Genomic DNA, 57,671 nt, shown 5'->3' on the forward strand with positions numbered 1-57,671 from the left:
GCAGCCTGTTCCTAAGGTTACTTTCACTTCACCAGACTTTAAGCAGCCTTGACCGTACAATGCCGCCTGTGAATCAGCCATAATCCCTTGAATAGGAATTCCTCGATAATGGCCAACAATCTCAGAAGAATCCTTAATTGCAGGGAAATCTGTTGCAGCTCCTCCGCATAGTGCCAACAATTCATTATCCCAAGTATGGGTATGAATATTGTACAACAATGTGCGGCAAGCATTGCTTGGTTCTGTGACAAAAGCGTGCTGCTGGGTCAGATTCCATACTAACCAGCTGTCAATAGTTCCAATAGCCAATTCCCCGCTGCTTGATTTTTTAGCAATTGCGGGCACTTCGTCATAGAGCCATTTCACCTTAGTGCCAGAAAAGTAAGAGTCAATGGTCAAACCAGTCTTGGCTTGAACAAAATCACTTTTCCCTTCGTTAATTAGTTCTTCACAAATCGCCAGGCTGCGGTTGCATTGCCAGACGATCGCATTATAGAGCGGTTTGCCAGTTATTCGATCCCAAGCCACGATGGTTTCTCGTTGATTGGTAATGGACAAGGAGGCGACTTGCTTAGCCTGCAGCTGATTTTCTTCCAATGCTTGATTTAACAATAATTCTACATTGTGCCAGATTTCCAATGGGTCATGCTCCACCCAACCGGACTGAGGAAAAATTTGCCGATGGGCTTTATCATACCGCTTGGCAAGCTGACCGTTTTCAAACAGCAGCAGCTTGGTTCCAGAGGTGCTTTGGTCAATGACTAAGCGATAGTTCTTCATTTTATTTCACCATCTCAGCAGCCTGTTTAGCTAAGGAAGCACCATCCAAGCCATAATGCTTGAAAAGCTCCTCACTGGTACCAGTTAATAAAGCTTCATCAGGAAAACCAATAATTTTATGTCGAATTCCCGTTTCTTCCGATAAAGCCTCAGCCACCGCTGCACCTAAACCACCATAGATACTGTGTTCCTCAACTGAAATCACACGTTTAGTTGCAAGAGCTGCCGCCTTTACTGCCTCACTATCGAACGGCTTCAGAGAATGAATGTTTACTACTTTGGCAGAAATGTTTTGCTCCATCAACAGCTCCGCGGCATCCATCGCCTGACGAACCGTTTCACCAGTTGCAATTAAGGTTATATCCTTTCCTTCTTGCATAGTGACTGCTTTGCCGATTTCAAACTCATAATCTTCTTTATAACAATCCTCTACCGGGTTTCGGCCTAAACGAACATAAGCCGGAGTGTTGGAAGCAGCCAAGGCTTGAAACATTTTCTTGGTTTCAAGCCGATCTGCTGGCACTAGCACCTGCAGATTGGGAATCGCTCGTGTAACAGCGAAATCCTGTAGGGAATGATGACTCATTCCTAAAGCACCATAGCTGACACCGCCACTGATACCTATCAGTTTGACGTTTTTATTAGAATAGGCAACATCGACTTTAATTTGTTCAATACTGCGCATACTTAAGAAGCAAGCCGGTGAAGCGGCAAAGGGCCGTTTTCCCATATGAGCCAACCCGGCTGAGATACTAACTAAATTTTGTTCCGCAATGCCCACTTCGATTAATTGCTCTGGCAGCTGCTTAGCAAAATCGGCTAGGGAGGCTGAGCCACGAGAGTCACTGGTCAAAACTAAAATATCCCCATTCGCCTTGGCTTCCTTTATTAATACCTCACACATTACCTGCCGATTAGCTATGCTTTGCTTAGTCATGAGTTAATTCCTCCATCTCTTTTGTTAACTGTTCCAAGGCACTAGATAGTTCCTGATCAGTTGGAACTTTATGATGCCAAGCTGCCTGATTTTCAGCAAAGGATACGCCTTTCCCCTTGACTGTATGAGCAATCACCAATTTCGGTTTTCCTGGTTGATTGGGTTGCTTTAGGGTAGCAACGATTTCTGCCATATTATTGCCGTCAATTTCATGAACGTCCCAGCCGAAAGCTTGCCATTTCTGATTCAATGGTTCTAACCCCATCACATTTTCAGACGCGCCAGTAATTTGCAGGTTGTTACGGTCAATGATTGCTGTTAAATTATCCAGTTTGTAGTGAGCTGCGGCCATTGCCCCTTCCCAAACGGAACCCTCCGCTAACTCGCCGTCTCCCATCAAAGTATAGGTGTGGTATGTTTTATGATCCAATTTTCCCGCCAAAGCAATTCCTACTGAAACTGGCAAGCCATGGCCTAGTGACCCGGTGTTCATTTCTACTCCGGCTACTTTATTATTAGGATGACCGATTAAACGTGAGCCAAATTGTGAAAAGCTGGCCAGTTCAGTTTGATCAATAAATCCTCGATCGGCTAAAACGGCCCACAAGACTTCCGCTGCATGTCCTTTACTTTGAATGTATTGATCACGATCGGTTTGATTAGGATTGGCTGGATCAATCGCCATCACTTCATAGTAGAGAGCTACTAACAGATCAGTACAAGATAAATCCGAACCAGTGTGGCCCGTTTTAGCATCGTAAACTAATTGCATGACATCTTTGCGAATGCTTAAGGCTTTTTGTTGCAAGTTTAAACTTTCCATATTTACTCTCCTCTAAGATATGCTTGAACAGCTTCTTCAATTGGGTCATAAAAATCCGGTTGAACCCCTATATATTTACATGCCTCATATAAGATCGGTACAACATTCTTGCGAACGGCAGCAACATGATGAATGTAGGGTCCATAAACTAACTTGAATTCCAGGCGGTTCAAATTTTCAAATTCTAAATAAAGATACGTTCCTTGATTGTAAGGACCGTCAATCCCTTTACCAGTTCCCATTAACAACGAATATTCTCCATTGTCGCCATCAAACCGGCAAAGGGTGTACTCATCCTTGATAGCTCGGAAGGCAACCGAACCAGGATAATCGAAAACAAAATGCTTGGGCGGCAAAATTGGCTTGGTTTCAGCAGTGGAATAAGCGAATACACCTAAATGCTGCAGCAGCTCACCGTTCTCATTTTCTGGATGGCGGCAATTCACATCTGCAAAAATTGCGCGATGTTCTCCTAAGGAAGCAGCCTCGACTAATAATTCTGATATGGCTCCGTGCACATCGGTCTCGCAAACGAATGGAATCCCTTCTTCCTGTAACAATGACAAAGAAGCATAAGGCAAAATTCCGATTTCATCCTGCAAAGCGGTCCAGCACTGAATAACTCCTGAATTGCAGCCATAACGTTCACATAAGCTTTGTAATGCGACCTTCAAGGCTGCTACCATTTCCAATTCAGCTTCCGTAATTTGTACTTCCGTCTGTTGCTTAAAGTAATCAATAGTTTTCTGTACCTTTTCATATTCATCAGCTTTGATTCGGTTGATTTCCTGAACCACCTCTTGAATTGGCACAGGTGAAAGAGAAATGTTGTAACGTTCCAATAATTCCCCTTCATTACAAATTACAGTCCAAAAATCAAAAGGACGCGGTCCAACTTGTAAAATACGGGTAGCTTTAAAAGTTTTCACCACATTACAGACTTTAATAAAGTCCTGAAGGCCTCGTTCAAATTCTGGCGCATCAAGGTCACAGTTCTTCATATAAGTAAACGGAACTTTGAAGCGCCGCAATACTTTCCCAATCGCGAACAAGCCGCATTGAGTATCCCGCAGCCGTGAGCCGTCCTCTGCTGGTGTTTCGTCCTTCGGTCCCCATAACAAAACTGGGATATCTAACTTTTTGGCTAAACGAGCACAGGCGTATTCGGTTCCAAAATTAACATTGGCTAAAAATAATCCGTCAACCTCAGCTTCCTTAAACTTAGCAACAATTTTTTCAACCCCCTCGTCATCATATAAAAGCCCATCCTGATTCATATCTAAAATATCTACATAATCTACTGATAGTTCTTTCATTTTTTCTCGAGTTAAGTTTGCATAGTCAATTGCGGCATCCGCACTAAATAAATTTCTTCTTGTTGGTGCAAAACCAATTTTTACTTGATCCATTGGAGCTCCTCACTTTCTTAAACGCTTTCTTTTCAGTAGATTATCATCTGTCCTCAACCGCAACAAGGTAAAACAAGTAAAAAAAACTAATTCTATTTCTTAGTTTAGTAAACTAAGAAAAGAGAAGGCGTTTTCTTGTAAAACAAGTAGACAAATTAATCAATATGAGTTAAAAATAGAAAGATAGCCCTAACCACCGACTAAACTAAATCTCTTTTGTTTAGTTAAGTTCATTTATATAGGAGAAAAGAAAATGAAATTAGAAGATGTCGCACGTTTAGCAAACGTTTCAAAATCTGCCGCCTCCTTAGCCCTAAACGGTAAGCCCGGAGTCAGTGAAGAGACGAGAGAATTCATTTTAAAAATTGCCCAACAGTATAATTATGTCCCGATGCGAAAGCATACGAAGGTGGAGGAAGACAAGCTGTCGATTCGTTTGGTGGCCTGTACCAATAAAGATGTCATTACTGAAGAATACGATCAATTGCCTTTTTTTAAGGAGCTGCTTTCCTACATTGCTACCGAGGCTAGTCGAAATCACCATGTCTTGACGACAAACAATTTGCCAAAGCATCACTTATTAGAGAAATTAACTGAGCTGGAGTCTCATGATCTCAGCGACGGCATCATTCTGTTGGGTACGAATTTAACAGCAGCTCATATAGCTCCTGTCAATCAACGCTTTGAAAATTTAGTGATCTTGGATACTCAATGCAACAATTTAAACTGCAACACCATTACGATGAACAATTACCAGGGGGTGTACGCTGCCACTAGACATCTAGTGGAGATGGGACACGAGCGTATTGGATACATTAAAGGCCTGCCGCGAATCAATAACTTTTACGATCGACGGCGTGGCTTCAAGGATGCCCTAAAATTTTATGACATCAATCCGGAAAGTTTGCCTAAATTTTATCTACCGGCCATGAACCTGCAGCTGATTGATAAAAATTTGGAGAAATTCGACGCTTTCATAGCTGACCTGACTGCTGTTTTCTGCGAGGATGATTACATTGCCATCAGTGTGCTGAAAACGTTGAATTCGCTAGGCTATTCAGTACCTGAGGATCTGTCGATTGTTGGATTTGATGACATTCCTGAATGTCGTGTGACGACACCCGAGCTGACCACCATCCACGTTCCCATCAAGGAAATTGCTATGGAAGCCATCACGATGATTGAAAATGGCCTGACTGCCTCAAAAGTGAAAAAGCAAATTCTGCTAAACACCGAACTGATCCAACGAAATTCAGTCAAAAAGCTTTCCCGAATGTAAAAAGAGCGCCTCATTCTGATTTTAAACAGAATGAAGCGCCCTTTTCAGTTCAGCAGCCATAAGAACAAACATTGGTCGAATGCCCTATTTTAAGTTTCATCAGCTTGTTTGTCTTTCATTTCCTATCGCATTAACAGATTGCATCAACTTACTTCTACTAAGAACGTACTTGCTTATTTAATCTTGCCGATAACTTCACAAGAAACCTTTCAGCTTTTCAAAAAAAAAGAATTTACAGTACAGTTTTGCCGATGCTGTGTTTGCTTTTATTCTTCTTCAAACAATTCAAGCTCAAGGCAAGCCTTCCAAATACCATGGTTTTTAACCGTATCTGTTACATAGCTGGCCTTAGCTTTCAGTTCATCATTGCCATTTCCCATCGCAATCGGAAAGCCTACCTTTTCAAACATGGCAAAATCATTTTCTTCATCTCCAAATGCCAAAGCCTGATCGGAGCTGATCCCCATTTTTTGCAAAATTTCTTCGACTCCACTCGCCTTCGAGACATGCTTATAGTGGATATTCAAGGCGGTTGGGGCCACCTTCTCAGCAATTAGCTTCTCTGTATCTAGCGATGGCAAGTCTTCTTTAGGGCAATGACATAAAAATTGCAGAATATTTTCTGGCAATAGTTCGTCAGCAGAATATTCTAGAATTTCTTCAGGTGTTTCCAATAAGAAGTCTGTTTGCTTCGCCTGAAACTGCTCCACCATTTCCTTTACTAACTCAATGGACAGATAATGATTAGCCACCGGCTCCCCTTGAAAAGTAACATAAGTTCCGTTGGAAGAAATGACACTGTCTACCCCAAGCAGTTCTGCAAAATCAGCGATCTTCTCGTAATTACGTCCAGAAGCAATCACCGGTTCAATCCCTTCCTCCTTCAATTTGCTTAAAGCTCGTTTAGCTGACTCAGGAATTCGTCCATAAATCCCCAGCTCCCTAGGCAGTTCATTATCAGCCAACGTTCCATCCACATCAAAAAAAGCTACTTTATAATTTGAATTCATTAACAACTAGTTTCCTCCTTTTACTTACGACCATCCTTCAGCTTAACAACTACTCGAAACTGCCGTTCTGGGTGACTTTCCATATTTGCATATTGAATTCTCGCTTCAAAAATATCCTCAGAACCAAAATAAAGCATTTGGTTCAGCAGATCATTTTTACCACTGGGAACATAACCTAATTTGTGGTCTTCAAAGAAAACTGCCACTGCATTAGGATCATGAGGATTATCCGGTTTGTCTAAGGTTGATTCTTCCATGACCGCTAAGTGGAAATCTACCCGGTCTCGACTTCTTTCAAAGGTGTGCTCCTTTTGATTGATAATAATGCTCCCGGTTCTTTCCTTTTATTTTACCAATAGTTATACAAAGTTGCTATGTCATTTCTAAACTACTGACTCTCACTACAAAAAAATTACTACCCTTTTTTTAGTCAAAGAGTAGTAATTTTTTGCTTTAGTCTTCCGTCTGGTAATAAGAAATAGCAACATCGATACTTTGAAATTCCTTATCTGTCATAAATTCAAATTTATATTTTTGACCCGGGCGCCAGTTGTTGGCACTCAAATAGGTAGTATCTATGACTACACCTTCACTGTCCAATAGATTAACTGTGGCAGTCAGACTGCTCACATTGACACCCGTAGTGTTTTCAACCGTTGCAGTATAGTTGCGATAGATGATTCCGCTATCCACACCCTCCTCTGCAAATCCAGCATTTTGAAGCAACGTTTGAATCTCTTCCTCAATCTTTTCTTTTTGAGCAACTTCTGTGCCATGGGCTGTTAATTCTTTTAGGGTAGCCTCATACTTTTTAGAAATAGGAATCGTATAGTTCTCTGAAAAATCCACCAGCATTTTCGTACGAGTAGAATAATGCTTCTCCCACTTCTGATAAAAAGAGTCAGACCCAAACGTTTCTGTCACTTCAAGTCCATTTTTCAGTTCATTGATGTAAGCAATTGCTTTTTCTTGAAGCTTTGTATCCTTAAATTGTCCGCTTGTATAGCGATCAAGGATAGTCAATTCATAATTTGTCGCCTTTTGCAGTCCTTCTTTTTCCCCATCATCATTATCTTCCGCATAGCTCCATCGTTCTTCAAGTCCTTTACCTAAAGAATCCAAAAAATCCTGATCCACGTAAATAGGACCTGTTGACTCTGTTGTTTTTCCAGTGTCATTACCTCCGCAGGCTGACAGGAACGTGGTGAAAAGCAGACATGTTGCAACAAACACCATTTTTTTCATTTTTGCTCTCCAATCTATTTAACTACTTAACTGCTTTCTTGATATTTCTTTCTATCGATTATAATCGAACCGTAAAAGAACCCTCGTTTCAATTAATTATATCAAACCTTTTAAGAAAAAATCCGTAAAATTAAAAAAGGCCCTGGAAAAATTCCAAGGTCCCAATTCGCTATTTTAACTGTTCATTCATCTTTTCGATCTTCTTTTTTTCTACAAAGTAATAAACGGTCCAGATAGAAAAGAAAATTGCGGCAAAAATGAAGCTGCCAGAAATTATCGGTCCTAATTTGAATGGAAACAAGTCCACTAAGTAAGCTGTACTAAAAAATAGAACATAACTGCCAAATAAATGAATTGCCGCAGCAGGAAGCAGCGGGAGATTACTGTCATACACTCGCGATAATGCGCCAATCAGCGTTGTCATTAGTAAGCAGCCAATCACCATCCCTCGAACCTTGGCATCGACAAAAAATAGTCCCGAAACCATCAAAATTAAACTGCCTGTCATCAAGCCGATTATTGCTGATTTAAGTATTTTCATGTTGCTTCCTCCTAAAGGGTTAGTTTATTTTTTAATTGTTGGAAATAGCGTCTGGAGATTACGACCTGACAGTCGTCTTGTAAAAAACCATAATAATTACCGGAAAAGGCTACCTCCAACCGCTGCAGCTTGTTTAGGTTTATGATGGTTGATTTAGCTACCCGCACAAATTTCTTGCTGTCCAGCAGTTTCTCCAGGCTAGTTAAGGCTTGCCGCACAACCACTTGCTCCCCATTTAAGTGAATATTTACTTCCTTGCCAAATACTTCCACATAAATAATCTCATCCTGCCGAATCAACTGATACCCATCAATTGTTTTTAAGGAGAGTACTGCTGGTTTACCAGAAAACTCATTCACATGCTCGATCATTTTCTTACCAAATTCAAGATCATAGGTTTTGACTTCTACCTCTGAATCCTGATATTTTTCTGAAACCAACAAATGAACCTTGAATAGTTCCACTTCCATCACCTCTCTACATTCATAGTTTACCAAAAAACTTGCTGCGAAAAATGCCTTTTAGCACAAGCGGTTATATTTCGGTATAAGTGGTGAATCAAGCCTTTTTTCCGAGTCAAAAATAGGACTTAAGGTTGACGTCTTCCGGCTCCATCTCTCCTATGATAGAGAAGTAGAAAACATTCGGATAAATAAATGAAAAAAGAGGAGGTTTTTTTATGAAAAAAAATCTATTGGATAAAACAATTTTAGTCTTGGTCGTTGCTTCTTTAGGTCTAGTCGCAGTTAATCGTTATGTTTTTCAACCGATTTGGAAGGCCGAAGCAAAAAAGGAAATGGTCGCTTTAAAACAGGAGCTGAAGGAAGAGCAGCAAGACGTTAAATCAGAAGTGGTCGATACGGTTAAATCAGTTAAAGAAGAAGTGAAAGATGCTACAGCCACCAGTAAAATCCAACTAAAAGAAGCGCTAAATTAAAACGATCAATCGTCGGAAATAGGCTTCATTCAATACAACAATTCGTTTAGCATTTCAGAAACAAAGAAACGGAACCTTACCTATTTCTAAAGGTAGGGATTCGTTTCTTTTGATTTTTAAGGCGAATTCTCACTTTTACCTTAGAAAAAAGCTGTATAAATTTTTGCAATTGAATGTATAACAATTTATCCGCTCTTGAGCTGCCTTATTTTTTCTAGACTATCTTCTTAGCAACTGTGATAAAATAAGAGAAAAATGGATGGTGAGTTCATGAGCCCATATGTTAATTTAACCCAAGAAAATATCGCCCAAGAACATCTTTGCTGTGCGATTGCCGGCATGAAGCATCAAGCCGGTGTGGATACTAAAAAGGCTTGGCTGAACGATCGAATTCAAGAGGGACACATCTTTCGCAAGCTTAACGAAAACGGCAAAGTCTTTATTGAGTATTCACCTCTGGAAACGGCTTGGGTCCCAGTAGTGGGAGAAAACTATTTGTATATTTATTGCTTATGGGTTTCAGGGAAATTCAAGGGACACGGTCATGGGAAAGCCTTGCTGGACTATTGTATCGCTGATGCGAAAGCACAGGACAAATCAGGCGTTTGTGTTGTCAGCTCGAAAAAGAAGAGTCCCTTTCTTAGTGATAAGAAATTTCTGACCTTTCACGGGTTTGAGGTTGTGGATACGCTAGTGGGAGATTATGAACTGCTGGCTCTTTCCTTTGATAACACTCTGCCGCAATTTGCCGAAAATGCTCGAAAGCAGCAGATTGATGATCAGGAGCTGACTATTTTTTATGGTCTGCAATGTCCTTTCATCCCTAATGGTTTAAAAGAAGTTGAAAACTATTGTACTGCTAACGAGATTCCATTGAATACCATTGCAGTCGATAGTCTAGAAACAGCCAAAAATCTGCCCGGCATGTTTAACAACTGGGCCATCTATTATAAGGGTGATTTCCAGACGATTCATATGATGAATGAAGGCCAGCTGAAAAAGTTTTTAGCCAAACATTCCTAAAAAAGGACGATCCTCTTAGGTAAAAAGCCTAAGGGGATCTTTAGCAAGCGTTCTCTTATTATCGTATCAAAAGTATTTTACTTATGCTCGGATTGGTTGATCAACTGTTTGAATGACTACTGGTTGTTGAACTACTTCACGGAGATCATTGTCTACTTTTATCGACGTTTCCGGCTCTCCCATTAAAGCACTAACGACCGTAAGATCGCCGATCTCTTCCAACAAGCACTTAGCAAAAGTATAACGCAGTCGGCGAAAATGAATGGGGGCCAACTTAACTTTCTCTTCATTCCCATGAAAATATTCAGTAAGCCATTGCGGCTGCCTTGATTGATTGAATTGTGAAAAAACGTAGTGACTTGTTTCCGCAGATTCTTTCAGACGCAAAAAAAGTGGAACAATTTTATCCGGTATGGGAATAATCCGTTGCGCACCGGTTGATCTCCTATCTTCTGCTGCACCTGCCTTAACATATAAAAGATTTTGCTCGCAATCGATATCCTCCCATTTCAATGCAGCGATCTCTTCAGCTCGTAATCCCATATATAAGGCGATAATTGCAGCTTGTCCTGGCAGACTGTTTTTTCTTTCAATGAATTGATCTAAGTCCGCTTGTTCCGACAAGGAGAGCGCTTCGATTCTTACTCTGGTCCTTTTTTTCACGATCTGTTCATAAGGATTCTCTGAAAGAATGTCTAGCTGAACAGCATAATCTAAGGTCTTGCTGAGTAAAGACTTCAATTCTTCAATGGTGTAAGCATCTACTTCTTTTTGCTTCCAATCCATCATTAAATTAACTAGCATGAAGCGATCCAGCATTTGTAGAGGGACCTCACCAATTGCTGGATAGAGATACTTTTCCAATTTATATTGATAACTCCTAAATGATAAACAAAATGGCATAAACTGCTCCGATGCTACCCGTTTGCACCAGTTACGATACGTTATATGACAATCATCCGTCGTTTCGATTGCAGCCCTGTCTTCCTTTATCAGGTTTTCACCCGCTTCTTGTATCTGATTTTCTCTTTGATTAGCGTGGTAATTCCCTAGGCGCTGATCCTTTCTTAAATAGGCTCTTGCACTTCCTACCATAAACAACTTCCCCCTTTTTTTATGACACTTTAACAAAAAAATCCCTATAAATAGCTCTACTTCTCAAAAAAACATACAAGTTTTCACACAAAAAAAGTAGAACTATATATATTATAATCTTTTTCAGAAGTTTTTAAAGCTTAAATTCAAGATTTTACCAACAGAAAATTAGTTTTTTTGTTGCGCATTTTTATAAAATTCTTTTTAACAAAAATTGCTAGACATTTTACTTAAAACAATCAATTATTTTATTCAAAGAAAAAAAGCTGATTTATCCTCAGCTTTTCTTAGGTGAAACCTTGATTGCAATCAAGGAGAGAATGTCAGTCAAATCTTGCTCTGTTCTAATTTTCGGATGCAGCCATCCCCCTTGCTCGCCACAGGGATAGCGCTCCTTCCAGAGCCTTTGCATCTGCGGCTGCAGTTGAGCAAGAATTGCTTCAACCTTAGATGCACCTTTGTCATTAATGGATAACGTGCAGGCAATCCCACCCTCTTCAAAAAAAAGGTAACAGAGCAACGACTTCTTGTGGGCATAACGATAGCCCCAGCCCTCCTGCCTTCCAAAAGGAAAACGTAATTCCCGCTGCAAATCATAACGTTTTTGCAGTGCGTCTTCGAATTGCTCCAGCTGATGAAGAGCTAATTTACCGATAAACATTTGAATTTGTTCCTCAGTCGGCCTTTTTTTCTTATCCGACAAATGTTTTGTTTCTTCCATCGTATCCCTCTCCTCACAAAAGAATAAACCGCTTTCTTATATTATAAAGTAAAAAGAGCTGGCAATCAGAATAATATGCCAGCTCTCTTATCGTAAGTTATTCCATGCGGTAATCCCTTAGTCGGTAGCCTACCCCTATTTCAGTAATCAAATATTCCGGCTCCAACGTATTCTCCTCAATTTTTTTTCGAAGATTAGACATATTTACTCGTAAGGTTTGCGCATCGCCAGCATAAGGTCCCCACACTGTAGTCATCAATGTGTCGTAAGTGACCACTTTACCTAAGTTTTGAAAAAGAACCGTCAGAATGCGAAACTCATTTTTAGTCAGATGAATTTCTTTACTCGCTTTATAAAAAAGCTGCCGTTCAAAATCAATTTTTAGTTCCTTGTTTTCAATAACCTGGGAATCTAACAAGGGGCGACTGGTATGACGCAAAGCAGTTCGGATACGGGCTAACAATTCATTGGTGCTAAAAGGCTTCGTCACATAGTCATCCGCTCCCAAATCCAACGCCTTCACCTTGTCGATTTCGCTATTACGAGCTGAAATAATAATGATTGGCAGTTCCATCCGTTTACGGATAATTTTCAACAGCTCAACACCGTCAATGTCTGGCAATCCCAAATCTAGCAGCAGCAAATCAAAGCTCTCCTCCTGCAGCAGCATTAACGCTTCCATCCCGTTACCTGCGATTACCAGCTGGTAGCGCTCCTTTTCCAGCACCACCTCCATAAAGTCGGTAATGTTGGGATCATCCTCAATTAACAGCAGCTTTCTGACCATTGACTTCCCTCCTTAACACGAGACGAAAAATGGTTCGTCCTGGTTTTGTTTCAATTTCTAATTGTCCTCCATGCGCATGAACGATGGTTTTTACAATACTTAAGCCAATTCCTAGACCATTTTTGGAATCTACTGGAACTTCCTGGTCACTTGTCAGATTATTTTGGATTCGTTGAAATTGAGCTAGCGGAATTTCTCCGGCATTTTCGATTTCAAATGTCGTCCGTTGATCCTGCTGATAGGCAGTCAGCTGAACAGGTGTCTCACCATTCCCATGACGCAGAGCATTCTCAATTAGATTAAACAGCGCTTGCTCGATCAAAATCGGATCAACCCTCAACAAAATAAATTCTTCTGGCAGCGTGACCTGAATCTCCCGCTGCGGATAAACTTTTTTAATATGCTTGTAGACCGCCTCCACGATTTCCTCGAGGGATTCCTCCGTTTTATCTACCTTCATAGTATCCATATTAATTCGGGTAATCGACAATAGATTCTCCACCATTCGAATCAACCATTGGGATTCTTCTTGGATATCGGCTAATAGTTTTTCCCGCGTTTCTATCTTGATTTCAGGATTCTTCTCCATGGTTTCTGCCAAACCAGAAATCGCGGTTAGCGGTGTTCGTAAATCATGGGAAACGGCCCGCAACAGATTGCTGCGAACTTTTTCCCGTTCATTCTCGATTTCAATCTTTTCTTTTTCACTCTTTAAATTAGCTTGCTCCAAAACCACGGCAATTTGGGTTAGGACTAACCGTAGATAGTTGAGCTGACTATTTTCTAAAACTTGATTGCGGTTACGTTGAATCCCCAGCACCCCTAAACTTTGTCCACCAGAAAGGATGGGTAAATAGAAGCCTTTTGAACCCACTAAAGTATCGGTTCCATTGCCCGCCTCCTTCTGATTTTTCGCAGACCAGAAAGCCACAGCGGCTTCTTCTGCACCACCTAATTTTGAACTTTTGTTGTCCGGGACACTGACACTTTTCTTCTCACCTGATGGATTATAAAAAATAACCTCACGATTGAGCAGACGAGATAAATAAGTCGTCGTAATCTCAAAGATTTGCTGAGAATTTTCAGCCAACACATACTGCTTATTTAATTCATATAAAATTTCCATCTGGTGCTCTTTTTCCTTAGAGCGAACCGCTTGAGCTTTTAATCGAACCATCAAATTGCTTATCATTAAGGCCACAATCAGCATAATTACCAAGGTAATCGGATACCCCTGCTTGTACACTGTTAATGAGTATAGCGGCTCCACGAAAAACCAGTTGAAAGAAAGCACACTTAAAATAGAAGAAAGAGCACTCCAAAAGTATCCGGAAGTCAGTCGAGCAACCAGTAAAACAAAGAAAATATAGAGCAGCATCAAGTTTTGATCCCCTACATGCAAATACTGCATCAGCTCGGTGACTACTGTTGCGGCCAAGACTCCGCTTAAAGCAATCCCAAAATCTTTGGCGCCTCCCTCAATCACTTTCTTAGGATAGGCAAAAATCGAGGTTTGAGTTTCCTTATAGGGAATCAAATGAACCTCAGTAGCACTCAAGCGGCGCAGCAGCCGATCTTCAAATTCCTCTGAAAAAAGCGAGTGATACCAACGGCGGCTTAAGTTTTTACCCATTATGATATCCGTTACACCAATCATCTTGGCGTACTCAACAATCGTTTCGAAGCTGTCATCTTCTTCAATGCTAATCACTTGGGCACCCAGCTTTTCTGCTAAAGGAACTCCGGTTGACGTCGTGTCTGAGGAGCGTATCTGGATCACCACCCATTCAGCACCTAAGCCCTGAGCCAAACGAGAAGACCAGCGGATACACTTTTCAGCCATTTTCGGCATAGTTTCATGAATAATCGTTAAAAGCTTTACTTGTACGCCGGTGTTTTTACCACCTACTCGATTAATATGATCAGAAGCCCGTTGAATCGCTAATCCTCTTAACTGCTCCAGCTTTTGCGGTATGAAGAAATTTTGCAAAGCACGTTTGGCGTTTTCGTTGGAATAAATTTTCCCCTGCTCCAGCCGTTCAATCAGCTCATCCGGCTCGACATCAATCACCTTCAACGAGGCTTGTTGGAAAAAGGTATCCGAAACCGTTTCTTTAACCTCGATCCCGGTTACCTCTTCTACAATATCATTTAGGCTTTCGATATGCTGAACATTCACTGTAGTCATGACACTGATACCAGCATTCAGCAGCTCATCTATGTCCTGATATCGTTTGCGATTTCGCGAGCCTGCAGCGTTGCTGTGAGCCAATTCATCAATAACGACTAGATCCGGCTGGCGTTCAATGATTCGGTCAATGTCTGGCTCATATAAAGTCAGCTGCTTATAAGTCACCGCTTTTAACGGAACCTGCGGCAAGCCATCCAAAAGTTGATTTGTTTCTGGTCGATCATGCGGTTCAACATACCCAACCACCACATCTTTACCTAGCGCTAACAGCTCATGAGCTTCCGCCAGCATTGCATACGTTTTACCCACGCCAGCCGCAAAGCCGAAGAAGACCCGCAGTTTTCCTCGATGAGAAAAGGGCTTCTGTGTTTCTGAAATTTTAGTGACCGCCATTTGGGCCGGTGCTCCTTTCCCTACTGATCGTCCAAGGCCAAATTCAAGGCAAGAACATTGACGAATTTCCGATCAGAAAACCAATCTTTTTGGCTGTTTTTCTCGATTATATCATGAATTGCCGCTTCACTTAGTTTTCGCTCACTGGCAATACGGGGAATTTGAAATTCAGCCGCCTCAAAACTAATGTGAGGGTCCACACCGCTGCCGGAAGCAGTCACTAAATCATTGGGTACATCAACAGCAGAATTAGCTTTCTGTGCTTCATTTGTCCGAGCCGCCACCAGTTCTTTTTGCTTTTCAGAAACTGGCGAAAGCTGACTGACCTCTGGACTTCGACCTGTAAAATAGCCAGCCCCTTCAAAGGTTTGAGCAATTAATTCCGAACCGACAATTTTCCCATTCTTCTCCAGAACACTTCCATTAGCTTGGTTAGGAAACAGCAATTGCCCAACTCCAGTAACTAGTAAAGTATACAGTCCTCCAAAAATCAGCAGACTGAATAATAAAAATCGCAGGCTTGCACCAAGTTTCTTCATTTCCTTTTCCTCCTAAAGAATGATTGCTGACAGGATCAAGTCAATCAATTTAATAAATACGAAGGGAGCCAAAATTCCTCCTAAGCCATACACCAGCAAATTATTCCGCAGAATCTGACTAGCCGGTTTCTCCTGATAGCGGACTCCCTTCAAGGCCAAAGGAATTAACGCCACAATAATCAAGGCATTATAGATGACTGCTGAAAGGATCGCAGTTAATGGACTCCCTAAATGCATCAAATTCAATTGATTCAATTCGGGATAGATTCCATAAAACAACACGGGAATTACCGCAAAATATTTAGCAATATCGTTAGAGATACTAAAGGTGGTCAATGCTCCACGAGTCATCAACAGCTGCTTACCAATTTGAACTACAGCCAGTAGTTTCGTGGGACTGGAATCCAAGTCAATCATATTCCCTGCTTCTTTGGCTGCTTGAGTACCGGTATTCATCGCCATCGCCACATCCGCCTGAGCCAAGGCTGGCGCATCATTTGTTCCATCACCAGTCATGGCGACCAAATGTCCTTTGTCCTGATAGTCACGGATCAAGTTCATTTTATTTTCCGGAGTGGCTTCGGCTAGGAAATCATCCACGCCTGCTTCAGCTGCAATCGCTGCTGCAGTCAATGGGTTGTCCCCAGTAATCATAATGGTTTTAATACCCATCTTTCGCATGTCAGCGAATTTGTCCTTTACGCCATTTTTGACTACATCTTTCAAATAAACGACACCCAGAACTTGGTTGTTCTTCACTACTACCAAGGGTGTTCCACCAGCTCTGGCTATATTATCCACGATCTCATCACAAGCCTCCGGGTAACGATTGCCTTTTTCCTCCACGTATTTTTTCATGGTATCAGCAGCACCTTTACGAATTTCATCGCCGCGATAATCAATCCCGCTCATCCGAGTTTTGGCACTGAAATCAATGAAGCGTACTTCCGATTTCTGAAATTCTCTTTGACGAATATTAAAGGCTTCCTTAGCCAAAATGACAATGCTGCGCCCTTCTGCCGTTTCATCAGCCAGAGAAGAAAGCTGAGCAGCATCGGCTAATTGTTCTTCAGTGACACCCGGAACCGGTAAAAATTCACTGGCCCGACGATTTCCCAACGTAATTGTCCCCGTTTTATCCAACAGCAGGACATCCACGTCTCCCGCCGCCTCAATTGCGCGACCGCTCATCGCAATCACATTTTCCTTAGTCAAACGACTCATCCCAGCAATCCCGATAGAAGAAATCAACGCTCCAATAGTAGTCGGTGCCAAACAAATCAATAAGGCAATCACAATAACACTGGAAATCACTTCACCTTGACCGGAAAGCTGACTGCTGAAATCGGTAAAAGGCACTAAAGTAATCGCTACGCTTAAAAAAATAATCGTTAAAGTGATCAAAAAGATTTGCAGACCAATCTCATTTGGTGTTTTTTTTCGTTGGGTTCCTTCTACCATGGCAATCATCTTATCTAAGAAGGATTGGCCATTTTCGGAAGTTACTCGAATCACTAGATAGTCAGAAACGACCGTTGTTCCTCCAGTAACTGCACTGCGGTCACCACCAGATTCCCGAATCACCGGAGCCGATTCACCGGTAATCGCGCTTTCGTCCACTGAAGCTGCACCTTCAACCACGTCCCCATCCGCCGGGATTTGTTCGCCGGATTGAACGTAAACTAAATCACCTTTTTTCAAGTCTGACGAACGTATCTCTGTAAATTCTTCCGCCTCGATCGCTGCTAAAGAATCAATTTTGTACGTCATTACTTCTTTTTTTGCCTGCTTCAAGCTGTCAGCCTGAGCTTTGCCTCGTCCTTCCGCAACTGCTTCAGCGAAATTGGCAAAAAGCAAGGTCAGCCAAAGGAAAATGGTAATGGATATACTGAACCATAGAGGAACACCAGTATCGGTAAAGCACAGCCCGGTGGTCAGCAGGGCACCAACATAAACGACAAACATGACCGGATTTTTTATTTGTTGGCGAGGGTCAAGCTTTTTAAAGGCCTGCCCGATCGCCCATTGATAGATTTTTTTCATCATTTTCACTCCGTTTATATCCTAAAGTATTCAGCAATTGGTCCCAAAGCCATTGCGGGAAGAAAGCTTAAAGCTCCCACCACGAAGATTACAATAATCAACATAGTCACAAAGGTTGGACTGCTGGTTGACAAGGTTCCTTCGTTTAACGCCGATTTTTTCTTCATGCCCATATTTTCAGCCAGTAATAAAATAACCAGTATCGGCAAATAACGCGAAAGCGTCATTAACAAGCTGCCTAACACATTTATAAATGGCGTATCTGCTGCTAATCCAGCAAAAGCACTCCCATTGTTGTTGGCTAAAGAAGTTGCCCCATACAGTAATTCACTAAAAGCGTGAGGACCACTATTGGTCAACCAGGTCATTACGTCTGGATGAAGTACTAACGCCATCGCTCCGAATAACGTCAATAGTAACGGTGTCAAAATAACCACACTGGCCATCTTAATATCAAAGGCTTCAATTTTCTTGCCTAAATATTCTGGTGTACGTCCGACTAGCAAACCAGCGATAAATACGGCTAGCAGCAAGAAGGCCATCATTCCGTATAATCCGCTGCCGACACCCCCGAAGATTATTTCTCCTAGCTGCATCAGAAATAGCGGAATTGCTCCACCTAAGGGCGTGAAGCTGTCCAGCATGGCATTAACTGACCCGTTGGAAGCGGCTGTCGTGCTAACTGCCCACAAGCTGGACCAGCCAATTCCAAATCGAACTTCCTTACCTTCCATGTTCATGGTTCCTAATGCATTGGCCAGCTGCGGGCCGTAATATTCATTGACCACCACTCCTACAAAAGCTAACGAAACAAAAACTAAAGATGTAATCAAAATCGTTCGTCCTTGCTTCAAATCCTTTACCCAAAAACCAAAGGCAAAAATCAACGCCGCTGGAATCAATAAAATCGCCAAATTTTCAAAGAAATTCGCTAAAATAGTCGGGTTTTCAAAAGGGTGCGCTGCATTTGCTCCGAAAAAGCCGCCGCCGTTGGTTCCCAGCTGTTTAATCGCAACTTGACTGGCTACTGGCCCTAAATGCAACCACAGGGATTTTCCTTCCACTCCTTGATAGGCTGTCCCATTGCTAAACGTCTGTACACTTCCTTGTGAAATCAACACAATTGCCAGCACAAAGGCCAGTGGTAGTAAGATATAAACTAAACTACGAGTCAAATCCTGCCAGAAATTACCGAGCATGCGCTTTTGTCTCTGACTAATTCCTCGTATCAACGCGCAAGCTACTGAAAGTCCAATGCCGGCAGAAATAAAATTCTGAACCGTCAAACCAAAAATCTGCGAAAAATGCGACAGTGTTGTTTCTCCGGCATAAGCCTGCCAGTTTGTATTGGTCACGAAACTAACTGCAGTATTCAAAGCCAGATCAATCGGCAAATTAGCAACCTTCTCGCCTCCCGGCAGCCACTGCTGGGTCGTCAGCAGTACCATCAGAACCACTAGCGAAGAGAAACTCAATAGTAGTACATGAACAAAATAAGTTTTCCCACGCATTTCCTTTTTACTAACAGGTCCAATAACCTTATAAAAAAGCCGCTCCAAAGGCTGTAAAAACCGTACATAACGCGGGATTTTCCCTTGCATTACTTCCTTGATATACCAGCCTAAAGGTAAAGCAGCCGCCAGCAAAACAAAAAAGAAAAAGATGCCTTGATAAATTAGACTGCTCATAGCTCTTCCCCCTTAAACAAAAACCAGAATAAGTAGACCATTAATAGTCCGCCGATTATTCCAAGTAGTACATTCATTGTCTTTTCCTCCATATCGACAGCCACTGCTGCCGCAAACTAGCGGGACCTTGTCCTCCACCTCTTTATCTTAGCCAAAAAGCTATAAAGACAGTGTTAAGCTTGCTGAAATTTCTTTATATCCTCTTTATACAAGCCAGTTCTGAGTTTTATTGGGGATAAATGGACAACTAAACGCGCATTGCATAAAACCCTTTGCTGGAACGAAAAGCAGCTTACCTTTTAGCTAAAAATTCTGAAGGTTAAGGTAGAAGAATTGAGCAGAATAGAGTTGTTCTTTACAAAAAAATACCCAAACGAGTAAGGGAGGACTTCGGTGTAATCACGTTCGATCACCCAATGTGTCCCCAATCGTTTGAGTAGTTTTTCAACCTATTTATTTTTACGTACATAATCCATATAGCCAAAGGCAAAAGCCTCTATCAAAATGAAAAAAGACGAGGCTGTCTGCAGCCACCAATCTTTTGGCAACGGACTGCGGCTGGTGGAAGCATACAAATTATAGTCCGACCGACCCGACAACCAGTTGTTCTGTAAACTAGTCACCGATACAATTACCGAGTTGCGAATCGACAACGTATTTAATACATTTTCCAAATGTGTATTCTCACCTGACAGCGATAAAACAAAAATGATGTCCTCATCAGTCAGACGTTCAATAATTCGTCGAAATTCATTTGACTGAGCCGAGGCCGGAATCATTTGGGCCGGCTTGCCAATGAGTAAAAATAATCGCTGCAGCTCAGCAGCCTGACTTTGCTGAGTTACTCCAGTTGAAAGAATGTAAATATTATGACTAAGTTTGATTTTTTGATAAATCTCTTCCCATTCAGCTGCTTCAATATACTCCATGGTCTTTTTTGTATCTTTAATAATCTGCTTGCGAAAATCCAAATGCTGCTCTAGTGTATCTTCGTGATCCTGCCATTTTAAAAAGTTTCGTAATTCACCAAACCCGGTAAATCCTAATTTTTGGGCAAAACGAATAACTGACGACTTGGAGGATAAACAAGCTTTAGCAAACTCCTGAGTACTCATGTTGGGCACCTCTTTGGGATGATCCACAATATAATTGCTCATGGCTAAATCTGTTTCATTTAAGTCAGTATAATTTTGATTGATAATATCCGCAAAGCGCATCGTTTTCCCCTCACCCGTTTTCTTCTATTGTATAAGAAGAGCGTTTGGAGAAGCAAGCTGTTTCCGCAGATGGAAGGCAAAAAACGAATGCCTGAACAGTAACCAGACATTCGTTTATTAGCTATTTCAATTCAGGCCACCAGTCTTGGTTAGCTTCAATCAATTCATCCAAAATTGCTTTCGCTACCTTAGCACTGGGAACTGTTTTTGATAAAGTCAAGGCCTGCCATAGTTTTTGGTAGGATTGTTCTAAATAGGCCTGAACCACCAGCTTCTCAACTGAAACCTGCTGAGTCATCAAGCCTTTTTGGAAGTCAGGAATTTCCCCCATACACAACGGTTCATAGCCTCGCTTGCTGACAATACATGGGACCTCTACCATCGTATCCTGAGCCATATTTGCAATCGCGCCCTTGTTCTCAACAATCAGCAGCATTCTTTCATACGTATTGTAAGCCAATGCCCCCGCAAGCTGAACGATAAACTCTGCGTGCTCTCCTGCTTCAATGGATGTCCCTACCGCTGTTTGTTCATGAGCTACCCGCTGACATTCGACAAAAACATTTTTCTCGCGATTGTCCATTACTTCGTTAGCTCTCGTCCGATTTGGATCAGCATGGGCGACTACATAATCGGGATACAGATAATATTTCAAATAAGTATTGGGCATGGTATCAGGATCGACAGCATACACATCTTTGGCTTTTTGGAAAGTATCCATCCAGCTGGCCTCATCCAACAGTGGGTTGCCTTCTTCAGCAGCCGCAGCATACCCAAACTTCTGGACATGCTCCTTCAGTCGCGGCATTAAATCATTCCCCTGACGGTCCGTCAGCTCCGTCCACCAGCCAAAATGGTTTAAACCATAATAACGATCCACAATTTCATTCTCATTTTTCAAGCCTAAAATATCCGCCATTGATTTTTTAATTGCCACTGGCATATCGCAAATGTTGATAATTTTTGCTTCCGGACGCAGTCTGCGAGTTGCTTCAGCCACAATCGCTGCTGGGTTGGAATAGTTTAACATCCAAGCCTCCGGTGAGTATTTTTCCATAAAATCAATCAACTCAATTACTCCAGGAATCGAACGCATACCATAAGCTACTCCTCCTGGTCCACAGGTTTCTTGACCAACGACACCATAACGCAACGGGATTTTTTCATCCAGCTCCCGCATCTTTAACCCGCCAACCCGAATGTGAGCCATTACAAAATCCACATCGGAAAAAGCGGTCTCTGGGTCGGTTGTCGCCAAAAATGAAATATGAGGTGCCCGTTCTCTAATAATTACTTCGCAGGCCTTCGCTACAACCTCTTGTCGTTCTTGATCATTGTCATAAAATTTCAACTGACGCAGAGGGAATTTATCTTGATTTTCAATTAACATCATGACGATTCCAGCAGTATACGTACTACCTCCGCCAGCAATTACTACTGATTGTGCTTCTAAACTCATTACTTTCGCTCCTATTCTTCAATTCCTAAAATTTCACAGACTGTTTCTTTAAACTCTTGCACACCCATGCCAATAATGACCTGAATATTCTTGCCGTTTGTTACGACTCCCTTAGATTTGGGAAGGTTTTCCAGTAGATGGGTGTCCACTTTTTCAGGGTCCTTTACTGTTACTCGCAAGCGGGTAAAACAGTTAGTCACCAGTTCAATGTTACTAGCACCACCTAAACCGGAAATAACCAAATCCTCCTCTTGCTCTGAAACTTCGATCGCTGTTTGATCAACTAGTCCATTGCCTTCTGCAACTGCTGCTTCAACTACGTCACGTCCAGGTGTTTTAATGTCCAGCTTTTTAATCAAATAAACAAAGGTAACAAACCAAACTACCATCATGACTAGGCCAACAATAATCACTAAATAAAACTTAGTCAGCGATGGACTAAAGACTGAATTGGAAACGACTGTATCAATTAGTCCGTACAGCATATATGTTCTTGCTCCTAATGCCCAAAGCAAGGTTTCTGAAATGGCGGTTAACAAACTATTCACTAGCCATAACAAAGGTGAAATGAACAAGAAAGTGAAATCTAGTGGTTCTGTAATACCCGCAATCGCTGCCACAAACATTGAGGGCAACATCATCCCTTTTACTTCATCTTTTCGATCTTTGTTGGCACAATAAATAATCGCCAAGGTAATCGCAATCGAACCGAAAATCTTAACAAAGCCAAAGGTCGCAAAACGTAATGATGAATCCAATTGAGTAATCGTATTGGCATTCGCCATCTCCGCGTAAAAAATGTTTGCCGCTCCACTGTAAACCTGTCCATTGATTTCCGCTGTCCCACCAAGTGCTGTAAAACAAAACGGCATCCAAAGCAAATGATGCAAGCCAGTTGGAATCAAGAAACGATTCCCAAAAGCATAAATGAAGACACCTAGCAGGCCTGTAGTCAAAATGACATCAGACAATGACGTGATCCAACCATTAATCACCGGCCATACATAAGACAAAACAATCGCTAGTGCCAAGATAATGGGAATCACAATCATGAAGGTCAGGCGTGAACCACCATAAATACTCAAAATATCATGCAATTCTTTATTAGAAAATTTATTATGCAAATAGCCTACTAGACAGCCAACAATCATACCTAGAAAAACATTCATATCAACTACCTGAAACCCTAATACCATTCCTTGGCCTGTTCCGAACAGCCCCATTTCGCCAGCTTCCGCAATCATGTGATTCATAGAAAGCCAAGCATTATTTGCTGCTAAGAAAAACAAAAAGGCAATAAGGGCAATTAATCCTGCTTCCACTTTTTTCTTTTCAGCCAATGATGAGGCAATCCCAATACAGAAAATCAACGACAGGTTATTTAACATACTGTCCATCATCGTTTTAATCAATGTTCCAAAGGTTTGTAAAAAAGCTGGCATGAAGCTCAATTGTAAAATCACGGCCAAAGCAAGAAACAACCCCATTACCGCCATGAATTTCACTGGTACAATGACTGCCCGTGAAAATTTCTGCATCGCTTCTGTCACTTTTATTTTCATTCGTTCTCCTCCCAAAATTTTTCGATACGTATCTATGTCTCTAATTTACCTGTCGCCGCAACCGATTACAATGGATCATCCGTATTGTGGACCTAGGTCCACAGTTTGAAACGCAGCAGTCATCCATCAAAAAATTATTTTGCACGACGCAACAAAAAAAGCAAAACCTCAAAGATTCTGCTTTCGTTACACTATTTCTTGTATGTCTGCTTTTTCACTTTCTTCTCTAGTCAGCTTGTAGATCCATTTACCAAAATTGGCTTTCAGAAAGACTGGGACGCATTTAAACAGCTGATCCGAGTTCAAGGCAAAAACTACCACTGCCGGTGAGGCCTTGAAATAAAAGGCTAATAGATAAGACAGCGGAATCACAATTAGCCAGCTGCTGATTAAATTCATCTTGATGATAAACATTGGACTGCCGCCGCCTCGAATAATTCCTTCGCTGGTGGGCATCTGATACCCCATTCCGACGTAAATGACACTCAAAATAATCAGAAATTGATTCGCCATCGTTTGGGTTTCAGTTGACAAATCATACAAGCCTAAAATCGGAATACGAACAAAAAACAGAAGAATTCCGCCGATAATGCCAATAGCCAAGTACATTTTTTGTAATTTCTTCGAATAGACAATGACTTGGTCGAGATTGCCTGAGCCAATCTCTTTTCCGATAATAATTGCTCCCGCTGAAGCAGCACCCACAGCTCCACCCTTAACCAATAGAAAAAGAACAGAAGCCACACTATTAGCAGCAATTGCGGCCGAGCTCATGTAACCTAAAATCGACGTTTGCAGTCCCGTACTTAATCCCCAAAGTGCTGCAATAGCAGTCATTGGCGCTACTACCCGAAAATAATCTTTTCTCAATAACGAATCGAAGGTCAGGTAATCCTTTACCTTACTGCGCAGTGTTTTATCTCGCAGCTTTAAATAAAGCAGCAGTAAAGTCAGTTCAATTATTCGGGCAATCAAAGTCCCGATAGCGGCTCCCTGAACGCCTAATTCTGGTGCTCCAAACTTCCCGAAAATCAGAGTATAATTAATGCAAATATTTAATAAAAAAGCTGCGATTGACAGATAAAACCCAATCTTAACAACTTCAACACTACGCAAAGAAGCCAGCAAAATCATGGTAATTGCTAAAAAGAAATAGGAAAAACGGACAATCATTAAGTAGTTGATCCCCTGCTCAATAATCGGCTGAGAAGTCGTGAATATCCGCATGACCTGCTCTGGAAATAACGACACCGCCGTAAATAACAGCACCGCTGCGCCAACCGTAATTTTGATCGCAATAGCCACAATTTTTTTGATTGGTTCAATCCGACCAGTTCCCCAGTACTGACTACTAATCATCACGACCCCTTCACCTAAAGCATTTAAGATTTGCTGGTAAAAAAATTGTACCTGATTAATCGCAGCTACACCCGATAAAGCGATTTCACTATAGGCGCCAATCATCATGTTATCAGTTAGATTCACGCTTAAGGTAACAACATTTTGTAAGACAAATATCGTATACAAGGAGAAGAAACGTTTCGAAAACTTCATGCTCAACCTCCTTTTCTTATAAGTATAGCATCGAGCAGAATGAAAATAAAAGAGCTGTAGACGATTGTTTTGTCTACAGCTGATTGTTTTTGCCTTTACCTAACGAATTAAATTCGGTCATTTTCATTCTAACCACTTAAGCAATGACTTTTTCTCTGTCTCTATTAATTGTTTTGGTTCATTTTGATCGAATGGATACCCAGCAAGCAGTTCCTCCCAGGATTAAATGCTAGTGTGAAAAAACAGACCGACCTAATTGATATTATAAAAGTAAAATAAGAAGAAGTATCTCCTGCACGATACTTCTTCTTATCGTTTATTCCTCATCATTGACCTGAAAAAACCGTACCGACTGGTTCATTGTTAATCACCTTATACAAGGATTGAGGATTATTGCCGTTAGTAATCACGGTATCAATTCCCCGTTCCATGGCGAATTTAGCTGCTCGCAGTTTCGTGATCATCCCGCCTCTTCCTCGTTTAGAACCCGCGCCTGATGCTAGTGCCTCAAGCTCAGGGTCAATGCTTCTTACTTGGTTAATCAGCTGGGCATCGGAATTTATTCGCGGATCTTGAGAATACAAGCCATCAATATCAGAAAAAATAACCAGCTTTCTAGCATGACATAGACTGGCAACCTGTGCGGATAACATATCATTGTCTCCAAACAACTTATCTGCTGATTCTATTTCCGAACAATTGATGGAGTCATTTTCGTTAACTATGGGAATGATTCCAATCTCCAGCAGGCTTTCAAAGGTACTTATTAGGTTTTCCTTCCTTTCTGCCACCTTCAAATCTCCATCATTCAATAGAATTTGTGCCACAGTTTTCCCATAATCACGAAAGAATTTGTCATAAAGCATCATAATGTTGCATTGCCCCACAGCCGCTGCTGCTTGCTTCATGCGTAAAGATTCGGGATAAGCTGCCAGCTGTAATTTATTGGCACCAATCGCAATGGCCCCGGAAGAAACTAAAATCAATTCATACCCCAAATTTTGGATGTCCGCCAAAACGTAAGCAAATTGATCAAAAGACCGCAGATCATTTTTGCCGATTTTATTAGTTAATGAAGTCGTCCCTACTTTAACAACCAGTCGATTCTTGTGTAATCCCATATGCTATACCTCAATAATGGTCAGATCATGCTTGCTATAAGGTAATAATTTTTCAACAATATCCTTTGTCGCTATTTTTAAATAACCGGTGGTGGTTCCATCACTGCAGCCATACCACTGATCATTGACTACATCCTGGTCAAAAACAATCTGCACTTTTTTCTCTGGATCAATTAAAACACTAAAAACGGTGGCTGCCCCAATTTGGGTACCCAGCAGCTCTGCCATTCGTTCTTCTGACGCAAAGGAAACACGGGCGATTTCTAACGCTTTACTAAAATCCTTTGAGCGAAAGGGTTTATCTCCTCTCGTTACAAACAGATAAAAATTGGTTTGCTGCCGATTACATAAAAACAAAGTTTTGACCATATTCATATCCAAACGCTCATTAATTTGTAGACAATCCTCCATTGTAATTACTTCATCAGTTGCTACACGTTCGAAAGAAATCTTCAGCTCATCCATAGCTTGATACGCTTGTTCTTGTACAGTTGTCGTCAATTTTGTTGGTGTGTCAGTATAAATCTCACTCACTTGAATCATTTATTCTCCTACTTTCCGGTTGAAATTACTGTAGAATTAGCTTACCATGAATTTAAACATTACAAAAACGAATGTTTATCATCTTTAACATGATGATTCCAGATGAAAAGAGTGAGATACCTATGGATATGAATATTCAAAAATACATAGCTTTTGTCAAAACAGTTGAGTTAGGCAGTTTTACCAAAGCTGCTGAAACACTTAACTATTCACAATCCGGTATTAGCCGCATGATTAACGATCTGGAAAAGGAATGGAACATTACCTTATTGGAACGTAACCGTGCCGGATTGCGCCTCACCTCCGATGGCTTAAATATTTTCCCATTGGCAAAGAAATTATATGAAGAATATGAGGCTGTGCAGCTTCGTCTGGAAGAATTGGGCGGCATCCAAACTGGCGGCATTCGTATCGGAACTTTTTCTAGTGTAGCAACCCACTGGCTGCCGCAATTAATGAGTGATTTTCAAAAAGACTACCCCAATATCGCCTTTGAATTGCTCTTAGGCGATTACGATGAAATTGAAAAATGGATCGTTAATGGCCGCGTTGATTTTGGTTTTCTGCGTTTACCCACGCTACCTGAATTGCAGGTTCAGTATATTGAACAAGATGAGTTGAAGGTCATTTTACCTGAGAATCATCCTCTGACTAGCTTGCCGCAGGTTTCGCTGCAGGATCTTTATGGCCTTCCTTTCATTTTGCTGGAAAAGGATGGCAACTCAGATATTACACGCCTGTTGAATAAGCTGAATTTTTCACCCAATGTCCAATTTACCACCTGGGACGACTACGCCATTATGGCGATGGTAGAAAAGGGATTAGGAATTAGTATTTTACCTAGCCTAATCCTAGAACGAATTCCTTATAAATTAGTAATTAAGGAATTAGATGTCCCAGCCTTTCGCAAAATCGGTTTAGCCTATAAACAAAAACAGATGCTTTCCTTGGCCAGTAAAAAGTTTATTGCAGTATTTGAATAGAAAAAAGCAGTTAACCCATTTAATGGTTAGCTGCTCACAATAAATCTTTTTTCATAATAGCGATAGACGGATAGTGCTCCAATGCAGTTAAATCCATATCTAATGGCACACTGTAAACCATATAATAAGCTTGACTGTCGTCCTGCTCAGCCAACTTTCTCTTATAAGCTGTTTAAGCAATTCGGGAGTAGATTAATTTTATTTTTAGCTTTAATTAAGAAAAGAGACGCAACTATTATTTCTCTTAGACAAAAGAACGGCGATAATTGGGAGCCAGTTTTGTATGATTGATAACTAGAGATTTTATACAAGGAAAGCTGCTCAATAACATAAAGAAAAGCCGCGACATTTTGATATGCTACCCCTATCTAGGACAAGGAAATAATTAAATCCTAGATAGGGGTATTTGTTATGGGAAAAAGAAGGATGAAGCTGAGTCCAGAAGAACGTCTAAAGATTGTCGAGAGTTATCTTAGACATGAGATCAGTTTGAAGAGAGCCACCAAGGAAGCACAGGTTTCCACAGAAACAATCAAACGATGGTGCAATTTGTATGAAAATGAAGGAGCCGCAGGTTTGGTTGCTTCAAGAAAGAATAACAATTATTCGAAGGATTTGAAGCTGATAGCCGTTCAAGATTACTTTACTGGTGGAGGCAGCCAAGTTTATATCGCCAAAAAGTATGGATTAAGAAGCAAGAGGCAACTACAGGACTGGATCAAGGTTTATAATACTCATAAAGACTTCAAATCAGAAAGTGGTGGAAGTAGAATGAGTCAAACCCGTGAGACCAGTCAAGAGGAACGTCTGAAGATTGTATTAGAGTGTCTAGCCAATAATAAGGATTATGGAGCGATGGCAATCAAGTATCAAGTGTCCTATCAGAACGTCTATAACTGGGTGAAGAAGTATGAGCAGCGAGGCTATGACGGGCTTCAAGATCGGCGAGGCCGACGCAAAGCGAAACAAGTCGGCCGAACACCAGAAGAAGAACAAGCAATTGAGCTAGCCAAATTGAAGAGTGAGATTAGACAATTGAGAATGGAAAATGACCTGTTAAAAAAAGTGAGGGAATTGGAGAGGAGGAATCGTTAGGGTAATTTCGAAACGTGGCTGCTTACCAAGCAATCAAATTCTTGCACGAAGAAATGGACTACCCGATAAAACCCTTGTGCGAACTCTTGCGGATAACACGCTCTGCCTATTATCGCTGGTTGAAACATCCAGAGAGTGTACGTGAACAAATCAATCGTCAAATCACAAAAGACATTCGAACAATTCATGAGAAGCATCCAGATATGGGGTATCGTCGAATTAAAGATGAATTGAAGCGGACCTATAAGATAAATGTTAACGATAAACGAGTCTTACGCATCTGTCGTCATGAACAAATCCAATCGAGGATAAAACATCCAGCAAATTGTATTACAAGGCGTGCTTATGCTCCGTACTACAAAGCAAAGAACGTTTTGCGTGGCCAATTTCATGCAGAGGCGCCGAATCAGAAGTGGGTGACAGATGTTTCAGAATTCAAGTATTTTATTGGACCAATAGTCAAAAAACTCTATTTGAGTGCGATTCTAGATCTTTACGATCACCGCATTGTCACGTATGTACTGAGTGACACCAATGATTTGGACTTGGTCTTTGATACGTTTGATCAAGCAGTCGAATTGGAGCCAGAGGCTCATCCAATTTTCCACAGTGATCAAGGGTTTCAATATACCCATGTGAACTTCTTCCGCCGCATCGTAAAAGCCGATATGATTCAGAGTATGTCTCGTGTAGGGAAATGTACTGATAATGGGCCTATGGAAGGTTTCTGGGGAATGCTTAAGCGAGAAAACTATTATGGACGAAAGTTTACCAGTCGCGAAGAACTCGTCACAATGATTACTGACTACATGAAGTACTACAATACTGGACGTTACCAACGAAAATTACAAGTAATGACGCCGATGGAATTTCACAACAATTACTACAAAGCTGCATAAATCACCAAGGTATATTCAAAAAAACTACTCATCTATTTTTGATGAGTAGTCCACAAAAATTTTATACTATTTCACTGTCCTATTGACGGGGTGCGCACCATTTACGTCACAGCTTCTCTCTAGTATTGATTTGGCCAAAACCTCAAAAGCAGCCTCGGAATGAATGGCCGCAACAAAGCATAAAACAGCAGATTACCTACACCATGTAGAGTATCAAAATAGATTCCCTGCACGTAGTAAGGCCAAAAAGCACGGATTCCATAAATAATTGTATCACCGCAAGCTGTTAGGAAACCAAACAGATACCCAGTAAAAAGTGCAAAAATCAACTGGGGTAATTGGTGCTGAGCAAACCAAGGAATTTGAGAGAACCCGCAGCTCACAATAATAATTACGGTATAAGAAAAAACTTGTGTCAGTGTCCAAGGACCCATTCCCATATAAATATTGGTCGTGAAAATCGTCAGTAATACAATTACAAAGCTACGCGAAAACCCTTTGTTGAAGCTGACTAAAATAAAAATAGCAGTAATCGGTTGAACATTAGGAATAAATTGAAAGGCTGTACGCCCAACTACACAAGCCGAAGTAATCAACGCTATAAAACAAATATCGCGAATGGTAAATTTGTTACTCGACTTTGCCATAATCAAACTCAACCTGATCACCATTTTTTACGAAGGTTTCCTGTGCACCTTTTGTTGCCCATTCACCATTGATTGTATAGGTCCAGTAATAACCAGCCTGTTCATCTTGCTTGAGGCCATCAATTGCTGTGATCATACCATCCTTCTCTTCCAGCTTATGTTCCTTTTTCATTAAATCCATCAGACTAGTACCTTCAATTAGTTCTACATTTTTATTGGAAACCTCTTTAGTGTTATCAGTAATCTTGACACTAATTGTGATCTTTTCCTCCGTAGAAGCAGTCGTTGATTGATTAGAGCTGGTCAAAGTATTTCCAGTTGGCGAGCAACCTGTGATCAATGTTAAGGTTAGTCCTAATAATAAGATAATACTCAATTTTTTCATGGGTTGTTTCCCCTCCTTTTTATAATTGAAAATAATTCCTAGCAAAATTTTACTCTACTCTTTAGTGTATCACAAGGGTAGAAAGTAAAAAACATGGCTCCCACCTTCCATCAACAGGTCAGTGAAAATCCATGTTCTCTTTATGAGAATCGATCAGCCTAAATTGATTGCCGAGGCAATGTCCTGTTCATATGCGGTCAACATAGGATAGTTTGTGATGGTGGTCGACTGATCTCGATCTCGCTTTTTTGTGTATTACCAAATGATAGAATACGTTTCCATTGTTTGGCAAAAGAATATTATATAGATAGCACTACCAAAATTCAACCAAGAAGTGTTCAAAAATTGTGTTTTCTATTTTAGTGATCCATCCTGCCACTAGAAGTGGAATAGGATAGTTATTCTACTTCTAGTGGACTGGCCAAGACTATCTCACTTTCATCGTAGCTTCCTAGATTAAGTAAGATTTAGTATTACTAATAGTGCTTATTCATTAGGCTCAGTCGATGGACCATCGTAATTTTTGAAGAAGTTGTAGCTAATTATTCGCTAAGAAAAATACGTAAGCAACAGGTGATAAAGGACCTCTGCATGGAACCCATTAAGAGATGGTTGTCTAAAATTGTAAAAACTTGCAACATCCCTAAATCGACAAAATATCTGTAGACCTCATTGTTTGCTAAATTTAGATTGAAATCGTGTTTCTACTATTATATATGTGCTGAAACCGTGTTTTCTAAGTCTTAATACTAAATCCACTGCTGTCAAATCTCATTTAACGAAGTATTTTGAACAAAGCAGGAAAACATCCACATCCTTCAAATGTGTTTCAGCATCATCGCCATAGTAAAAGATCGTTGTAACGCTGACTTAGGAGCAGCCGCTGAAGGACCTGATTGATGCTTGGTGTATATCCAGACGCAAAATAGCCGACAAAGAAGGATACTTTGTCGGCTGCTTTTATTGACGTAAGGGTTGTACTACTCGAACTTCGTTGTTGCCGTAAGCAATCCATTGCTTACGTTCGTTAAGATAAAAATAGATATTTTTTTGTTTAGTACGTTCATTATGGTCCAGCACAAGTTCATAAACAATGTTACTGGAGAGCCAGTCTGTATAATAAATGCGAACGTTCTCATCAGTTTCTATTTTTTTGCCGCAGCAGAAAATCGAATAGTTGGTAAAGCATTCCAAGTCATCATCCAAGCATTCTTCAATATACTGATTTACGATTGTCATTACAGGCCCCCCTTTCGTTCTACTTTAGATTGATTCTTATCATAACATATTTTGATAGCGCTTTCCATAACTAAGATTGTTCTTTTTTAGTCTTTTAAGAATTTGTTCAGTATTTTTCAAACTATCTAGAAAAAAGTGGTGAAGTATCCTTAAGATTTATGATTGAAGCGACCCCTAGAAGATAAGAATCTAACTTCTGGGATCGCTTCATGACTCTAACAATTAAGGGTCTATTTTTTATGGCAATTTTTTTCAGATAGCTTTCGGTTCCTAATCAAATTAAGCAAGCTTAACTACATCGATAAGTATTCTTTACCATTACTACAACGGCAGCTTCCGCCCAATTCCTTCTTGTAGAGCCTTCGAGAAGATCGCTTGTCCCATAACCACATCGCTGACAGAAATTCCTACGTTGCTGCAAACAATCAATTCGTTTTTACTAGTACGTCCTGGATGCACACCGACCAAAATTTCACCTGTCTCGCAAGTAACTGGTGCCAGCCCATCTGGGAAGTAACCCATGTCTGCAAACAATTCATGCTCTTCCTTACTGTCCAAGATATACTTGTCCGCCATATAGCAAATTTCTGGATCCCAAAACGTGTTCAAATCACAGGGGAGAATCGTCTGACCTTTGCCAACCCAGTCCTTTTTCACTACCTTTAAGGTGTCCTTTAAAATAACCGTTGCTGAACTCATCACTTCCGATTGCTTAACCAGCTCTTCTGGGCTATTCACTTTAATAATCGGAATCGTAACTTCACCTTTGACTTCCTCAATCAATTGATCCATTGTTTCGCTATGAATATCATAGATGTAAATCTTTTCTATTTTTTTTAACGTTTTGACAATGTATCTTACATGGGCTACTCCCTGAATTCCGCAGCCAAACATACCAAAAGTCGTCGCATCCGGATGCAGTGCTTTGGCAGCCAAGGCTGTTACAGCTGGTGTACGCATTGCCGTCAGCCACGCTGAATCCATCACTGTAATCGGCACACCAGTTGTGATGTCATTCAAGATTAACAGACCAGTTGTTTGCGGCAAGTTGAATTCTTTAGGATTGCGAGGATAGCATTCGATCCATTTTACACCACAAGCTAAATTGTCTGGAACATAAGCTGGCATGGCATGATAGAACACATCAGGATAAGGATGAATACCAATTTTAGCAGGCATTTCGTAAGCTTTTTTTCCGTGAGCAATCAGTGCTTGTTTCACTAATTCCAGCGTTTCCTCAATATTTGGTCCCACCTTTTTACATTCATCTTGGGTTAACCAAAGTAATTCTTTACCTAAATCCAATTTTGTTTTTAAATACTCATGCTACTTCTGAAAAGATTTAAGCTGTAATTCCGTTGCTTCATACGATATATAAAGTACCTCCAATTTTTATTCTATTTATAAACAGCAGGATAAACTGCTCTCATATCCAATAAATATCATTAAAAATGTAATGAAATCACTATAATTCTAGTGTAAGATCGCTATGAATCCTATGTCAATAAAATATTTTTTGTGCTCATTGCCAGTAATTTATTCAAATTAAAATCATTAATCAGTTCAATTCTTAATAAATGCCGTTAATGCTTCAGATAAAAATAGCGAAAAATCTTTTCCATATTGCTTAAAATACTCTTGAGCCTGTGGGGAATCTCGATAAAAAAGCACAAACTTTTCTAAGCCTTCTTTCTGAAAAGAAGCCCCATAGTTTTCTGTTAACATAGTAACAAAATTTGCTAATTCCCGTTGAACATGATTATCACAAGCGGATAATTGCTGAAGCTTGGCAAGTTTACGAAAGTGAACATCAAAATTTATATTGCCATTGAATTCTTTCAAATAAGATAAATCCTGAACATTTTCAAAATCTAACGTCCAAATATTCGAAAGTTCAGCCTTCAACGGATTATTATCTATAAAAATATTTTTTATCGCACGTTCTTCCAAGTCTTTTTCATCATTTAAAATCTGGTCAATTCTTGCTAAACGACCCTTGATTCTTTTGACCTGCGTTAATAACAGTTGCTCTTGTCTCAGTAACGACTCTTTCAGCGGTTCATTTGGATTTTGCTTAATTTGGTCAATGATCTCCTCCAAGCTTAACCCCGTTTCCTTTAACAAAATAATCTCGTGAGCCAAAACCAAGTCGCGATAAGTATACACTCTATGTCCACTAGAATCTCTACTTGGAACGAGCAAGCCAACTTCATCATAATAATGTAAGGTTCGTATCGTTAAGTTAGTTAGTTGGGAAAATTCAGTCATTTTGAACATTTACTTGCACCTCACGTAACGTTATGGAATACACTCATCTTATCATAGTAAAACTCACGGAGGAAAAAAATGAAAAATCAGGTAACTAAGTATTTAATCGAAAATAAACAGCTTCGCCTATACCTATTGTCAGGAAAACAAATCTATTCAACGGTTAAAGAATTGTCTTTGGTTGAAGCTGATGCCAGTCAATTTATAAAAGCCTTGAATATCACTGCCTTGGTGAACGTTTTGACGATTGGTAAGCAAAGAATATCGTTTACTTTTTCATCGAAAAACAAAAAAAATAAGCTCTCAACGGATTCATTTTCCAACCATACGATTACTGGAACAGCTACCTTACAAGAGCGGCCCACTAATTTTAAGAAAGGAACGATCCAGACGATTTCAAGCTTAGAGGGGCAATTTGGAAGTGCCCATACTTCTTATTCATTGATGAAAACTGGGGATTTTTATTCTGATATTGAAGCCTATTTTGCAGATAGCGAACAAACACCTACTTATTTCTACCCTATCTCGACAGAAGAAAATGCGGAAAATATTGTATTGTTGCTGCAGCCATTGCCCTTTGCACAGGATGAAGTGGTGTTGAGTTCTTTAGAAAAAATTGAAGTTCTTAGAAAAGGTCTTGGATTGGCAACAATCGAAACGGTTGAATCAAATTTGGCTATTTTATTCTCAGATCAACAGTTTTTAGGGCACACTTCGATTAACTACCACTGTGGCTGTTCAAAGCAAATGTTTTTGCCGTTAATTTTTTCCTTAAGAAAAAAAGAGGTTGAAGAACTTGCAACACAAAAAGAAAATCTCGAAGCAATCTGTCCCCTATGCGGTAAATCCTATACCTTCTTGCCAGAAGATATTTTGTTTTATTTACAATAGTGTTGTGACCATCAAAAAAACTTCTACTTATCCTTGGACAACCATCGAGATAAGTAGAAGTTTTTTTCTATTTATTAAGGAAACTATTAGTTATTCTACTCATTTTTTCTTGTCCAAGCGAAAAGTACCTAAACAGTACTCTCAAAAATTCACGTTAGTCTGTTTTTCACTAACTGATCTCGTAGACACGAGTTAATCAAATATTCTCTTAAATAAAAAACTCCTACTGATTTTGATGCTGAAAAAAAGCTATGCCTCCAAAAATTCCCAGCAAGCAGCAAATAAAAATAGAAGCATAGGGTAGATAATTGTTTGTATCTAATAAACTGATGGAAGTAACTGCAGACCAGGGAACTAGATTTCGCAGATTTGCTGGCCAATATAAACCGACAAAACCAATTCCTGAAATTAGACAGCTGCAAAGTAAACTGGGGTAAAAAATATTCTTTTGCAAAATACAAATGATCAATAGTGGACTCATAGAAAAAAGGCTTAGCAGACCTGTTTTTAAAACAACCCGTGTAATTTCAGTTAACGAGTGTTGGAAAGATGGGACGCCGAAAATGGCTAAATAACCAGCAAAAGTGATTATTAAAAAGCTGAATGTTGTAACAAAACTCCAAAGCAACCAAATAAGATATTTGCTCAATAAAAATTTCCCGCGATTTGTTGGAGCTGTTAGAGTGTTAATGATCGTGCGTTCTGCATACTCTTTTTGAATCAAAAAGGTGATCACAAAACCATTTAGCACTGGATAGACAATTACCTGAATAGGTACAACCAGTCGATATACCCATTCAGTACCTGTCATTACCAAAGAATCTTTTTCCACTAAATCAATTGCTATCATAAACAATGGAAGAATTAAGGCAATTAATGAGCAAACAGGTAGCAGTTTATTTCTTCTTAACTTCAAACATTCATTTGCTACAATATTATGCAATTCCTGTACCTCCTGTTACCTTTTTAAAATAGTCTTCTAAATTATCTACACATAATTCCAAATGGGTCAGAGCAATATCAGCTTGAAAAAAAGATTTACCTAACTCAGCAACCGGAATGCTCAAATCATAAATTCGAATAAACTTGTGCTCCTGTAAAGCATACTTTTCAATTTTTAAAACAGAGTCCAAATAATGAATAGCCCGATATACCTCAGGAGCTTGAATCAAAATATATTGTTCCGATTTACTTTGTAATTCCTCTAACGTACTCTCTTCTAAAAGCACACCGTCGTGGATAATCCCAATGTCATCAGCCAGGAGAGCCATTTCGGACAAGATATGACTAGAAATAATAATCGTTTTCCCGTCTTCCTCACAAAGTTTTTTTAAAAAGGTACGAATTTCAGCAATTCCGATTGGATCAAGTCCATTGGTGGGTTCGTCCAAAATTAATAGTTCTGGATCATTCAAAAGCGCATTAGCAATTCCCAATCTTTGTTTCATTCCTAATGAGTAGGAGGAAAAAACTTTTTTATCATTGTATGCTAGTCCTACCACTGCTAATGCATTTTCAACAGCTGCTTTATTGATGGTTCCTCTCAAACGAGCAAAAACCTGTAAATTTTCAGTCCCTGTTAAGTTAGAATAAAATCCAGGCGTCTCAATAATCGAACCAATTCGAGGATAAACTGATGACTTATTTTTTTTAAGCGGTTGATCAAAAATTGTGATCTCACCAGACGTAATAGTAGTTAAACCCAAAATCATTTTCATGATCGTCGTTTTCCCCGCACCATTTCTTCCTAGTAAACCGTATATTCGCCCTTTTTTTACATTCAAGCTCACTTGATCGACAGCCGATTGTAGTCCGTATTTTTTAGTCAACTTATTAGTCGTAAGAATTGTTTGTCTATTCACTTACTTACCTCCCTTTACTCTACACTTTAACGAAAGAACCTTGCCAAAACCTTGCTAGTTTTATTCATTAATCATGTTTAAAGCGAAAGTTAACACAAAAGTGGTACCACAAGCTGGACGACTAGATACTGTAATCGTTCCATGAGCCAAAGAAACCAATTCTCGAACAATTGCTAAGCCAAGTCCATTGCTGCTCTCTGTTCTTGAATTGTCACATTTATACAGACGATCAAAAATAAATGGCTGATCTGCCAATGAAATGCCGATACCATTATCAGAAATTTCAATGATTATCTCATTGTCTGATTTTTTCAGTGAAACATTCAGCTGATCCGCTTTACTATGCTTAAAAATATTGGTAAAAAGATTATTCAGAATTCTTTCAAATGCCGATTTGTCCAGCAACAGATAGACCGGTTCTTCAGGAATGTCAAAATGAAAATCTAAATTGCTGTTCTCAAACTTTAGAATCCAATCAGCCAAAATTACTCTAATCAACTCACTTACATTTTGTTCTTCAAAATGATAGATCCATTCACCAGATTCCAGCCTTAACCACTCAAATAAGGACTGGACATATTCATTTAAATACAGCGCTTTTGCTTTTGCTACCTTTAGAAATTGGTCATGCTCTTCTTCTGTCACTGTCCCCTTTTCCAACACCTCTAAATATCCAACTAAAGAAGCCAAGGGCGTTCGAATATCGTGAGACAAACTGGTTACCATTTTCTTATAAGCCTGTTCAGATTTACGAGTTTCCATAAGTCTTTGCTTATTTTGGATGACAATTTCGTTAATCCTATAAACTATTTTGCTGACCACAGAATCTTCATTAGCCAGTAGTCGTCTGTCCAAATTCCCCTCTGTGATTTCATTAAGAATTGATGAAGCCTCAATCAGCTGTTTTTTAGTCTGCAAAATGTAGAGAGTTTGAAAAATGGTCAGTGAACACAAAGCAATAACTAAAACAATCATTCTCACACCCCCAAACTAAAACGATAGCCAATACCGTGAATTGTCTGAATGTAATACAAGTGCTCTTTTTCATTACGAATCTTCTTACGCAATTTACTAATGAAGGACATAATATTTCGATCATCAAAAGCATAATCATCTTGCCAGACCTGAATGTAAATTTGTTCTTTGGTGAAAACCTTCCCCTGATTAGCCGCTAGAAAATAAAGTAAATCAAACTCTTTAGCGGTCAATTGAATTTCTTCTCCATTGACCACTACTTTCCTTAAATCAGGATGAATCGCTAATCCCTTAAACTGCAATACCGTTTTCTTCTTCTGGTTTTCATTGAAAACCGTATATCTGCGAATCAACGAATGAGTCCTAGCAATTAGTTCACTCATCAAAAAAGGCTTGGTTAGATAATCATCGGCCCCCAGCCTCAAGCCAGATACTTTGTCCACTTCAGAGTCTTTCGCTGTCAGCATCAACACTGGGATATGATTATTTCTGCGGATTTCTTCCAAAACTTCTAATCCATTGAGGATCGGTAACATAATATCTAGAATAATCAGTTGATAAACAGCCCTATTTAAAGCTTCAAGCCCACTTTTCCCATCATTGCAAACCGTGACGGCATAATTTTCCAGCTTTAATTCTCTTTCAATCAGCAGACAAAGATCCTTATCATCATCTACCAATAATACATTTTTTTGTCTCATCATTTTTCTCCTCTATTACCAAAAGTCGCAATTGAACATTCATCATTATCAGTATGTGTTTTATTATAGCTTTTCCTTTAATCAATACCAATGGGATTTTAGTTCTTGTTTCTAAGATTTTGTGTTAGCTGCTCGCTATGAAGTTGACGATCCGTCTACTTCCCTATTTACAGCTGGATACATTTCACAATATACTGAAAGAAAGTCGTTCTACACAAAGAGGTCGGTATGAATAAACTACAACTCATCAACCAAAGCATTGACTATATCATTCAACATTTAAATGAATCGCTAACCTTAGAAAAAGTAGCAGCACACTTCCATTTCTCTCATTATCATTTTGGTCGTCTATTTAAGAAACAAACTGGTGAAACTGTCTATGCCTTTATTAAGCGCTTGAAACTGGAGCAAAGTGCAATTGATTTGAAGTTAGAGGTAGATCAGCGCGTAACAGATATTGGATTGAAATATGGCTATAGTTCTTCTAAATTACAGCAGCGCGTTTAAGCAAAATTACGCGACCTCACCTAGTACTTATAAGCAATTCGTGACAGCGCCTCAAGCGTCGAATCCATTTATTGCAGCTAAGTTGGAAAAGTTTTCAAGCTATGAAGACTATCAGGAGAAAATAGAAATTGAGCAGCTGCCGGATCAACTGGTTTATTATGAACGATTCATTGGAAATTATGCTGAATTAAAGCAGCACTGGTTGTTTTTTTTGAAGGAGCATCAGGGAAAAATCCACGGGAAGACCTTACTGCAGGAAAAATTTTATAGCGATCCGGTTTCGGCGGATGTCGATCGTTGTATTTGTGACCTGTGTTTTTCAGTAGACCAGGTGCAGGATGGTACCACTACTATAAAGGGTGGCACCTATGCTATTTATGCTTTTGAAGGAAATATTGAAGACATTTTCAATGTGCTTTAGGGGATTTTTCGGATCTGGCTGCCCCAAAGCAACTATCGAATGCGTGAACGTTTTGCGATTAATCAGTATCTCTATATCGATTCTAATAATGATTTCGTCAGTATGAAGTTGTGTATTCCAATAGAGAAGCAAAGCTAGTTTAGTATAATGTCCTAAACCTATATCATGAAAAAATTTAGATCTGTGGAGGATTGGATAATGAAAACGAAGAAACAAAAAGAGTTGATTGATTCATTTTTGTTAATGCTTGGAGCTGAAAATGAATCCTTATACCGTGAAATTATTCTCTATTTGTCTGATCTCGGTTATAATCCGAAAAAAGATCGGTCAAATATTTCATTTAAGCATAATTTACACAATAAGCAGATAGTTAAAATAGGAATTCGAGGCAAAAAAGACCCTTTACCATTTTTTGCCTTGCGGTTTTCAGGGTGTAAAGGATATTCGCAACGATTTGTGGATGTTGTTCATACTGCGACTGATAAATTTCCTAACAGAACTCCCAAATGTCTAGAAAAAGAATGTGACTATTGCGCTGGTAATCCAGATACACATGTTTATACGCACACATTTCCAGATGGGAAGAAAAAATCGCATTGTGGAGCTTATGCATTGGAAATATTGGCTATTACTTTTGAAGATTTAGCTGAGATTAAGAGACTCATCCAAGAAGAACATGATTATCTACTGAAACATGAAGTAAGCACAGTATAGGCATGGTGATAAAACATTAAAGTCCCTGAAAAACAAGTGATCGATGCTGCTGAGCTAGCTCTTTCGAAAATAAGCTGAATAATCGCAAAAATGTAAGAAGCTTCAAGGTATTATTGTTCGATATCGATTTCAATAGTCATTGGGTTCTCTCGACATTTTTTGGATTATCCAGCTTATTTCTTGGAACTAGCTACCTCTACTCTGACCTTTTGTCGGTATTCTAAATCGTTGAGTCCGTCACTAGTTCAAAGAATTTTATTAAGACAGCATCTTTTTTACTGTCTTTTTATCTACTGAACTGATGGGGCCGTTGTGGCACTTCAGTTTCCTCTTTTTCAGTTTTACTCGTTTTTTTAGGCCACTGTGCGTTTTCTGTTTCGACATGTTTTGACTTCCCTTATTATAAAATCCGCTCAGTCTACTTTAATTGTAGGTGGAAAATACTGAATAATGATCATGACGATCCTCCTTTTCTTAGCTAGATTACCAGTTACTCTTCATTTTTCATTGGATTCTCTTCCCTTCTATTTCCTTCATTCTATGCAAAAGGAGTGGAAGAAACTTCTGAATTCTTGCTATGTTGCAGATCAAATGTTCACCACCGAAGATGAGATAATTCATTTGTCTATACTTATATTCGAAGGCATTTTGATTGTTTAATTAGCCACTGATCCCCTCTATTTTTATTTTTTCAAATTTAATGGATTCCATCCTTGTCCATATCTTTTTAGCATAGAATAAGTACGGACAGGATGATATAATTTGATGAGATTAAAGCTTAGTCTTATCACTTAGCTCTACAAGTCCTTGTTCTCAGTAAACGACACTTTCGCTTTAACATCACATAGAAGGAGAATATATGCCTACTTTACTAAAAGACCAATACTACAATTACGATTCAGTAAACCAGTTAGCTTTGAATCTTCAAGCTGTTGATCCTACCTTTCCTACCACTGATTTTATCAATGATGTTATGAATGAGACTTGGGAAGAACTGGCATTGAAGGCTCGAATGCGTCAGATTACCTTAACTCTTGGGAAATATTTACCACCTGATTATGAAAAAGCATTGCACATAATCGACCAACTTCTTGCCAATTATCCAACAGGATTCAGTGATTTTTCTTTAATGTATTTTCCAGATTTCGTGGAAGTCTACGGTCAGGCTGAAGAACATTGGGATTTGTCTATTGCAGGATTAGAAAGATATACGCCTTTTTCAACGGCTGAATTCGCAGTGAGGCCCTTCATTATCCAGCATGAAAAACGCATGATGGACCATCTGGCTGTATGGGCGAAGCATGACAACGAACATGTTCGGCGCCTTGCCAGTGAAGGTTGTCGCCCACGCCTGCCTTGGGGTCAAGCATTGACTAGTTTCAAAAATGATCCTACTCCTGTCCTTGCCATTTTAGAACAGTTGAAGGCCGACCCGTCCTTATACGTTCGGAAAAGTGTCGCCAATAATCTAAATGATATTTCAAAAGACCATCCTGACTTAGTAGTAAAAATCGCTCAAAATTGGTACGGAAATAATCCTCGGACTGACTGGATTGTAAAGCATGGCTGTCGAACCTTGCTTAAAAAAAGTAATCACGATGTATTAAGTATCTTTGGATTTTCAGATGCTAATTGCCTAGAGGTTACAGATTTCGCGTTAGATACTGATGCTGTTAATGACGGACAAGATTTGAACTTTTCCTTCCAGGTTGAAGCGAAAAAAACAACCAAGGTGCGATTAGAATATGGGGTTGATTATGTCAAAGCCAATGCCACCCGCAATCGAAAAATTTTTCAAATCGCTGAAACTACGCTGCAAGCTGGAGAAAAAAAGTTTTTTACTAAGAAACGGTCTTTTGCCAGAGTAAGTACTAGAAAGCATTACCCCGGAACCCATTCAATCACCTTAATTATGAACGGCATTGAGCAAGGTACCTTGGACTTTAATGTGTTGTCTGAGAGTTAACTTTCAAACCACATCGTCACTTAGAATCGAAGGGCTGTTCTCACATTCATTTTTTTATTTAATAGGTAAGTCTTCTATTTTTTGTGCTAATCTTATTTTGTATTTCAGACTACAAGGAAGCAAAAGGTGCATTCTAAGTACAAAGTAATACCTATATTATGAGGAGCATTTACCCAAATAACCTTGACAGCTCATTATCTATGATGATAGGATTAAAAAAGAATTTAAAGAAGGGAGAGAGCATCATGATTAAGACTAATAAAACAGCTTTAATACAATTGATTGATCAGTTCGTTTCGTTTTATTGCACTAGTGGGTCTTTTTCAGAAGACTCTCCATGCAAATAAAGCTTATTTATCAAACTGTCAATCATCCGATTGGCAGTTTTTTTGTGTCGTTTTTTACCGATCTAAAAATATTTACGGAGGTGTTCCTAATGAGTGGAAAAAGAAAAAATCAGAGAGTCATACTAATGAACTAGAGGAATCCCTTGATTCCTCTAAAGAGAGGATTCAACATGTTAACAATAAAAGGAAAATACACTACAGCAAAAGTATATACAGATACCTTAACTGACAGTACAGTAGGTCAAATCATGACCCTATGCAATCAAAAAATGGCTAAAGATGCTAAAATTCGAATTATGCCCGATACCCACAGCGGTTCCAGCTGTGTGATTGGAACAACTATGACCGTAAAAGATCAGGTAGTTCCTAACCTTGTGGGCGTTGACATTGGCTGCGGACTCTATGTCGCAAAAATTAGAAAAGGCGTAAAGCTAAACTTCGATAAGCTAGATCGGATCATTCGTAACCGGATTCCCAGTGGACACCATTCACACAATAAACCGCAGTATACATTTCCGTTAGAGGATGTTCAAGCCCCGATCCATCGCGGTTGGGCATTACGGAGTTTGGGAACTTTAGGCGGCGGGAATCACTTTATTGAAGTAAATGAAGGCAGCGATGGAATTTATTTAGTCGTTCACAGCGGCAGCCGTGTTTTAGGAAAAGAGATTGCAGAATATCATCAAGAGCTTGCTTATCAAAAACTAGCTCAAAGACGACAAGATTTGAAACAACTTGCTAGGTCAGCGTCCACTCCTAACGAAAAAGCGGATCTATTACAAGAACGGGAAGAAATTAAGATTCCTTATGAGCTGTCTTATGTGTCAGAAAAGGATTTGGATAATTATTTATCTGATATGCAAATCGCTCAACAATACGCCGCTTTCAATCGCCAAAGTATGGCACTGATAATTTTGAAAGCGATGAAATGGGGAAAGTACGTGATTGAAAGCTTTGACAGCCCCCACAATTATATTGATCTACAGCACATGATTTTACGTAAAGGTGCAGCCTCTGCTAGAAAGAACGAAAAAATGATTGTTCCATTGAACATGAAGGATGGCTCGATTATCGGTGTGGGCAAAGGCAACGAAGAATGGAATCAATCGGGACCTCATGGGGCTGGTCGAATGATGAGCCGCTCGCAAGCTCGAGCTTCTATCAGCTTAGAAAATTATCAGCATATGATGCGTCATGTCTGGACAACTTCGGTCTCTAAGAAAACGTTAGATGAAGCACCTAAGGCTTATAAAGCCAAGAAACAAATAATGGCAGATTTGCAGGAGACCATGGAAGTAAAGGAAGTCATTCGGCCGTTGTACAATTTTAAGGGATAGTTGGAGAAGTATTCATTCGCTTTATTTGAAAGCAAAACTTCCTGTTGCTCTTTTTAGCTAAAAGAGCAGCAGGCGTTTTTTTATTTCTGATAATAAGCTTTTACGTAAGCATCAACCGCCAACAGTGCAGCAGCGACTTCCTTAGCAGTAATCACAAAGGGCATTTGATGAATTGTTTCGGCTGAGACGGTGGCCAGCTCACTTACCTTCAACAGATCCTCATAAGAAGCATCTGATAAATACACCTCTTCCAAGGTTATCGGTAATCCGAGAGATTGATAAAAGCGAATGTAGTGATCAATTTCTTCACTAGTACGATTTTCCAAAAATAGTTGAGTCAAGGGTCCATAAGCAACTTTCTCTCCATGAGTCAGATGATGGATTTCTCCAGTTAGAGCGGTAAAGCCATTGTGAATAGAATGAGCTGCACCTAGCCCGCTGCTTTTAAATCCCACCCCACTTAACAATGTATTGGCTTCAACAATTGCCTCCAAAGCTTTAGTAACAACTTGTGCCTCGTTCGCCGCAACCGCACTCAGGCTATAACGAAACAAAACATCCTCACATGCTTCAGCAATTGCCACTGAAGCTAAAGTTTGCTTCCCCCCGACTAAATTCTCACCATTATTTTGTAATACTGCCTTGGCCTCAATCCAGGTTGCCATCGCATCTGCAAGTCCTGATTTCAGTAAACGAACCGGAGCTTGACTGATTATCCATGAAATTCAGCTTTTTTACTATAAGCTCCTTTATTGTCAGAATCTATTGTCCCTTAAGTGTTCTAATGTGACTTCTTCCTTCTTGCCTTCAGATAGCGGTTAGTTTCTGATACCTTATCGTCTAAAGGAAGTCATAGCAATTAAAACTAAACAAGTTACCAGGAAAATTATCAGAACGTATTTCCAAATATATTTAAGCCAGATACTGTATTCAACTTTGCCAATCGCTAATGAACCAACCAAAACAGCAGATGTTGGGGTTACCAAATAAACGATTCCGCTAGCGCATTGATAAGCCATAATGACAACCGAACTAGAAACACCAATAAATTCCCCTAATGGCGTCAAAATACCAATCGTAGCAGAAGCCAAACCTGAGGTTGAAGGAATCAAGAAAGCCATAGGAATATAAAATAAATAAGTCATCAACGTAAAAGCAACTGGTGAAAGTCCGCTCAAATGGATCTCTCCAAAATGTAAAATCGTGGCAGTAATTTGTCCTTCATTCATAACTACTTGGATTCCCCGTGCCACAGCCACAACCATCGCTACTGTCACCAAATCTTTCAATCCCACAAAAAAGCTATCCATAATTTCTGATTCGTTCATGTGGTTTACTTTACCAATCACAAGTGTCATCATAAAGAATAAGGTCGACATTTCAACAAAATACCAAGTTCCCAGCGGAGGAAGGTCGCTTCCCAATAGGTTCCCCAATAGAGGCACATTTTTTATCGAGGTACTCAAAGAGTTAAAAAAAGTGAAGCTCGGATTGATATCAGTCCAAGGAATCAATCCTAAGATCATAATCACGAAAGTTAAGACAAACAAAATCAATATCATTTTTTGGTTTTTATTCATCGGTATAATTTCAGTAGTATAGCTTTTGGCTATAAAGGCTTCTTCCGGACGTTGATTATGCAATAACGATTGACTGGGGTCATTTTTTACCTTCATGGCATACTTGTGTACGAAAATAATAGTGATGAGCAGAACAATGACTAAAAGAACTAACCGCCAATTTAATCCATCTCCAGGTGAAATTCCTGCAGTGGCTGAAGCAACTCCTACAGAAAATGGATTAACAGTTGAAGCCAAAATCCCAGCTGATACTCCTAGGAAAACAATGGAAATTCCCGTTAACACATCAAATCCTGCTCCTAACATAACCGGAATAATTAAAGGCAAGAATGCAATGGATTCTTCAAACATGCCATAAGAAGTTCCTCCCAATGCAAAAAGTATTAGTAGTAAAATCATGACCTTAGTTTCTCTACCTTTATTTTTCTTAATGATAGTGGCTATTCCAATATCCAATACCTTAGTTTCATTTACTACACCTAAAAATCCACCAATAATCAAAATAAATAGTGATACTGGTATGGCTCCCGCCGTTTTATCGTTCCCAATCATCCCAATGATCGGGGCTTTAAAAGCATCCCAAATTCCTTGCGGGTTGCTGGTCACCCGTTGGTAGGTTCCAGCAATTAAATTTCCATTGGCATCAATGTCATACTTGCCAGCAGGAATTAACCAAGTCAGGGTAGTCATAACCAAGATAATGATAAATAAAACAGTGTATGCACCGGGCATTTTAAACGTTTTCTTCTTTCTCTCCTTACTTGTAACCGAGTTTTCTTGCATAAAGGTTCTCCTTCTTTACGTAAACCTGAACAACAGGGCTTTCTCTTCATAAACAAAAAAGGCAGTAAAGCTGTATTAGCAATTACTGCAATGGTAATAACCCTCAAAATATTTAAAACCTTTGCCTAAAGTTTCCAACAAGCCCTTTTCGTTCTCAACTCTCGTTTACTTAGAATCTTTTCAAACTATTCTGATCAATTTTTCTAAATTACTCTTTCATAAAAATTACACCAGTCAAAGCCTTTATTATCAAAAGAAGCCAACGTTCCACTTCCTCGATTAACAAAACCTTTGCTTTCATACAAACGTTTGGCGGGAAGGTTATTTTCCAACACGTCTAGGCGAACTGCTTTACAGTTTGTGTCCTGAGCTAATTCAATTGAAAAATCAAGCATTTTGCTGGCAATTCCACTTCTTTGATACTCAACGGCGGTCATTAACGTGTGGATGAACACTATTTTTTCCAAAGAAACCTGCGGATCTTCCCATGGAATCAGCTTGTGTTCTTCTTCACCAGTATGATTCAAAATAACTGATCCAACAATCGTTTCATTTATTTCCGCAATATAAAAATCGGATCTGCTTAGAGCTTGCTTGACTGTATCTATCGTCGGATAGATATTGGGCATCCAGCTGGTCACCTCAGGATCAACCAATGATACATTTTTTTCAAAGAATTGTTCGATTTGGTTAAAATCTTTCCTATCTGCCCTTCGCACGCTGATTGTCACTTGCTCATCTCCTAAAAGTCTATTTTTAAACCCTATTTAGCGGGTTTTTATAGGTTACTTCAAGACAGCTTTCAATCGGTCGTTCAAACTTCCTATTGTATAACCGCTCTGTTTTTTGATGTTCTAGTAGATTCGTTGGTTGCCTTTTTCAACATGATACCAATCATCTTCAATATTAATTCTTACCCGTTCTAAATAATCTTTCAGCTGCTGCGCTTCCGCTTCTGTAAAGCCATCCAACGCCACTCGATTCGAATACTCATTTTCACGAGCAATAAAGGGATGGACCTCTTCTCCTTTTGCAGTTGGATAGATTTTCTTCGTCCGGTTATTTTTTTTATCCACTGTTTGCGTGATTAAGCCGATTTTTTCCAGCTTTTTTAATGCCTTAACGGTCGTCGCTTTATCCACCTTGATCATATCTGCCAATTCTACTGGCGTAATTCCAGGATGCTCACATATTCTGACAATATAAAGATATTGACCTCTGATCAAATCAACTTCTTTAAACTCAATATTACTAATCGAATCTAACGCTCGTGCAATCATACCAATTTCTCTAAGAATTTCAACCATTTTCCCCATCTCACTTTCTCAAGTCTCAAAAAAATTATATCTATTATTTAGCGGCTTTGCAATAAACCTTGAGACTAAGGTATTTGCTTTTAATTTTATTACTTACTCCTCTTCGTTTATCCTAAAAATTAAGATAGATAAAAATGGATGAATGGCTCGTCTTAGCAGTATTACCAACCGAAGCTTATTCACATTCTATGTGCTGTTGTCTTTTTTCTCAAAACGTTCAGACCATTCTTCACGAATTAAGTCAAACTTGAGTTGAATTAATTGCTTCTCTTTTTCAGCATTAAAGGCCTGAAGCAGAAGAAACAACAGAAGAATTTTGCAGAGGTTCTCTAATCCATTTAAACCAGAAAAGAGAAAATTAATTGTTGTTGTGATCAGAACGAATACATTCAAAGTGAAGAGCAGCGGTACGCTAATCTGCAAAACTTTTAGTGAAAATGGCTTCCGCGCGAAAGGAATTCGTATTTTGTTGAACTCTTCTTTGAAGGTTTGATTGATTTCTTCACACTCAGCTTTTAACAACTCACACATATAGACATCTGCTTTATGCTTCCCCTTACATTTGGCTTGGCGCATGAACACCTAACAATCGCAGACTTTCCTTCAGAATGGTGGCAGCTGCAAAAACAAGTGCCAGTCTTGATTCACGATATGGATCAGCTGCCAATATCTTAGTGTGAGCGTAATAACGATTAAAAGCTTGTGCTAGTCTGATTGAATGTTTAGCCAGTACAGAGGGTTCGTATTGTTCCGCAGCTTGCAGAACAATTTCCGGATAAGACTGGATTAATTTGATCATTTCCCAGCTATCCTCATCAGCTAATGCATAGTTAGCAGCAGAATCAATAGAGAACTGGGCCTTTCTCAATAGAGTCATTGCTCGAGCATAGGTGTATTGAACGTAAGGTCCTGTCTCACCTTCAAAACGTACCACTTCCTCCAACTCAAAGTCGAAGGTATTTAAGCGGTCATTTTTTAGATCGTGGAAGATGACTGCTCCTACACCAACCTGATGAGCAACTTCTTCTTTATTGGGAAGATCAGGATTTTTCTCATTAATTTGAGCTAAAGCTGCTGCCGTTGCTTCATTTAAAACCTCCTCTAGCAAAACGATTTTTCCCTTACGAGTTGATAATTTTTTTCCACCTTGAGTTATCAGACCAAATGCAATATGCACCATATCATCCGACCATTCGAAACCCAGCTCTTTTAAAACAGCCTTTAATTGTTTAAAATGAATACTTTGTTCGTTTCCGACAACATATAGGGATTTTGCAAAATGATAATTCCGTTTTCGATACAAGGCTGCTGCCAGATCACGCGTGATATAGAGAGTCGCACCATCGGATTTTCGGATCATTGCCGGATTTAAATCATAGGTACTCAAATCAACGATCTCAGCCCCTTTGTCTTCCTTCAGAAGATTTTTTTCTTCCAATAAAGTAATCACTTCGTCCATCTTATCGTTATAAAAAGCTTCACCATTCGTAGAATCGAAAGTAACTTCCAGCATGTCATAAATCTTATCGAATTCGGTCAAAGAGGCGCTGCGAAACCATTCCCAAAGGTTAATTGCTGCAGGGTCGTCTTCTTCTAAGCGTTTGAACCAAGCTCGGGCTTCATCTTCCAATCGAGAGTCGTTTTCTGCCTCTTCATGAAATTTTACATACAAACGCAATAATTCATTGATCGGTTCTTGCCTAACTTTTTCTTCTGTTCCCCACTCTCGGTAAGCAACAATTAATTTTCCAAATTGAGTACCCCAATCACCTAAATGATTGATTCGAATCGAGCAATACCCGATTTTTTCCATAATCAAGCTGATCGAGTTGCCGATCACTGTTGAACGCAAATGCCCCATGGAGATTGGCTTAGCTATGTTTGGAGAAGACATATCGACCGTGACATTTTCTTTATTTCCCACTTGGCTATCTCCAAAATGACTGCCTTCTTTTAATACTTGACTCAATACGTTGCTGGAAACCATTTGCTTATCCATATAAAAATTCACGTAGGAGCCTACTGCGTTGACTTTTTCAAAGGGGCCCTCATCAATTGCCTGCACAAGTTCTTCAGCAATTTTTTGCGGCGCTTTTCGATAGAGTTTTGCCAGTGAAAAAACTGGAAAAGCGACATCCCCATGACTGGTAAACTTAGGGGTTTCTAATAAGTTTAAGATATCTTCTTTTGTCAGCTGCTCTTGGGTAATTTGGAAGATGGCTGCGGCAATAAGTTCTTTATTATTCATGGCATTCCCTCCAATATATTATGTTTACACTTTTTGGACTGCCCTAGAAACTCCTATTCATTGAGAAAGGTTGTTCGATCAAAGATGACCTACTAGGCTTCATCCACGATTAATTTTTTACCGCCATTGGGATATTGCGAATAGCAAACCTTAGCTGACAGTTCATTCGGAAATTCCCGATAGCGGTAAATGATGCTGAGCGGATTTGTTAATTGACCACTTTTACTGAGAAGTCCTAAAGCTTTTCAGCACTCAATAATTTTTTTGTTATAGGTTTAAAGCAGTTCTTTCTTCACCAATCAATGGTCATAGTCAGTTGAGATATGTTGAGCGTTGTTCCTACCAATCTGGAAATCCTATTACTTATATTTCAACACACTTATTCAACTCACCAATCAATTGTTTGGCACTTTCCTCTGCGCGGGTCACTATAATCAACGTGTCATATCCCGCTACCGTTGCTGCAACTTGTTCAAAATCAATTTCGTCCATGTAGTTGGCAATAACATCGGCACCATGGGGTAATGTGTGAATAATAACCAGGAAGTTGACTTGTTCGATAACAGTAGAATAATCATTGATACTTTTTCGGAATTTTGTATAAAAATCCTGTTCACTTTGCTCCGAAGCAATTAAGGTAAATTTTTTCTTCCCTTCCTTGGTGTATGATCTTACGATGTTTAACTCTCTAAGATCACGAGAAATAGTTGCTTGAGTCAAACTAATATCCTCAGCTTTTAAATAATTCAGCAATTCGTCCTGTGTTTCAATTTCGTTTTCAATAATAATTTGTTTTATGATTTTATGACGTTCTGCTTTTCTCATAGTATCCTCCAGTATCGATAGTCATTTTTTACTCTAGAGACTAGTACTAGTCTCTAGAGCTTATTTTTTATACTAATAGCATCGAAGCAATCAAAATAATCAAATTACTGATTCCAATCACAATCAACGGTTTCCTCATAAATTTTGTCCAAGTTGAATAATTGATTTTAGAAAGCTCCAAACCACCCATTACTACTCCCGATGTCGGCGTAATCAAGTTGACGAGTCCGCATCCAGCAGTAAAGATCATTACCATGACGTTAGGGTTCAAACCCACATTTTGCGCAAGCGCTCCCATAACTGGAATTGAAACATACGCTAATCCGGAGGTAGATGGGATTAAGAAGGATAAGAACAAATACAAAATGTACGCACCAATTACAAATAAAATTGGAGAGAACCCTTGTAAAAGTCCCGCTGATTTGTCTAAAATAAATAAATCTAAATGAGTAACCTGCATAATGACAGAGGCGCCACGAGCGACCACAATAATTAAGACAACCGATAAAATATCTTTTACTCCATCGATAAAGGTGTCGATGATCTCTTTTTCTGAGAAACCATGAATCAGTGCAATCACTAAACTAGCTAAAAAGAACCACATAGCCAGATCACCGAAGTACCAGTCTCCAAAATTTTGTCCTGTTAAGAATGACGTCCAGCCATTAAAAAAAGTGATACCAAAAGATCCCCATGGAATCAGAGAAACCACCATCACAACAAAAGAAATCATAAACACAATCAGGATCATTTTACGTTTGCGGGTAAACTCAATATTGGCGGATCCCGAATTTTCAAAAGCAGTTTTCATGTCTTGCTGCTCTTGCAGGGAAAGAATTGTTGAGCCTTTATCAGCCTTGACCTTTTTCGCATAACTCATCACGCAAAAAATGCAATAGATTGTCGTTACTGCCCACAGCAATAAACCAATCATCATGATTGTTCCCGCGTTAGGCTGAATACCCACACTTCGCAAGGCATCCATAGCAACGCCAGTAGCAAAGGGGTTAACCGTTGATCCAATCACTCCTGCTCCAGCACCCAGCATCACTGTCCCGGTGGAAACAATCGTATCAAAACCAGAAGCAACCATGGTGACTGCTAGTAGAGAATAGAAGGGAATGGTTTCTTCCGCCATTCCATAAGTTGATCCCCCGATTGAAAAGAGAACCATTAATACGGGAATAAGAACCAGCTCGTTCCCCTTTAGTTTCTTCACAACATGCTGAATTCCTGCCTCTAAGGCACCCGTTCCAGTAACAATATTTAAAAATCCGCCTAGAAAAAGGATAAAGACACAAATATCTATTGCATCTCTAAAGCCATTGAAGGGCGACATTACTAAATCTGAAATTTTTGCACCTACTACTTGGCTAACCTCTTCAGTTCCGCCTGCTGGAATTGTTGGCGTGAATGTTTGTCCTGAGAAGAGCCAAGAAATCACCGTTAAGAGAATAATGATGATGAACAGAATGCTAAAAGATGAGATTGATTTTTTTTCTTTCTTATTTTTTTTACTCATTTTGCTCACTGTAATACAAAAGAGCTCCAGAGGAAAACATAGTACGCTCTTTTAGAGCTCCCTCATATTTTTCCTTTCTGTCGAGTCAGTTTATTTTCTTGAAATGAAATAGTCTGTATCAAGGAATTTTAATTCCTTGTACTGATAATCAATTTTTTTTTGCTTTACCAACGCTTTAATTGTTTGGCTGGCTGTTTCTCTGGTTGTACCGCTATATCTCGAAATATCATTAATCATGATTGGATAAGGAATGACATAATTACCCTCTTGCTCTTCTGCTAAATCCTCCATTAAAATCGATAAGGTATTCTCCACTCGCTCAGTCGCCTTCGAGATAACGGAATATTGGATTCGTCGAATTTGTTTCTCAATCAAATGATTCAAGTTCGAATTGAATAATCTCAGTTGATCATTATTCGATTTAACGATCCTTTCGAAAACCGCCGTTGACAGATAAAAAACTTGAATATCGGTCATGGCAATAGCAGAGAAGTGATAGTTTTGGGCTTCAAACATGCCTAACAATGGAAATGGGCGTTTTTCATTTAAGAATTCAAGAAAATTGTAGCAGGCAGTCTGATCCACTCGCTCAATTCGAATCAGGCCTTTATCTAAAATGAATATTCGGTCCCGTTTGTCATCTGTGTCGAACAAAACTTGTCCCTTTTTGTAAAATCGATAGTACATGTTTCGTTCCATCATTTCGCGGACTTCTTGATCCAAAGCCGAGAAATATGGATGATTATCTATTGCTGTAGACACAGAATTTTTTTCCATAACTATCACTCCAAAACCTATTTTTATCGACTGTTTTTACGAAATTACGGTGGTTCCAACAGTCCCTTTATCAATATCCCCTAACATTTCCAAGGAAGTAATAATCGCTTTGCATTTCGGCTTAGCTTTTACATATTGAATAGCTGCTTCAACCTTCGGCAGCATACTGCCGGGAGCAAAGTGCTGCTCTTCAATATATTGTTCTAATTCAGAAACAGTCACTTGATCCAGCCACTGCTCATCTTCTTTGCCAAAATTTAAGGCAATTTTTTCAACACCAGTCAAGATAACCAACAGATCTGCATCTAATAATTCCGCTAATTTTTCAGAAGCAAAATCTTTATCAATCACTGCTTCGACTCCTTGACCAGAATGCTGTTCGACAGGAATTCCACCCCCGCCGGCACAAATCGTCAACACATTGTTATTTACCAATGTATTTATGCTATACTTTTCTTTGATGGATATTGGTTTGGGACTAGGAACGACCTTACGCCAGCCTCGGCCAGCATCCTCTTTGTAAACAGCCCCCGTTGCTTGTTCCAGAGCTTGGGCCTGTTCATGCGTCAGGAATGGACCAATTGGTTTGCTTGGATTTTTGAATGCCTCATCGTTGCCATCGACAATTACTTGAGTAATTATCGTTGCAACTTCTTGTTTCAGATTGGCATTTTGAATTTCTTTTTCAAGGGCATTTTGTAACCAAAAGCCAATGCTTCCTTGAGTCATAGCCACACAAGTATCTAACGGCATAGCCGGATTCTCTTTTGAATCAGCTGCCTGTTGCTGCAACAACAGATTGCCGACTTGAGGTCCATTCCCGTGTGAGATAATCACTTGCGTTTCAGCGTTAATCAGTTTAATCAAGTGCTGGGCTGTCTGTTCTAAAGCCTGCTGTTGAGCTTTCGCACTTGCATCGTTTGACAGAATTGCGTTTCCTCCTAAAGCTACCACGATCCGTTTCTTTTGCTGCACTACGGATTTCCTCCTCTCTCATTTACACTTTTGGAATAAATAAATTACCTAATGTTGCAGCCATAATCGCTTTGATTGAATGCATCCGATTTTCTGCTTCTTCAAATTGGCGGCCATATTTACTGCGGAATACTTCATCGGTGATTTCCATTTCATTGATCCCAAATTTTTCTTTGATCATTTCGCCGTATTGAGTTTTTGTATCATGGAAAGCCGGCAAACAATGCAAGACAATTAAATCGCCATCCATATTTCCAGTCGCTTTTACCATATCCATATTGATTTGATAATCTTTCAGCAAGTTCACTCGTTCTTCAAACTTATCTTCTTCTCCCATTGATACCCACACATCTGTGTAAAGAACATTGGCACCCTTCACACCTTTTGCTACGTCATCAGTAATCATTAGCTGACTGCCAGATTCGGCTGCAAATTTGTTTGCGTAATCAACTACAGATTGTTCTGGTTGTAATTCCTTTGGTGCACAAATTCTTACATGAACACCTAAGATTGCTCCAGTTACCAGTAAACTATTTGCCATATTGTTGCGTCCATCACCAACATAGACTAAGGTAATATTTTCTAAGGTGTTGAAGTTTTCTTTGATGGTCATAAAATCAGCGATCATTTGAGTTGGATGCCACTCATCGGTCAACCCATTCCAAACTGGAACACCGGAATATTTAGCTAAGTCTTCAACAACTTGTTGACTGAATCCACGGAATTCGATACCATCAAACATGCTGCCCAATACTTTTGCAGTGTCTTCAACCGATTCCTTTTTACCTAACTGAATGTCATTCGCCCCTAAAAATTCTGGGTGTGCACCTAAGTCAATTGATGCAGTAGTAAAAGCTGCCCGGGTACGAGTCGAAGTTTTTTCAAACAGCAACGCAATGTTTTTTCCTTCTAAATAATGATGGGGAATGTTGCGTTTCTTTAAATCCTTCAAATGAATTGAGAAATCAATTAAATATTCCAATTCTTCTCTCGTAAAATCCTTTTCCGCTAATAAGCTACGTCCTTGAAAAACTGATGTCATTTTTATTCCTCCTATAATTTAAATGTCTTCTCTAACAAACGGCATACTCATACAACGTGGGCCGCCTCGTCCACGAACTAATTCACTGCCTGGAATGTAGTTCAATTTCACGCCCGCTTCTTCTAATTTCTTATTGGTGATCGTGTTGCGATCGTACACTACCACTTCGCCAGGTGCGATTGCTAAAGTGTTGGAGCCGTCATTCCATTGTTCGCGAGCTGCTGCGGTAATATCATCGCCGCCGCAACGGATCAACTCAACTGCTGGCAGATCTAGGTAACGACATAAGATATTTTCTAGGGTATCCTTCTCTTCCACAATTTTGATTTGTCCATTTGGTTTCGACAGAGAGTAAACAACTAAATCACCTTCAATTTCAGGGTGAATCGTGAATTTATCGTAATCCACCATTGTAAACACCGTATCCAAGTGCATGAATTTACGTTCCTCACCAATGTTAAATGCCAAGACATGCTCAAAGCTTGGTTCACTTTCAAAAATTTGAAGGGCCAATTTTTCAATGGATGAAACATCGGTCCGTTGGGAAATTCCCACTGCCAAAACATTCTTCGAAAGAACCAGTTCATCGCCACCCTCAATACGAGTATCATTTTCTCGGTTGTATACCAGATTAACCGGATTTTCGATGAACATTGGATGATATTTAAAAATGTACTTCGCGTATAAGGTTTCTCTCCGCCTGGTTTCCGCATACATCTTATTCAGAGATACGCTATTTCCAATAGTTGCAAAAGGATCGCGAGTAAAATAAAGATTCGGCATTGGATCAATATAGAATGGATATTCATCCTGAACCATGTCAGAAAGATTCTTATTCACTCCCACCGAAAGCTGATTTTTTCTCAGTCCAGCCATTGTTTGGTCAATGAACTCCCGATTGTCCTTAATTGCGGAGAAATAACTTTCGATTTCCTTACGTGCATCCGAACCCTTAATATTTGCTTCATTCAAATACTCAGTAAGAAATTGTTGTTTAAGGCCATCACTAGTTAGTGCTTCCGCAGCCAAATCCTCTAAATATAATACATCGATCGCCTTTGATCTCAGTGTATCAGCAAAAGCGTCGTGCTCCTTTCTAGCTTGGTCTAGAAAAGGGATGTCATCAAACAATAAGCGCTCTAGATAATCAGGCATCAAATTTTCTAACTCTTTACCTGGTCTGTGAAGCAGTACTTGTTTCAATGGTCCGATTTCTGAAAAAACATTAATTGCATTTCCCATAAAACATTTCCTCCTTTGTAATATTGGTACAAGCACATACTAACAAAAGGTATGCGCTTTCACTACGCAGGTTTTGGCAAAATAAATGTCGGTTTCTTTGCATTATTCAAAAAGTATGTATATATTCAATTTTTCGAGAATAAATACTCCTTGTGTTATTTCAAAACCTAATATAAATACAGAAAAAAATTCAACTTTTTTTAAATGACATTTTGTCTCAACACTAATCACTGATCATTTCATCAATAGATTTGATTTGGCTCTTATATAAAGTGTAAATTAACTAGTCTTACGATACAAGTCTAGAAAATCTATTAAATGAGCCTTAAAATATAACAATTTATAGCCTCACTCGATTTATCAAATACTGATCTAATGTTCCACATTGTATATTTTTCATCCTATCAAGAACATAGAACTATTCCAAAAAAACAAAAAATAACGATCTTTTTGGATTATCAGAATAATCGCTTAGTGATTCTCGTTTTAATTAATTTGATATCGTTTTTTTATAAAACATTGCTTCGCTCTGACTAAAAAACTTGTACAAGCTTTCAACACTGAACATCTAGCTTGTACAAAGTCTGGCTTTTTCCTGTAAGGACAGTGCTCAATTTTGTTGGTTTCCTTTGATAATCTTCTCTTACTACAAAAAAACTGGCTTAACAGCTGGAAGCTGTTAAACCAGTTTTTATTGATTATTCAATTCTAGATAGCGTGTTCCGTCCGTTCAATAATATCATCCTGCGTTGCTTTCGACAGAACATTGAAGAAAGCCGAGTAGCCAGCGACCCGAACAATCAAGTCCCGGTGTTTTTCTGGATGCTTCTGGGCATCAATTAAGGTTTCGCGAGAGACGACATTGTACTGAATATGATAACCGTGCAGCTTGTTAAAGAAGGTCCGCAGCAGCATAATCAACTTTTGTTTGTCCTCTTCCTTAGCCAAAGTCTGAGGATTTACTTTCTGATTCAATAAGACGCCGCCGATAATTTCTTCGGTTCGCAATTTAGAGACTGATTTCAGTACTGCGGTTGGTCCGTTTTTATCCATATTATGGGAAGGTGAGCAGCCTTCTGCTAAAGGTACCCAAGCGTTTCGCCCGTCTGGTGTCGCCATAGTTGCTCGTCCTTGACCCACATTAGCTGAAATCGATGAGGTCCCTGAATAACGAGTACCACCAATAGGTCCTCGACCAAAACGAGTATTCGGATATTTTTTGACTTC

General features: G+C 39.5%; 55 protein-coding genes and 1 pseudogene (2 of these 56 cut by a window edge). 12 read left to right on the forward strand and 44 right to left on the reverse strand.

Going from position 1 to position 57,671, the window contains the following annotated elements; translation table 11 throughout:
* The 4 genes in view from IGI49_RS19685 to IGI49_RS19700 are tightly spaced (at most 2 nt apart) and all read right to left on the reverse strand, a layout consistent with a single transcriptional unit that may run on beyond the window.
* Positions 1 to 780 carry the 5' portion of an FGGY-family carbohydrate kinase gene (locus IGI49_RS19685; protein ID WP_429965870.1) on the reverse strand. 657 nt of this gene lie to the left of the window's left edge, so only the first 780 of its 1,437 coding nucleotides appear in the window; its start codon is at positions 778 to 780; the stop codon falls past the left edge of the window.
* A gap of 1 nt (position 781) precedes the next feature.
* On the reverse strand, positions 782 to 1,717 hold the full coding sequence (locus IGI49_RS19690; RefSeq protein WP_429965869.1) for a transketolase family protein: 936 nt from the start codon (positions 1,715 to 1,717) through the stop codon (positions 782 to 784).
* Entirely contained in the window at positions 1,710 to 2,540 is an 831-nt protein-coding gene (locus tag IGI49_RS19695; protein ID WP_429965868.1) for a transketolase, read from the reverse strand. The genes IGI49_RS19690 and IGI49_RS19695 overlap by 8 nt, the downstream gene beginning before the upstream one ends.
* A 2-nt stretch (positions 2,541 to 2,542) precedes the next feature.
* Positions 2,543 to 3,949, reverse strand: coding sequence for an L-fucose/L-arabinose isomerase family protein (locus tag IGI49_RS19700; protein WP_429965867.1), 1,407 nt, complete (start codon positions 3,947 to 3,949; stop codon positions 2,543 to 2,545).
* Between the two features lie 253 nt (positions 3,950 to 4,202).
* On the opposite strand from IGI49_RS19700, the gene IGI49_RS19705 reads away from it, so the two are divergent.
* On the forward strand, positions 4,203 to 5,228 hold the full coding sequence (locus IGI49_RS19705) for a LacI family DNA-binding transcriptional regulator (RefSeq protein ID WP_429965866.1): 1,026 nt from the start codon (positions 4,203 to 4,205) through the stop codon (positions 5,226 to 5,228).
* Between the two features lie 266 nt (positions 5,229 to 5,494).
* Here the strand turns inward: IGI49_RS19705 and IGI49_RS19710 are convergent, their stop codons facing one another.
* From IGI49_RS19710 to IGI49_RS19730, 5 genes are all read right to left on the reverse strand, one after another.
* Positions 5,495 to 6,238, reverse strand: a complete 744-nt coding sequence (locus IGI49_RS19710) for an HAD family hydrolase (protein ID WP_429966090.1) — start codon at positions 6,236 to 6,238, stop codon at positions 5,495 to 5,497.
* Positions 6,239 to 6,258: 20 nt separating this feature from the next.
* Positions 6,259 to 6,495 (reverse strand): HIRAN domain-containing protein, encoded by a 237-nt coding sequence (locus IGI49_RS19715; RefSeq protein WP_429965865.1) that lies wholly within the window; start codon positions 6,493 to 6,495, stop codon positions 6,259 to 6,261.
* A gap of 196 nt (positions 6,496 to 6,691) precedes the next feature.
* Positions 6,692 to 7,483 (reverse strand): FxLYD domain-containing protein, encoded by a 792-nt coding sequence (locus tag IGI49_RS19720; RefSeq protein ID WP_429965864.1) that lies wholly within the window; start codon positions 7,481 to 7,483, stop codon positions 6,692 to 6,694.
* A 169-nt stretch (positions 7,484 to 7,652) separates the two neighbouring features.
* Positions 7,653 to 8,024, reverse strand: coding sequence for a DUF3021 domain-containing protein (locus IGI49_RS19725; RefSeq protein ID WP_429965862.1), 372 nt, complete (start codon positions 8,022 to 8,024; stop codon positions 7,653 to 7,655).
* Between the two features lie 11 nt (positions 8,025 to 8,035).
* Entirely contained in the window at positions 8,036 to 8,488 is a 453-nt protein-coding gene (locus IGI49_RS19730) for a LytTR family DNA-binding domain-containing protein (RefSeq protein WP_429965861.1), read from the reverse strand.
* 215 nt (positions 8,489 to 8,703) lie between these two features.
* Between IGI49_RS19730 and IGI49_RS19735 the strand changes: the two genes are divergently transcribed.
* Both IGI49_RS19735 and IGI49_RS19740 read left to right on the forward strand, forming a co-directional pair.
* Entirely contained in the window at positions 8,704 to 8,961 is a 258-nt protein-coding gene (locus IGI49_RS19735) for a YtxH domain-containing protein (protein WP_207701830.1), read from the forward strand.
* Positions 8,962 to 9,231: 270 nt separating this feature from the next.
* On the forward strand, positions 9,232 to 9,984 hold the full coding sequence (locus IGI49_RS19740; protein ID WP_429965860.1) for a GNAT family N-acetyltransferase: 753 nt from the start codon (positions 9,232 to 9,234) through the stop codon (positions 9,982 to 9,984).
* Between the two features lie 81 nt (positions 9,985 to 10,065).
* On the opposite strand, the gene IGI49_RS19745 is transcribed toward IGI49_RS19740, so the two are convergent.
* The 13 genes from IGI49_RS19745 to IGI49_RS19805 form a co-directional block, all read right to left on the reverse strand.
* Complete coding sequence (locus IGI49_RS19745) at positions 10,066 to 11,079, reverse strand: tyrosine-type recombinase/integrase (protein ID WP_429965859.1); 1,014 nt, start codon at positions 11,077 to 11,079, stop codon at positions 10,066 to 10,068.
* Positions 11,080 to 11,356: 277 nt separating this feature from the next.
* The gene (locus IGI49_RS19750) at positions 11,357 to 11,800 is read right to left on the reverse strand and encodes a DUF3788 family protein (protein WP_429965858.1); all 444 of its coding nucleotides are present in this window, start codon (positions 11,798 to 11,800) and stop codon (positions 11,357 to 11,359) included.
* A gap of 97 nt (positions 11,801 to 11,897) precedes the next feature.
* Complete coding sequence (locus tag IGI49_RS19755; RefSeq protein ID WP_429965857.1) at positions 11,898 to 12,587, reverse strand: response regulator transcription factor; 690 nt, start codon at positions 12,585 to 12,587, stop codon at positions 11,898 to 11,900.
* Positions 12,562 to 15,171 (reverse strand): DUF4118 domain-containing protein, encoded by a 2,610-nt coding sequence (locus IGI49_RS19760; protein ID WP_429965856.1) that lies wholly within the window; start codon positions 15,169 to 15,171, stop codon positions 12,562 to 12,564. Before IGI49_RS19760 ends, IGI49_RS19755 begins: the two co-directional genes overlap by 26 nt.
* Before the next feature lie 20 nt (positions 15,172 to 15,191).
* Complete coding sequence (locus IGI49_RS19765) at positions 15,192 to 15,710, reverse strand: potassium-transporting ATPase subunit C (RefSeq protein ID WP_429965855.1); 519 nt, start codon at positions 15,708 to 15,710, stop codon at positions 15,192 to 15,194.
* 12 nt (positions 15,711 to 15,722) lie between these two features.
* Positions 15,723 to 17,753, reverse strand: a complete 2,031-nt coding sequence (kdpB, locus tag IGI49_RS19770) for a potassium-transporting ATPase subunit KdpB (RefSeq protein WP_429965854.1) — start codon at positions 17,751 to 17,753, stop codon at positions 15,723 to 15,725.
* 14 nt (positions 17,754 to 17,767) lie between these two features.
* A complete protein-coding gene (gene kdpA, locus IGI49_RS19775) occupies positions 17,768 to 19,441 on the reverse strand; it encodes a potassium-transporting ATPase subunit KdpA (RefSeq protein WP_429965853.1) in 1,674 nt (557 codons plus the stop codon).
* 449 nt (positions 19,442 to 19,890) lie between these two features.
* Complete coding sequence (locus IGI49_RS19780) at positions 19,891 to 20,658, reverse strand: MurR/RpiR family transcriptional regulator (RefSeq protein ID WP_429965852.1); 768 nt, start codon at positions 20,656 to 20,658, stop codon at positions 19,891 to 19,893.
* Positions 20,659 to 20,779: 121 nt separating this feature from the next.
* Complete coding sequence (locus IGI49_RS19785) at positions 20,780 to 22,117, reverse strand: 6-phospho-alpha-glucosidase (RefSeq protein WP_429965851.1); 1,338 nt, start codon at positions 22,115 to 22,117, stop codon at positions 20,780 to 20,782.
* A gap of 11 nt (positions 22,118 to 22,128) precedes the next feature.
* On the reverse strand, positions 22,129 to 23,679 hold the full coding sequence (locus IGI49_RS19790) for a PTS transporter subunit EIIC (protein WP_429965850.1): 1,551 nt from the start codon (positions 23,677 to 23,679) through the stop codon (positions 22,129 to 22,131).
* Between the two features lie 186 nt (positions 23,680 to 23,865).
* Complete coding sequence (locus tag IGI49_RS19795; protein WP_429965849.1) at positions 23,866 to 25,233, reverse strand: MATE family efflux transporter; 1,368 nt, start codon at positions 25,231 to 25,233, stop codon at positions 23,866 to 23,868.
* 326 nt (positions 25,234 to 25,559) lie between these two features.
* Positions 25,560 to 26,354: a glutamate 5-kinase gene (proB, locus tag IGI49_RS19800; protein WP_429965848.1), complete on the reverse strand. Its 795-nt coding sequence runs from the start codon at positions 26,352 to 26,354 to the stop codon at positions 25,560 to 25,562.
* Positions 26,355 to 26,357: 3 nt separating this feature from the next.
* Positions 26,358 to 26,897, reverse strand: coding sequence for a prolyl-tRNA synthetase associated domain-containing protein (locus tag IGI49_RS19805; protein ID WP_429965846.1), 540 nt, complete (start codon positions 26,895 to 26,897; stop codon positions 26,358 to 26,360).
* Positions 26,898 to 27,019: 122 nt separating this feature from the next.
* Between IGI49_RS19805 and IGI49_RS19810 the strand changes: the two genes are divergently transcribed.
* From IGI49_RS19810 to IGI49_RS19820, 3 genes are all read left to right on the forward strand, one after another.
* A complete protein-coding gene (locus IGI49_RS19810) occupies positions 27,020 to 27,880 on the forward strand; it encodes a LysR family transcriptional regulator (protein ID WP_429965845.1) in 861 nt (286 codons plus the stop codon).
* A gap of 411 nt (positions 27,881 to 28,291) precedes the next feature.
* On the forward strand, positions 28,292 to 28,975 hold the full coding sequence (locus IGI49_RS19815) for a transposase (RefSeq protein ID WP_429963056.1): 684 nt from the start codon (positions 28,292 to 28,294) through the stop codon (positions 28,973 to 28,975).
* A gap of 14 nt (positions 28,976 to 28,989) precedes the next feature.
* A complete protein-coding gene (locus tag IGI49_RS19820; protein WP_429963057.1) occupies positions 28,990 to 29,874 on the forward strand; it encodes an IS3 family transposase in 885 nt (294 codons plus the stop codon).
* Between the two features lie 119 nt (positions 29,875 to 29,993).
* On the opposite strand, the gene IGI49_RS19825 is transcribed toward IGI49_RS19820, so the two are convergent.
* The 5 genes from IGI49_RS19825 to IGI49_RS19845 all read right to left on the reverse strand — a co-directional run bounded on the left by IGI49_RS19825 (position 29,994) and on the right by IGI49_RS19845 (position 34,422).
* Entirely contained in the window at positions 29,994 to 30,521 is a 528-nt protein-coding gene (locus tag IGI49_RS19825; protein ID WP_429965844.1) for an ECF transporter S component, read from the reverse strand.
* Positions 30,505 to 30,906, reverse strand: coding sequence for a DUF4430 domain-containing protein (locus IGI49_RS19830; RefSeq protein ID WP_429965843.1), 402 nt, complete (start codon positions 30,904 to 30,906; stop codon positions 30,505 to 30,507). The genes IGI49_RS19825 and IGI49_RS19830 overlap by 17 nt, the downstream gene beginning before the upstream one ends.
* A 960-nt stretch (positions 30,907 to 31,866) precedes the next feature.
* Entirely contained in the window at positions 31,867 to 32,145 is a 279-nt protein-coding gene (locus IGI49_RS19835; RefSeq protein WP_207701864.1) for a hypothetical protein, read from the reverse strand.
* A 321-nt stretch (positions 32,146 to 32,466) separates the two neighbouring features.
* Positions 32,467 to 33,450 carry an ornithine cyclodeaminase family protein gene (locus tag IGI49_RS19840; protein ID WP_429965842.1) on the reverse strand — a complete coding sequence of 328 codons (984 nt, stop codon included), beginning with the start codon at positions 33,448 to 33,450 and terminating at the stop codon, positions 32,467 to 32,469.
* Positions 33,451 to 33,708: 258 nt separating this feature from the next.
* Positions 33,709 to 34,422 (reverse strand): MerR family transcriptional regulator, encoded by a 714-nt coding sequence (locus IGI49_RS19845; RefSeq protein WP_429965841.1) that lies wholly within the window; start codon positions 34,420 to 34,422, stop codon positions 33,709 to 33,711.
* A gap of 69 nt (positions 34,423 to 34,491) precedes the next feature.
* Here IGI49_RS19845 and IGI49_RS19850 point away from each other — a divergent pair, with 69 nt between their 5' ends.
* Positions 34,492 to 35,304 carry an Hsp33 family molecular chaperone HslO gene (locus IGI49_RS19850; protein WP_429965840.1) on the forward strand — a complete coding sequence of 271 codons (813 nt, stop codon included), beginning with the start codon at positions 34,492 to 34,494 and terminating at the stop codon, positions 35,302 to 35,304.
* A 223-nt stretch (positions 35,305 to 35,527) separates the two neighbouring features.
* Here the strand turns inward: IGI49_RS19850 and IGI49_RS19855 are convergent, their stop codons facing one another.
* From IGI49_RS19855 to IGI49_RS19870, 4 genes are read right to left on the reverse strand one after another with little or no spacing between them, the layout of a single operon-like run.
* On the reverse strand, positions 35,528 to 36,247 hold the full coding sequence (locus tag IGI49_RS19855; protein WP_429965839.1) for an ABC transporter permease: 720 nt from the start codon (positions 36,245 to 36,247) through the stop codon (positions 35,528 to 35,530).
* Entirely contained in the window at positions 36,240 to 37,166 is a 927-nt protein-coding gene (locus IGI49_RS19860; protein WP_429965838.1) for an ABC transporter ATP-binding protein, read from the reverse strand. The genes IGI49_RS19855 and IGI49_RS19860 overlap by 8 nt, the downstream gene beginning before the upstream one ends.
* Before the next feature lie 60 nt (positions 37,167 to 37,226).
* Entirely contained in the window at positions 37,227 to 38,141 is a 915-nt protein-coding gene (locus tag IGI49_RS19865; protein WP_429965836.1) for a sensor histidine kinase, read from the reverse strand.
* A 2-nt stretch (positions 38,142 to 38,143) separates the two neighbouring features.
* Positions 38,144 to 38,842 carry a response regulator transcription factor gene (locus IGI49_RS19870; protein ID WP_429965835.1) on the reverse strand — a complete coding sequence of 233 codons (699 nt, stop codon included), beginning with the start codon at positions 38,840 to 38,842 and terminating at the stop codon, positions 38,144 to 38,146.
* Between the two features lie 228 nt (positions 38,843 to 39,070).
* Between IGI49_RS19870 and IGI49_RS19875 the strand changes: the two genes are divergently transcribed.
* From IGI49_RS19875 to IGI49_RS19895, 5 genes are all read left to right on the forward strand, one after another.
* Entirely contained in the window at positions 39,071 to 39,349 is a 279-nt protein-coding gene (locus IGI49_RS19875; protein ID WP_429965834.1) for an AraC family transcriptional regulator, read from the forward strand.
* On the forward strand, positions 39,312 to 39,770 hold the full coding sequence (locus tag IGI49_RS19880) for a hypothetical protein (protein ID WP_429965833.1): 459 nt from the start codon (positions 39,312 to 39,314) through the stop codon (positions 39,768 to 39,770). The genes IGI49_RS19875 and IGI49_RS19880 overlap by 38 nt, the downstream gene beginning before the upstream one ends.
* A 198-nt stretch (positions 39,771 to 39,968) precedes the next feature.
* Positions 39,969 to 40,484 carry a hypothetical protein gene (locus tag IGI49_RS19885; protein ID WP_429965832.1) on the forward strand — a complete coding sequence of 172 codons (516 nt, stop codon included), beginning with the start codon at positions 39,969 to 39,971 and terminating at the stop codon, positions 40,482 to 40,484.
* Positions 40,485 to 41,343: 859 nt separating this feature from the next.
* The gene (locus tag IGI49_RS19890; RefSeq protein WP_429965831.1) at positions 41,344 to 42,450 is read left to right on the forward strand and encodes a DNA alkylation repair protein; all 1,107 of its coding nucleotides are present in this window, start codon (positions 41,344 to 41,346) and stop codon (positions 42,448 to 42,450) included.
* Positions 42,451 to 42,967: 517 nt separating this feature from the next.
* Positions 42,968 to 44,134, forward strand: a complete 1,167-nt coding sequence (locus IGI49_RS19895; RefSeq protein WP_429965830.1) for an RtcB family protein — start codon at positions 42,968 to 42,970, stop codon at positions 44,132 to 44,134.
* An 80-nt stretch (positions 44,135 to 44,214) separates the two neighbouring features.
* Here the strand turns inward: IGI49_RS19895 and IGI49_RS19900 are convergent.
* From IGI49_RS19900 to IGI49_RS19960, 13 genes and pseudogenes are all read right to left on the reverse strand, one after another.
* Positions 44,215 to 44,850, reverse strand: a pseudogene (locus IGI49_RS19900) (glycerol dehydrogenase); the annotation flags it as partial.
* Between the two features lie 117 nt (positions 44,851 to 44,967).
* Positions 44,968 to 46,497, reverse strand: a complete 1,530-nt coding sequence (locus IGI49_RS19905; RefSeq protein WP_429965829.1) for a YfcC family protein — start codon at positions 46,495 to 46,497, stop codon at positions 44,968 to 44,970.
* 203 nt (positions 46,498 to 46,700) lie between these two features.
* The gene (locus IGI49_RS19910) at positions 46,701 to 47,228 is read right to left on the reverse strand and encodes a GNAT family N-acetyltransferase (RefSeq protein ID WP_429965828.1); all 528 of its coding nucleotides are present in this window, start codon (positions 47,226 to 47,228) and stop codon (positions 46,701 to 46,703) included.
* Between the two features lie 123 nt (positions 47,229 to 47,351).
* Entirely contained in the window at positions 47,352 to 47,804 is a 453-nt protein-coding gene (locus tag IGI49_RS19915) for a MarR family winged helix-turn-helix transcriptional regulator (protein WP_429966089.1), read from the reverse strand.
* A gap of 195 nt (positions 47,805 to 47,999) precedes the next feature.
* Entirely contained in the window at positions 48,000 to 48,389 is a 390-nt protein-coding gene (locus IGI49_RS19920) for a hypothetical protein (RefSeq protein WP_429969602.1), read from the reverse strand.
* Positions 48,370 to 50,061, reverse strand: a complete 1,692-nt coding sequence (gene argS, locus IGI49_RS19925; RefSeq protein WP_429965825.1) for an arginine--tRNA ligase — start codon at positions 50,059 to 50,061, stop codon at positions 48,370 to 48,372. The genes IGI49_RS19920 and argS overlap by 20 nt, the downstream gene beginning before the upstream one ends.
* A 363-nt stretch (positions 50,062 to 50,424) precedes the next feature.
* Positions 50,425 to 50,886: an arginine repressor gene (locus IGI49_RS19930; RefSeq protein WP_207701889.1), complete on the reverse strand. Its 462-nt coding sequence runs from the start codon at positions 50,884 to 50,886 to the stop codon at positions 50,425 to 50,427.
* A gap of 67 nt (positions 50,887 to 50,953) precedes the next feature.
* Complete coding sequence (locus IGI49_RS19935) at positions 50,954 to 52,408, reverse strand: YfcC family protein (RefSeq protein WP_207701890.1); 1,455 nt, start codon at positions 52,406 to 52,408, stop codon at positions 50,954 to 50,956.
* A 90-nt stretch (positions 52,409 to 52,498) separates the two neighbouring features.
* Positions 52,499 to 53,185, reverse strand: a complete 687-nt coding sequence (locus IGI49_RS19940; protein WP_207701891.1) for a Crp/Fnr family transcriptional regulator — start codon at positions 53,183 to 53,185, stop codon at positions 52,499 to 52,501.
* A 36-nt stretch (positions 53,186 to 53,221) separates the two neighbouring features.
* On the reverse strand, positions 53,222 to 54,160 hold the full coding sequence (gene arcC / locus IGI49_RS19945; RefSeq protein WP_429965824.1) for a carbamate kinase: 939 nt from the start codon (positions 54,158 to 54,160) through the stop codon (positions 53,222 to 53,224).
* A 22-nt stretch (positions 54,161 to 54,182) separates the two neighbouring features.
* The gene (gene argF, locus IGI49_RS19950; protein WP_429965823.1) at positions 54,183 to 55,202 is read right to left on the reverse strand and encodes an ornithine carbamoyltransferase; all 1,020 of its coding nucleotides are present in this window, start codon (positions 55,200 to 55,202) and stop codon (positions 54,183 to 54,185) included.
* Positions 55,203 to 55,220: 18 nt separating this feature from the next.
* Complete coding sequence (arcA, locus tag IGI49_RS19955; RefSeq protein WP_429965822.1) at positions 55,221 to 56,444, reverse strand: arginine deiminase; 1,224 nt, start codon at positions 56,442 to 56,444, stop codon at positions 55,221 to 55,223.
* A 708-nt stretch (positions 56,445 to 57,152) separates the two neighbouring features.
* On the reverse strand, positions 57,153 to 57,671 hold the final stretch of the coding sequence (locus IGI49_RS19960) for a glycyl radical protein (protein WP_429965821.1). The gene runs 1,923 nt beyond the window's last position; only the last 519 of its 2,442 coding nucleotides appear in the window; its start codon lies beyond the right edge, outside the window; the stop codon is at positions 57,153 to 57,155.

The sequence above is a fragment of the Enterococcus sp. AZ071 genome, assembly GCF_050499065.1.
GTDB classification, from domain to species: domain Bacteria; phylum Bacillota; class Bacilli; order Lactobacillales; family Enterococcaceae; genus Enterococcus_A; species Enterococcus_A ferrettii.

Excerpts from the sequence above, each read along its gene's own strand:
- IGI49_RS19705 (WP_429965866.1), top strand. The coding sequence starts at position 4,203 with ATGAAATTAGAAGATGTCGCACGTTTAGCAAACGTTTCAAAATCTGCC.
- IGI49_RS19715 (WP_429965865.1), bottom strand. The coding sequence starts at position 6,495 with ATGGAAGAATCAACCTTAGACAAACCGGATAATCCTCATGATCCTAAT.
- IGI49_RS19710 (WP_429966090.1), bottom strand. The coding sequence starts at position 6,238 with ATGAATTCAAATTATAAAGTAGCTTTTTTTGATGTGGATGGAACGTTG.
- IGI49_RS19765 (WP_429965855.1), bottom strand. The coding sequence starts at position 15,710 with ATGAAGAAACTTGGTGCAAGCCTGCGATTTTTATTATTCAGTCTGCTG.
- IGI49_RS19725 (WP_429965862.1), bottom strand. The coding sequence starts at position 8,024 with ATGAAAATACTTAAATCAGCAATAATCGGCTTGATGACAGGCAGTTTA.
- IGI49_RS19750 (WP_429965858.1), bottom strand. The coding sequence starts at position 11,800 with ATGGAAGAAACAAAACATTTGTCGGATAAGAAAAAAAGGCCGACTGAG.
- IGI49_RS19795 (WP_429965849.1), bottom strand. The coding sequence starts at position 25,233 with ATGAAGTTTTCGAAACGTTTCTTCTCCTTGTATACGATATTTGTCTTA.
- IGI49_RS19815 (WP_429963056.1), top strand. The coding sequence starts at position 28,292 with ATGGGAAAAAGAAGGATGAAGCTGAGTCCAGAAGAACGTCTAAAGATT.
- IGI49_RS19890 (WP_429965831.1), top strand. The coding sequence starts at position 41,344 with ATGCCTACTTTACTAAAAGACCAATACTACAATTACGATTCAGTAAAC.
- IGI49_RS19865 (WP_429965836.1), bottom strand. The coding sequence starts at position 38,141 with ATGATTGTTTTAGTTATTGCTTTGTGTTCACTGACCATTTTTCAAACT.
- IGI49_RS19915 (WP_429966089.1), bottom strand. The coding sequence starts at position 47,804 with ATGGTTGAAATTCTTAGAGAAATTGGTATGATTGCACGAGCGTTAGAT.
- proB (WP_429965848.1), bottom strand. The coding sequence starts at position 26,354 with ATGGGATTACACAAGAATCGACTGGTTGTTAAAGTAGGGACGACTTCA.
- IGI49_RS19735 (WP_207701830.1), top strand. The coding sequence starts at position 8,704 with ATGAAAAAAAATCTATTGGATAAAACAATTTTAGTCTTGGTCGTTGCT.
- argS (WP_429965825.1), bottom strand. The coding sequence starts at position 50,061 with ATGAATAATAAAGAACTTATTGCCGCAGCCATCTTCCAAATTACCCAA.
- kdpB (WP_429965854.1), bottom strand. The coding sequence starts at position 17,753 with ATGAAAAAAATCTATCAATGGGCGATCGGGCAGGCCTTTAAAAAGCTT.
- IGI49_RS19875 (WP_429965834.1), top strand. The coding sequence starts at position 39,071 with ATGAATAAACTACAACTCATCAACCAAAGCATTGACTATATCATTCAA.
- IGI49_RS19740 (WP_429965860.1), top strand. The coding sequence starts at position 9,232 with ATGAGCCCATATGTTAATTTAACCCAAGAAAATATCGCCCAAGAACAT.
- IGI49_RS19785 (WP_429965851.1), bottom strand. The coding sequence starts at position 22,117 with ATGAGTTTAGAAGCACAATCAGTAGTAATTGCTGGCGGAGGTAGTACG.
- IGI49_RS19835 (WP_207701864.1), bottom strand. The coding sequence starts at position 32,145 with ATGACAATCGTAAATCAGTATATTGAAGAATGCTTGGATGATGACTTG.
- IGI49_RS19895 (WP_429965830.1), top strand. The coding sequence starts at position 42,968 with ATGTTAACAATAAAAGGAAAATACACTACAGCAAAAGTATATACAGAT.
- IGI49_RS19810 (WP_429965845.1), top strand. The coding sequence starts at position 27,020 with ATGGATATGAATATTCAAAAATACATAGCTTTTGTCAAAACAGTTGAG.
- IGI49_RS19870 (WP_429965835.1), bottom strand. The coding sequence starts at position 38,842 with ATGAGACAAAAAAATGTATTATTGGTAGATGATGATAAGGATCTTTGT.
- IGI49_RS19940 (WP_207701891.1), bottom strand. The coding sequence starts at position 53,185 with ATGGAAAAAAATTCTGTGTCTACAGCAATAGATAATCATCCATATTTC.
- IGI49_RS19885 (WP_429965832.1), top strand. The coding sequence starts at position 39,969 with ATGAAAACGAAGAAACAAAAAGAGTTGATTGATTCATTTTTGTTAATG.
- IGI49_RS19880 (WP_429965833.1), top strand. The coding sequence starts at position 39,312 with ATGGCTATAGTTCTTCTAAATTACAGCAGCGCGTTTAAGCAAAATTAC.
- IGI49_RS19935 (WP_207701890.1), bottom strand. The coding sequence starts at position 52,408 with ATGAGTAAAAAAAATAAGAAAGAAAAAAAATCAATCTCATCTTTTAGC.
- IGI49_RS19700 (WP_429965867.1), bottom strand. The coding sequence starts at position 3,949 with ATGGATCAAGTAAAAATTGGTTTTGCACCAACAAGAAGAAATTTATTT.
- IGI49_RS19905 (WP_429965829.1), bottom strand. The coding sequence starts at position 46,497 with ATGCAAGAAAACTCGGTTACAAGTAAGGAGAGAAAGAAGAAAACGTTT.
- IGI49_RS19790 (WP_429965850.1), bottom strand. The coding sequence starts at position 23,679 with ATGAAAATAAAAGTGACAGAAGCGATGCAGAAATTTTCACGGGCAGTC.
- arcA (WP_429965822.1), bottom strand. The coding sequence starts at position 56,444 with ATGGGAAATGCAATTAATGTTTTTTCAGAAATCGGACCATTGAAACAA.
- kdpA (WP_429965853.1), bottom strand. The coding sequence starts at position 19,441 with ATGAGCAGTCTAATTTATCAAGGCATCTTTTTCTTTTTTGTTTTGCTG.
- IGI49_RS19780 (WP_429965852.1), bottom strand. The coding sequence starts at position 20,658 with ATGCGCTTTGCGGATATTATCAATCAAAATTATACTGACTTAAATGAA.
- IGI49_RS19695 (WP_429965868.1), bottom strand. The coding sequence starts at position 2,540 with ATGGAAAGTTTAAACTTGCAACAAAAAGCCTTAAGCATTCGCAAAGAT.
- argF (WP_429965823.1), bottom strand. The coding sequence starts at position 55,202 with ATGACATCAGTTTTTCAAGGACGTAGCTTATTAGCGGAAAAGGATTTT.
- IGI49_RS19720 (WP_429965864.1), bottom strand. The coding sequence starts at position 7,483 with ATGAAAAAAATGGTGTTTGTTGCAACATGTCTGCTTTTCACCACGTTC.
- IGI49_RS19850 (WP_429965840.1), top strand. The coding sequence starts at position 34,492 with ATGAAAAATCAGGTAACTAAGTATTTAATCGAAAATAAACAGCTTCGC.
- IGI49_RS19825 (WP_429965844.1), bottom strand. The coding sequence starts at position 30,521 with ATGGCAAAGTCGAGTAACAAATTTACCATTCGCGATATTTGTTTTATA.
- IGI49_RS19930 (WP_207701889.1), bottom strand. The coding sequence starts at position 50,886 with ATGAGAAAAGCAGAACGTCATAAAATCATAAAACAAATTATTATTGAA.
- IGI49_RS19755 (WP_429965857.1), bottom strand. The coding sequence starts at position 12,587 with ATGGTCAGAAAGCTGCTGTTAATTGAGGATGATCCCAACATTACCGAC.
- IGI49_RS19920 (WP_429969602.1), bottom strand. The coding sequence starts at position 48,389 with ATGCGCCAAGCCAAATGTAAGGGGAAGCATAAAGCAGATGTCTATATG.
- IGI49_RS19690 (WP_429965869.1), bottom strand. The coding sequence starts at position 1,717 with ATGACTAAGCAAAGCATAGCTAATCGGCAGGTAATGTGTGAGGTATTA.
- IGI49_RS19745 (WP_429965859.1), bottom strand. The coding sequence starts at position 11,079 with ATGGTAGGAAGTGCAAGAGCCTATTTAAGAAAGGATCAGCGCCTAGGG.
- IGI49_RS19805 (WP_429965846.1), bottom strand. The coding sequence starts at position 26,897 with ATGATTCAAGTGAGTGAGATTTATACTGACACACCAACAAAATTGACG.
- IGI49_RS19830 (WP_429965843.1), bottom strand. The coding sequence starts at position 30,906 with ATGAAAAAATTGAGTATTATCTTATTATTAGGACTAACCTTAACATTG.
- IGI49_RS19760 (WP_429965856.1), bottom strand. The coding sequence starts at position 15,171 with ATGGCGGTCACTAAAATTTCAGAAACACAGAAGCCCTTTTCTCATCGA.
- IGI49_RS19845 (WP_429965841.1), bottom strand. The coding sequence starts at position 34,422 with ATGTTCAAAATGACTGAATTTTCCCAACTAACTAACTTAACGATACGA.